43 protein-coding genes and 6 pseudogenes (2 of these 49 only partly in view) are annotated in these 57671 nt (G+C 60.1%); 25 read left to right on the top strand and 24 right to left on the bottom strand.

Annotation, left to right across the window (positions count from 1 at the left end):
• Both BcanWU425_RS08305 and BcanWU425_RS08300 read left to right on the top strand, forming a co-directional pair.
• On the top strand, positions 1 to 859 hold the 3' portion of the coding sequence (locus BcanWU425_RS08305; protein ID WP_231190342.1) for a nucleoid-associated protein. The gene continues 191 nt to the left of window position 1, outside the view; the window shows 859 of its 1050 coding nt (coding positions 192–1050); its start codon lies beyond the left edge, outside the window; its stop codon occupies positions 857 to 859.
• Positions 819 to 2252 carry a hypothetical protein gene (locus BcanWU425_RS08300; protein ID WP_204512262.1) on the top strand — a complete coding sequence of 478 codons (1434 nt, stop codon included), beginning with the start codon at positions 819 to 821 and terminating at the stop codon, positions 2250 to 2252. Before BcanWU425_RS08305 ends, BcanWU425_RS08300 begins: the two co-directional genes overlap by 41 nt.
• Before the next feature lie 482 nt (positions 2253 to 2734).
• Here the strand turns inward: BcanWU425_RS08300 and BcanWU425_RS08295 are convergent, their stop codons facing one another.
• From BcanWU425_RS08295 to BcanWU425_RS08285, 3 genes are all read right to left on the bottom strand, one after another.
• Positions 2735 to 5098 carry a DNA methyltransferase gene (locus tag BcanWU425_RS08295; RefSeq protein ID WP_231190339.1) on the bottom strand — a complete coding sequence of 788 codons (2364 nt, stop codon included), beginning with the start codon at positions 5096 to 5098 and terminating at the stop codon, positions 2735 to 2737.
• Complete coding sequence (locus BcanWU425_RS08290) at positions 5098 to 7821, bottom strand: DEAD/DEAH box helicase (RefSeq protein WP_204512264.1); 2724 nt, start codon at positions 7819 to 7821, stop codon at positions 5098 to 5100. The genes BcanWU425_RS08295 and BcanWU425_RS08290 overlap by 1 nt, the downstream gene beginning before the upstream one ends.
• Before the next feature lie 665 nt (positions 7822 to 8486).
• Positions 8487 to 9515, bottom strand: coding sequence for an IS110 family transposase (locus tag BcanWU425_RS08285; RefSeq protein WP_231190336.1), 1029 nt, complete (start codon positions 9513 to 9515; stop codon positions 8487 to 8489).
• Positions 9516 to 9674: 159 nt separating this feature from the next.
• Between BcanWU425_RS08285 and BcanWU425_RS08280 the strand changes: the two are divergent.
• Positions 9675 to 10358: pseudogene (locus BcanWU425_RS08280) on the top strand (ISL3 family transposase); the annotation flags it as partial.
• Between the two features lie 209 nt (positions 10359 to 10567).
• Here BcanWU425_RS08280 and BcanWU425_RS08275 read toward each other — a convergent pair.
• Both BcanWU425_RS08275 and BcanWU425_RS08270 read right to left on the bottom strand, forming a co-directional pair.
• Positions 10568 to 10990, bottom strand: a complete 423-nt coding sequence (locus tag BcanWU425_RS08275; protein WP_204512266.1) for an AAA domain-containing protein — start codon at positions 10988 to 10990, stop codon at positions 10568 to 10570.
• 5 nt (positions 10991 to 10995) lie between these two features.
• Entirely contained in the window at positions 10996 to 11280 is a 285-nt protein-coding gene (locus tag BcanWU425_RS08270; RefSeq protein WP_204512267.1) for a protein kinase domain-containing protein, read from the bottom strand.
• A 161-nt stretch (positions 11281 to 11441) separates the two neighbouring features.
• Between BcanWU425_RS08270 and BcanWU425_RS08265 the strand changes: the two are divergent.
• Positions 11442 to 12716: pseudogene (locus BcanWU425_RS08265) on the top strand (IS5 family transposase); the annotation flags it as partial.
• Between the two features lie 11 nt (positions 12717 to 12727).
• Here the strand turns inward: BcanWU425_RS08265 and BcanWU425_RS08260 are convergent.
• The 5 genes from BcanWU425_RS08260 to BcanWU425_RS08240 form a co-directional block, all read right to left on the bottom strand.
• Positions 12728 to 15808 carry an AAA family ATPase gene (locus BcanWU425_RS08260; RefSeq protein ID WP_204512268.1) on the bottom strand — a complete coding sequence of 1027 codons (3081 nt, stop codon included), beginning with the start codon at positions 15806 to 15808 and terminating at the stop codon, positions 12728 to 12730.
• Between the two features lie 2 nt (positions 15809 to 15810).
• Positions 15811 to 17619, bottom strand: coding sequence for a hypothetical protein (locus BcanWU425_RS08255; RefSeq protein WP_231190333.1), 1809 nt, complete (start codon positions 17617 to 17619; stop codon positions 15811 to 15813).
• A 273-nt stretch (positions 17620 to 17892) separates the two neighbouring features.
• Positions 17893 to 18093: a hypothetical protein gene (locus tag BcanWU425_RS08250; protein ID WP_057848204.1), complete on the bottom strand. Its 201-nt coding sequence runs from the start codon at positions 18091 to 18093 to the stop codon at positions 17893 to 17895.
• 406 nt (positions 18094 to 18499) lie between these two features.
• Entirely contained in the window at positions 18500 to 19486 is a 987-nt protein-coding gene (locus BcanWU425_RS08245) for a S1 family peptidase (protein WP_204512270.1), read from the bottom strand.
• 151 nt (positions 19487 to 19637) lie between these two features.
• Positions 19638 to 20372: a hypothetical protein gene (locus BcanWU425_RS08240; RefSeq protein WP_231190330.1), complete on the bottom strand. Its 735-nt coding sequence runs from the start codon at positions 20370 to 20372 to the stop codon at positions 19638 to 19640.
• A gap of 307 nt (positions 20373 to 20679) precedes the next feature.
• Here BcanWU425_RS08240 and BcanWU425_RS37670 point away from each other — a divergent pair.
• The 6 genes and pseudogenes from BcanWU425_RS37670 to BcanWU425_RS08205 all read left to right on the top strand — a co-directional run bounded on the left by BcanWU425_RS37670 (position 20680) and on the right by BcanWU425_RS08205 (position 27651).
• A pseudogene (locus BcanWU425_RS37670) lies at positions 20680 to 21530 on the top strand (type IV toxin-antitoxin system AbiEi family antitoxin domain-containing protein).
• A 202-nt stretch (positions 21531 to 21732) separates the two neighbouring features.
• Complete coding sequence (locus tag BcanWU425_RS08225) at positions 21733 to 21933, top strand: hypothetical protein (RefSeq protein ID WP_231190324.1); 201 nt, start codon at positions 21733 to 21735, stop codon at positions 21931 to 21933.
• A 63-nt stretch (positions 21934 to 21996) separates the two neighbouring features.
• Positions 21997 to 23019, top strand: coding sequence for a S1/P1 nuclease (locus tag BcanWU425_RS08220; protein ID WP_204512271.1), 1023 nt, complete (start codon positions 21997 to 21999; stop codon positions 23017 to 23019).
• Between the two features lie 94 nt (positions 23020 to 23113).
• Positions 23114 to 24220, top strand: coding sequence for a hypothetical protein (locus BcanWU425_RS08215; protein ID WP_231190321.1), 1107 nt, complete (start codon positions 23114 to 23116; stop codon positions 24218 to 24220).
• 76 nt (positions 24221 to 24296) lie between these two features.
• Positions 24297 to 25259: a DUF3616 domain-containing protein gene (locus BcanWU425_RS08210; RefSeq protein ID WP_231190318.1), complete on the top strand. Its 963-nt coding sequence runs from the start codon at positions 24297 to 24299 to the stop codon at positions 25257 to 25259.
• Positions 25260 to 25425: 166 nt separating this feature from the next.
• Positions 25426 to 27651 (top strand): DNA/RNA non-specific endonuclease, encoded by a 2226-nt coding sequence (locus tag BcanWU425_RS08205; protein WP_231190313.1) that lies wholly within the window; start codon positions 25426 to 25428, stop codon positions 27649 to 27651.
• A gap of 906 nt (positions 27652 to 28557) precedes the next feature.
• Here the strand turns inward: BcanWU425_RS08205 and BcanWU425_RS08200 are convergent.
• Positions 28558 to 28761 (bottom strand): cold-shock protein, encoded by a 204-nt coding sequence (locus tag BcanWU425_RS08200; RefSeq protein ID WP_085360348.1) that lies wholly within the window; start codon positions 28759 to 28761, stop codon positions 28558 to 28560.
• Between the two features lie 253 nt (positions 28762 to 29014).
• Positions 29015 to 29194: pseudogene (locus tag BcanWU425_RS08195) on the bottom strand (ATP-binding protein); the annotation flags it as partial.
• A gap of 235 nt (positions 29195 to 29429) precedes the next feature.
• Here BcanWU425_RS08195 and BcanWU425_RS08190 point away from each other — a divergent pair.
• On the top strand, positions 29430 to 30137 hold the full coding sequence (locus BcanWU425_RS08190; protein ID WP_204512275.1) for a hypothetical protein: 708 nt from the start codon (positions 29430 to 29432) through the stop codon (positions 30135 to 30137).
• A gap of 907 nt (positions 30138 to 31044) precedes the next feature.
• A pseudogene (locus BcanWU425_RS08185) lies at positions 31045 to 32387 on the top strand (IS5 family transposase).
• Positions 32388 to 32717: 330 nt separating this feature from the next.
• Here BcanWU425_RS08185 and BcanWU425_RS08180 read toward each other — a convergent pair.
• Positions 32718 to 32828, bottom strand: a pseudogene (locus BcanWU425_RS08180) (NYN domain-containing protein); the annotation flags it as partial.
• 555 nt (positions 32829 to 33383) lie between these two features.
• Here BcanWU425_RS08180 and BcanWU425_RS08175 point away from each other — a divergent pair.
• Complete coding sequence (locus tag BcanWU425_RS08175) at positions 33384 to 33695, top strand: hypothetical protein (protein WP_231190310.1); 312 nt, start codon at positions 33384 to 33386, stop codon at positions 33693 to 33695.
• Here the strand turns inward: BcanWU425_RS08175 and BcanWU425_RS08170 are convergent.
• The 5 genes from BcanWU425_RS08170 to BcanWU425_RS08150 form a co-directional block, all read right to left on the bottom strand.
• On the bottom strand, positions 33692 to 35023 hold the full coding sequence (locus BcanWU425_RS08170; RefSeq protein ID WP_204512276.1) for a tyrosine-type recombinase/integrase: 1332 nt from the start codon (positions 35021 to 35023) through the stop codon (positions 33692 to 33694). The two genes, BcanWU425_RS08175 and BcanWU425_RS08170, sit on opposite strands and share 4 nt — an antisense overlap.
• 579 nt (positions 35024 to 35602) lie before the next feature.
• Positions 35603 to 36280, bottom strand: a complete 678-nt coding sequence (locus tag BcanWU425_RS08165; protein ID WP_026232578.1) for a hypothetical protein — start codon at positions 36278 to 36280, stop codon at positions 35603 to 35605.
• Positions 36281 to 36334: 54 nt separating this feature from the next.
• Positions 36335 to 36817, bottom strand: coding sequence for a transcription elongation factor GreA (gene greA / locus BcanWU425_RS08160; protein ID WP_204512277.1), 483 nt, complete (start codon positions 36815 to 36817; stop codon positions 36335 to 36337).
• Between the two features lie 91 nt (positions 36818 to 36908).
• Positions 36909 to 37424: a hypothetical protein gene (locus BcanWU425_RS08155; protein ID WP_204512278.1), complete on the bottom strand. Its 516-nt coding sequence runs from the start codon at positions 37422 to 37424 to the stop codon at positions 36909 to 36911.
• 149 nt (positions 37425 to 37573) lie between these two features.
• On the bottom strand, positions 37574 to 37912 hold the full coding sequence (locus tag BcanWU425_RS08150; protein ID WP_085349549.1) for a hypothetical protein: 339 nt from the start codon (positions 37910 to 37912) through the stop codon (positions 37574 to 37576).
• Between the two features lie 254 nt (positions 37913 to 38166).
• Between BcanWU425_RS08150 and BcanWU425_RS08145 the strand changes: the two genes are divergently transcribed.
• From BcanWU425_RS08145 to BcanWU425_RS08130, 4 genes are all read left to right on the top strand, one after another.
• Positions 38167 to 38400 (top strand): DUF3551 domain-containing protein, encoded by a 234-nt coding sequence (locus BcanWU425_RS08145; RefSeq protein ID WP_007596464.1) that lies wholly within the window; start codon positions 38167 to 38169, stop codon positions 38398 to 38400.
• Between the two features lie 324 nt (positions 38401 to 38724).
• Entirely contained in the window at positions 38725 to 40260 is a 1536-nt protein-coding gene (locus tag BcanWU425_RS08140; protein ID WP_204512279.1) for a peroxidase family protein, read from the top strand.
• A 262-nt stretch (positions 40261 to 40522) separates the two neighbouring features.
• The gene (locus BcanWU425_RS08135; protein WP_204512280.1) at positions 40523 to 42124 is read left to right on the top strand and encodes a hypothetical protein; all 1602 of its coding nucleotides are present in this window, start codon (positions 40523 to 40525) and stop codon (positions 42122 to 42124) included.
• Between the two features lie 151 nt (positions 42125 to 42275).
• Positions 42276 to 42713: a hypothetical protein gene (locus tag BcanWU425_RS08130; protein WP_231190307.1), complete on the top strand. Its 438-nt coding sequence runs from the start codon at positions 42276 to 42278 to the stop codon at positions 42711 to 42713.
• Between the two features lie 44 nt (positions 42714 to 42757).
• Here the strand turns inward: BcanWU425_RS08130 and BcanWU425_RS08125 are convergent, their stop codons facing one another.
• On the bottom strand, positions 42758 to 43276 hold the full coding sequence (locus BcanWU425_RS08125; RefSeq protein ID WP_085349552.1) for a hypothetical protein: 519 nt from the start codon (positions 43274 to 43276) through the stop codon (positions 42758 to 42760).
• Between the two features lie 36 nt (positions 43277 to 43312).
• Positions 43313 to 44860, bottom strand: a complete 1548-nt coding sequence (locus BcanWU425_RS08120; protein ID WP_085349553.1) for an acetolactate synthase large subunit — start codon at positions 44858 to 44860, stop codon at positions 43313 to 43315.
• 266 nt (positions 44861 to 45126) lie between these two features.
• Here BcanWU425_RS08120 and BcanWU425_RS08115 point away from each other — a divergent pair, with 266 nt between their 5' ends.
• Together BcanWU425_RS08115 and BcanWU425_RS08110 are read left to right on the top strand one after the other, a co-directional pair.
• Positions 45127 to 45705 carry a L,D-transpeptidase gene (locus tag BcanWU425_RS08115; RefSeq protein ID WP_007596474.1) on the top strand — a complete coding sequence of 193 codons (579 nt, stop codon included), beginning with the start codon at positions 45127 to 45129 and terminating at the stop codon, positions 45703 to 45705.
• 68 nt (positions 45706 to 45773) lie between these two features.
• Positions 45774 to 46589 carry a DUF2927 domain-containing protein gene (locus BcanWU425_RS08110; protein WP_018453696.1) on the top strand — a complete coding sequence of 272 codons (816 nt, stop codon included), beginning with the start codon at positions 45774 to 45776 and terminating at the stop codon, positions 46587 to 46589.
• 37 nt (positions 46590 to 46626) lie between these two features.
• Here the strand turns inward: BcanWU425_RS08110 and BcanWU425_RS08105 are convergent, their stop codons facing one another.
• Both BcanWU425_RS08105 and BcanWU425_RS08100 read right to left on the bottom strand, forming a co-directional pair.
• The gene (locus BcanWU425_RS08105; protein ID WP_204512281.1) at positions 46627 to 47433 is read right to left on the bottom strand and encodes a class I SAM-dependent methyltransferase; all 807 of its coding nucleotides are present in this window, start codon (positions 47431 to 47433) and stop codon (positions 46627 to 46629) included.
• A 103-nt stretch (positions 47434 to 47536) separates the two neighbouring features.
• Positions 47537 to 48664, bottom strand: coding sequence for a threonine synthase (locus BcanWU425_RS08100; protein ID WP_204512282.1), 1128 nt, complete (start codon positions 48662 to 48664; stop codon positions 47537 to 47539).
• Positions 48665 to 49052: 388 nt separating this feature from the next.
• Here BcanWU425_RS08100 and BcanWU425_RS08095 point away from each other — a divergent pair, with 388 nt between their 5' ends.
• The 4 genes from BcanWU425_RS08095 (at position 49053) to BcanWU425_RS08080 (ending at position 52564) form a co-directional block, all read left to right on the top strand.
• A complete protein-coding gene (locus tag BcanWU425_RS08095; RefSeq protein WP_085349556.1) occupies positions 49053 to 50309 on the top strand; it encodes a GTP cyclohydrolase II in 1257 nt (418 codons plus the stop codon).
• 7 nt (positions 50310 to 50316) lie between these two features.
• Positions 50317 to 51555 (top strand): URC4/urg3 family protein, encoded by a 1239-nt coding sequence (locus tag BcanWU425_RS08090; protein WP_204512283.1) that lies wholly within the window; start codon positions 50317 to 50319, stop codon positions 51553 to 51555.
• Between the two features lie 91 nt (positions 51556 to 51646).
• A complete protein-coding gene (gene upp / locus BcanWU425_RS08085; protein WP_007614501.1) occupies positions 51647 to 52276 on the top strand; it encodes a uracil phosphoribosyltransferase in 630 nt (209 codons plus the stop codon).
• A gap of 78 nt (positions 52277 to 52354) precedes the next feature.
• Positions 52355 to 52564, top strand: coding sequence for a hypothetical protein (locus BcanWU425_RS08080; protein ID WP_026232575.1), 210 nt, complete (start codon positions 52355 to 52357; stop codon positions 52562 to 52564).
• Between the two features lie 18 nt (positions 52565 to 52582).
• On the opposite strand, the gene BcanWU425_RS08075 is transcribed toward BcanWU425_RS08080, so the two are convergent.
• Together BcanWU425_RS08075 and BcanWU425_RS08070 are read right to left on the bottom strand one after the other, a co-directional pair.
• Entirely contained in the window at positions 52583 to 53692 is a 1110-nt protein-coding gene (locus BcanWU425_RS08075; RefSeq protein WP_204512284.1) for a M48 family metallopeptidase, read from the bottom strand.
• 3 nt (positions 53693 to 53695) lie between these two features.
• Positions 53696 to 54841 (bottom strand): YjgN family protein, encoded by a 1146-nt coding sequence (locus BcanWU425_RS08070; protein WP_204514001.1) that lies wholly within the window; start codon positions 54839 to 54841, stop codon positions 53696 to 53698.
• 379 nt (positions 54842 to 55220) lie between these two features.
• Here BcanWU425_RS08070 and BcanWU425_RS08065 point away from each other — a divergent pair, with 379 nt between their 5' ends.
• Both BcanWU425_RS08065 and BcanWU425_RS08060 read left to right on the top strand, forming a co-directional pair.
• Positions 55221 to 56486: a cytochrome P450 gene (locus BcanWU425_RS08065; protein ID WP_204512285.1), complete on the top strand. Its 1266-nt coding sequence runs from the start codon at positions 55221 to 55223 to the stop codon at positions 56484 to 56486.
• 93 nt (positions 56487 to 56579) lie between these two features.
• Positions 56580 to 57671, top strand: the 5' portion of a protein-coding gene (locus BcanWU425_RS08060) for a cytochrome P450 (protein ID WP_018453687.1). 183 nt of this gene lie beyond the right edge of the window; 1092 of the gene's 1275 nt are visible here — the first part of the coding sequence; its start codon is at positions 56580 to 56582; its stop codon lies beyond the right edge, outside the window.

Below are 57671 nucleotides of genomic sequence, written 5' to 3'. Positions count from 1 at the left end.
GGTGCGGGCGCAACTGGCGCGGATCAGCCGGGATAGGGCAACTTTCCAGGAGGAAAGCGAGAAACTCGCGACAGCGTTCAATGAGGCTCACGGAGGCAGCACGGCTGTCGGTGCCTTCTTGATCTTCTCGCTGTCTTGTTCAGGTGGCCGATTATATGCACTTCTGAAATTCGAGGACGAAAAGGTTCTCAGCTACGACTACGACGTCAGCCGCGGCCGTTCGGGCAAGCCGAAGCCGACCTTCGGCGAGATTGAGCGGACTTTTGTCCAGAACCGCAATGCCCTGCAGAAGGCCGCGCTCATCAAGCTCGGCAAAGAGCGCGACGAAATCTGCGTTGTCGATCGTCAAAATCCGCAGCGGCCTGCGGCCTATTTCGAACAGTTCTTGCTCGTGCGACGCCAGCGAACGGAAGAGGAGCTGACAAGGACAATCGTCGAGGTCACGCGCAACATTGCGCACAAGCACAAAGACATACTTCCGCAGGACACGATGAAAAATCTGGCGCAACGCCTCTACGACGCCAGCCAGTCAGGCGGTTCTGTCGACGGCGAAAGTGCTGAAAATTGGCTGAAGAGCATTTTCGGGCCGCTGCCTGATGATAGCCCCGTGCTGACCGACTTCAAGGCAAAGCTGAAGCGCGAAGGAATGGCGGGCGAATCGTTCGTGCTCCAAAAGAACGCAATTCAGGCTCCCAAGAACCGTCGCGTTGAGACGGCAAGCGGGGTCAAATTGACCTTCCCTGTCGGTTTGATGTCTTCAGTCATTTCGGTGAACCGCGACAGGGGCGAGATTATCATCAGGGACAAGATCACACTCGATGACTTCGAGATCAACACATCTGGTCGAACGCGTACGTGAGCTTGTCGCGAACGGCGCCGTGGCGGACGAACGTATTGACGCCCTCGTGTTGCGAGGCCGGCTACCGTCCGTCGATGCGCAGGTCGCCTGGCTCGGCTTCGTCGACGATGTCCCACCGCCGTTCTCGTCCTTGCAAGTCTATAATCCGGGTCTCGGTGGTGATCTCGTTGGGGGTGATATCTTTGATTCGACCCGTGAGATCGTGATCACGCTCGGAAAGCCAACTGCCGACGGCTGCGCCTTCTTTATCTTCCAGTCCGACATCCCACAATATTTGGCGCAGCGAACTGTCCTTCCGCGCCTCGCGATCGCCGACTTCAATTCCACTCAGGCATTTCGCGCACGAGGATTGGAGTTCGCTTCATGGGATTTCGCGCAAACGCCACCGCGAGCCGAGCCTTTGCTTGGGTCTATCGACCCCACTCGCTATGTTCGTGACTTTGTCCCCGACCGTGAAATCGTTACCGATCTCAATCCCTGGCTATTATTGGCCGCGCCAGCGGTTTCATCGCCGGCGTACCAAGCTTGGGAAACGGTTTCTGCCCGCAGACTGTTGGGCGGTCTCGTCTCCCGCGCCTGGCTCGAGGATGGCCAGGTCTGGCTGCAAGCGGCGGCGACGCCTCCGATCTATCGCATTAGAGCCGATGATCCTGCCCTGCCCGGCGCTCGTTCTCGGTTGACTGAATCCGCCAACTGGGTTTTTCTTTCGGGGACAGATGTCGAGGCACGCCACCTGCTCTTTTCCGGTGAGTTGGCTCGGGCCAGCCGTCCTCAGCAAGATCTCGCCATGACATTGGAGCAGGCGCTTGAGGCTGCCAAAGCTGCCTATGAAGCTCACGTTCAATCATCGAGCCGCGAGACTCTGAAGGCGCTCGCCGATCTCCGCAAGACCGTGATTGATGAAACTCAGAAGGTAGCGCAACGGGCGCAGGATCTTGCGGCTACGCTCTGGCGCGACCTGGCCGTCTCGGCAGCGCCTTTTATACTGAAGATCCTGGGAGATGCGGCCAAGACACCGGGTCCTCTCATCTCTTCCTTATTCTACTTTGCGGCCGCCGTATTCATCGGCCTGTCGTTCGCATTGCAGTGGCGGATCAATGGCGCGTTCTTCCAAAGCCAAGCCTCGTCCCGACGGAGCTGGATGCAAAGTCTTTTTAGTTACATCTCCGTTCGCGAGCGGGAAGAAATCGCTGAAACGCCGATCGAACAAGCGATGAAGAATTATCGGGAGACCCGCGGCGTACTGCTTGTTGTCTATGTACTGTTGATCGGAGCTCTCGTTGCCGCCGGTGTCCACACTCTACACGATGTAACGCCCTCACCTTCGAGCCCCGCTACAGGCGTCGCGCCCAGCCCAGGACCAATTCCGCGGCCTCCGGCAAAGCCGCCGTAAATTCGAGCGTTTCAAGATTTCTACTAGCCGCGTATCCGCGATCGAGATCCAACAGGGCTTGATAATAGTCGAATGCAACTGCGATACCGTCAAGATTGCTTAGGTCGACATATCGATTCTACTTACGGACATCCGAGGTCGCTCGCGTACGACAGCGCTCATCAGCGGCGGAATATTTCGGACACCAAGGGCGGCGAGGAACTTTTTCGCGAATGCGCCAGCCACAGTGAAGCATCGCGCTGAGGCTATTTGGCGAATAGGGCAAATATCGAATGCTAAGGTCAGCCAACCCCTCTACGGGGCGCTCCCAGACTCGCGCATGCGTTAAATCCGGGCGGCCCGCTACTATCCTACTTATTGACGCCACTTGGCTTCAAACAGTTCGAAAATGCCTCTATTCCGGGTTGGCCGAAGACAGTCCACTTTCGATTTGTCCTAACACCGGTGCAGGTACCTGCACGAGACTAATCGGCGACGGACCTTCAACCGACATTGACCGGCACAAGTGTCATCGTGTCGTTTCCGAAGATATCGATTACCTTCACCGCCACGGTGTATCGGCCCGGCCGATCATAGGTGTGCACGGAGGTTACTAGCTCAAGTTCGCGGTTCTGACGGGTCCGGAAACTTTGCCATTCATTCTCAAATATGTAGCCTCCGGTCCATCGCTCCTCGAATTGCGGCATAGCCATTTCACCCTGCGGCGGCTCAGATCCCGGCAGTGAAGTAACCCCGCCAACTCCTGAACCTACCGCGACCTTGATGATTTCCTTGCGTTGCATGTAATCGAAATCCACCGCCCAGTAATCCACCCAATCGGTCCAGTGTTTGGTGAGCTTCTCTTTCTTTACAATCCCGTCCTTGCTCTTGCTCACCTTGTACAGTTGTCCCCGATCGCAGATGACGTCGTTCTTGCCCTCTTTCATCGCAGCAATCGCGGCCTCGGCCGCTCCCTGGGTGTAATAAACGGAAAAATCGGTGAGTTCGATTTTGACGGCCAGCTTGTTCTTCTTTTCATATCGCGGCGTTGCCTCGACGAAACTAACGTCGTGAAATACCACCTGCCCCTTATCTACTGCCCGCTTGTCGAAAACTTCGGCCGGAATGTATTTAGGCACGAGATCAATGCCCTTGCTTCGCGCCTCTTCGAGAACAGCGGGAAACAATCCCATCTCGAATTCAAAAGCCAACACGTCAACACGGGATGCACCACGCTTCCGACACTCCATTACGACTTCTTCAACGAACAAGCGTCCTACTGGCAGATTGATTGGGCCTATCACGACTAGGCGCCCGTTACGTGCGCCGTGAAAAAACCCGTCTTGCGCTTCCGCGCCCCCGTTTCCGCCAAAGCCCGTGGCCTTGTAAGCTCGCAGAATCAGATCACGAAATTCGCCCTCTTTTTGCGCAAGGACTTGCGCTTTCTGCGCTCCAGTCAATCGCCCCGCGACATTCAGGTAGGCCTGCCGCTCGTAACGGCCAAGGTTCAGCACCTCGAAAGCTCGAAACTCCTCTTCTGCAAGCTTCCTTTCCCGCTGCACCGCGATCAATCGCTTTCGAGTCGTGTGGATCGCAAACTTGCCCAGATCGGTGCAAATCCATTTGCGTCCAAGTTTTTCAGCGACGGCCGCAGTAGTTCCAGAGCCGCAGAAGAAATCTGCCACGAGATCATTCGGTTTGCTGTTAGCAGAAATTATGCGCTCAAGTAGCGCCTCTGGCTTTTGAGTGGGATAAAATAATCGTTCATCCGCTTGAGAGTTAATGGCGTCGATGTCGGCAAACACATCGCCAATTGCAACACCCGGCATCTCATCTAGGTATCTCTTATACGCAGGGACAGCGTTCGGGTTTGTCTTAACGACTCTGCCCTCAGCGACAAGCCTCTCCATTTTGTCTCTGTTGTATCGCCAGAATCTGGTGGTACCCATCAACTCGTATTGAGGATGTCCACGCGAACCAGCACCGGGCGCTGTCAAGTTGTCGAGCCGGTACCTTCTGCCGTCGGGATCGCGGTACGAATATTTCGTTTTAAGATACTCTTCGTCATAGGGTGTGAACTGTTGATTGAAGTAGGGCTTTGAGCCGGCTGATCTCGCATAGTAAAAGATGATTTCGTGAATGCGAGGCCAATTGAATGCTCCTTGAGTATAATCGTTCTTTGTGGTTGTCCGTTTCCACGTAATTTGATTGACAAAAGCCTCTCTGCCGAAAATCTCATCGAGAGCAATTCGAATATATCCGGCAACTCGATAGTCGCAGTGGACGTATATTGAGCCGTTCTCGGCCAAGAGATCGCGCATCAGAACTAGCCGCTCATAGATCATTGAGATGAAGCTATCCGCTCCGCGCCCCCATGTGTCACGATAAGCAATTTGCTCCAGCAAGTTTGCTTCCTTGTGGAAGGTCTCGCCGCCGATTTCAATGTCCATGCTAAAATCTGCGCCGACATCAAAAGGCGGATCGATATAGATGAGCCTCAGGCCGCCGGCATCCTCGATCTGCTGGCGCAATGCCCCGGACTTCAACGAAGACAAAATAAGCTTGTTGTCACCCCAAATCAGTTTATTCGTCCACCCGCGTAGCTGGCGACCCCGGCTATCAAACAGGTCTTCTTGCGTTCTGGTCTCGGTACGAGGTTCGTCGATATGCTCCAACGATTGAAACGGTAGGACGGTGGTACATACGTCGCGACTTTTGCCGTTCCAAACAAGCTCGACCTCACGCTTGTCCTCAAAAAGGATAAAGCGGTACTTTTCGGGTAGGGATTTTCCCTGTTGAATGAGTGTTACTAGGTCGCGCTGCTCTGCTTCGCTGAGGTCATACGATTGCTTGTCGTGGCGCGCCATCAGTGGGCCTCTTGGTATTCACGGAAGGTGCCGATCAATCCTGCAAACGACGTTGGCTTATGCTTCTCGAAGCTTTCTTGGTCGACGTAGACAAACCCAAAACGCCGCGCACCTTCGCTAACACTAGCTTCCGTTGCGTCTGCACACCACTGACCAAGCCGCGCCATCTTTTGCGGCACGTCCAACTCCTCACGGCCTTTGGTTTCGACGATCCAAACCGAGCCATCAGTGGTTCGCACGATGAAATCAGGCGTGTAGGTTGAAAGGTCGCCATTTGCTTTCACGTAGTCCAGCTTGAAACCCACCGCCATGTAGTTCTTGCCAAATGCCTGTACATCCGGCGCTGTGTCCAGGAACGACGCGAACGCCAGCTCGAGCCCGCCCGCATTCGCTTCGCCGACTATCCGGTTGAAGACTGACCGTTTGGTCAGCAAAAAATCGCGCGGTTCGGTACGAAACGGGCGGGTGTCGCGCAATCGGATGTGGCCTTCAATGCGCGAACTGCCGCTGTCGCGAATAGTAAGCGCATTAATCGCCATCCGAAAGTGATCGAACAGCACCTTGCCAACTTCAGGCTCCGACAGATTGCGCAGAACTACCGGGTCTTCGAGATCGACCGTCCGGACGAACAGATGATCGCGAATGAAGGTCCTGACCTTGGGATAAAGTAGATCATAGCCGCCCACCAGTCGCAGATCCTTCAGAAGCTGCCGTGCGAAAAACGCGACAACAGAGCGATAATCTGCGTTTCCGCTGTTGTCGAGTTGGATCGTATGATCGACCTCCGAATCCAGCATGGTCTTGAAAACAATCTCGCGGGTCTGTTCGGGCGTGAATGCCTTGACAGGCAACTTCGGGTTCTTAAACGCTCCGGGGTCAAGCTCACTGAGGTCCTTGAACTCGCGATTAAAGCGCCGGGTCAGTCGCGGCAGCGCAATATCGAGCGAATCAATATCTTTATCCGGTGCTTCCGAATCCACTTCGACGATCAGAGAGTCCTGCCGCTCTCGTCCAAAGGCGCCGCCCATGGCAACGCGCTCGAAAGTTACGCCCTCGCTTTGGATCGACTCGACAAAATCCATAAATGCGGGAGTGCCCATAACGGAGACCGTTTCGCCTTGTTCGCTGCCGAAATACATCCGGCGCAAGCCACGCCCGAGCGTCTGCTCCGGCAGAATATTGCTTTTGGCAGCAAACGCGCGTAGCCCAACGACGGTGGTGACGTTTCGAACGTCCCACCCCTCCTTGAGCATCAGCACCGAAACGATTGCCTTGTATGGCGATTTCCAACCATCAATCGCATTGGATTGCTCGCGCAGAAGGTCCAGCTCCTCTTTTTTTTTGCCGGAAGCCGCTTCGGAAATCTCACCGTTGTTCTTGGTGTGGATCACAAGAACTGCGTCCTGCAACTCCGGACAAACCTTCTGCAAGTATGATCCGACCTCATCACAATTCTTGGTATCGTCAACCATGACGAAAAGTACGGCCTTTTTGCCTAGCTTCTCGTGCTCAGCATAGCACTTGCGCCACTCCTCGACGCCGAGTTGCAGATAGTCGGCGTACTTTTCGGTGATAAGCGGACTCTTGTGCTCGGCAAGCTTTGCGCGGCTGGCGGCGTCCGGGAGCACGGGATGCTTGACTACGTTCTGGGCGATCGCTTCGACGAGGGGATAGTCACTCACGGTTTGAACGAAGATCGCGCCATTGTCGTGCCGTGGCGTAGCTGTCACATCGATCTGAAGTGCTAGCCGAAGGTCCTTTTGCAGAAGGCGGTGGTGGATGTCCTGAATGCTCTGAAACCAGGCCATGCTCGGGTCATGGATGTGGTGCGCCTCATCGTTGAATATGGCTAGCTCATCAATCTCTCGTACGATTTCACCGAGGTCTGTGTTGCTATCATTCGTCTTGCCAGCAGGCTGTGCCCCAAACGGTGCTAGGAAATAGTCACGAAGATCATCATCTTCGAGCGAAGGTTCCGGCACATCGCCAAGATAGACTCGATGAATATTTGTGAGAAAAATGTTGCCCGCCGGACGGACGATGCGGACGTCATCTTGAATATGGAGCGCAACTTGAAAGTCGTCTCGCCAGTTGCGCCCCGCATGGCCATTGTCCGGCAATATCGGATCGTTGAAAAAGATACGAAGCCCATCAAAATCTACGCGCAGCCGATCCAGCACAATGATGTTGGGTGCGATCAGCAGGAAGTTTCGTGAAAGGTTCGAGTTTGCTTCATAACTCTTGTGGAAATAGCTCCATGCGATCAGCAGCGACAACACTTTAGTCTTTCCCGCGCCCGTGGCCATTTTGACCACGAAACGCAGCCAGTCTTCATCGAACATATTGGCGGACACAGCGCCGGAAGCATCAAAGCGCAGGAGGTCGTACTTGTCCCGCGCACCTCGTACATCGTAGAGCCAGATAACGGTCTCGACGGCCTCGCGCTGGGCGAAGTAGTAGCGGAATTCCATTTGAGTGCCGTCCGCCTGTTCGACGAGGTGGCCGGTCTCAAACCACCAAGTCAACAATGCGCGGGATGTGTTCGAGGCTCCTGAGTATCCTGCGTCCCGCCACGCCTCCACCTCTTCGCGAATTTTGGCAACCAGCGGCGGTAGCAGCTTTTCATACGCGGTACTGCGAAGCTCTTCTGCAGCCGGAAACCAGCGAGTATGCGGGGAGAGTATTTCGTAGGGAGACTCAGGAAAATCGGGGTGCAGTGCCATAAAACTCGCTCGTAGAAGAAAGGTCCAAAGCGGCATTGCCGTGTATCACAACTCGGAGCACTTCAATAACAAGATTACATTGGGGCCTAATCCAGCCCGAAGATGGCTCTCCGACTTTGGTTGTGTATCTTTCTTGTACGGCGCGCATGTGCAGCGGTAGCGAATTCCGACCTAGTACCCATCCACACTTATTAGTTGCAAGTTTTCGTTTCAGTTGTCACATTGTCGCTTTGGAGGAGTCCACGCAGTCTTTCGAATGATGCCAAATCATTCGACGACAACATCCTTAGCTTTTTCGAAGCATTCGACGCCGTTGATGTCATTCGGCCCTTTAATTGCGGTTTGATGTCAAGTGGTGTCTCCTTTCTTGAAGGCGGTAGCGCTCGACCTGTCGGAGCCCGCCATTGCGTAGACAGGGCGAGCGCGGGTGATGACGATGCCAGTCCGGTTGCGGTTTGGCGGCGTTGAGCCTGATGCCATCGCTGGGGTCATGGTCCTTTCCGAGGTCGCGCAGCGCCTCATGATGATGTCCGGGGCGGACGCCTCAACGTCTGCAGCGGGGTACGGTCAAGCCGCCACCAGCCGAATGAACGAGGTCGTCACAACCACCTTCCCAGCGGGACATCGCCAGTCCGGCGAACCGGACCAGGAGCTAATAAATAAAATCAGGCTTCCTTCGCCTGATCCCAATCGAACGGTGTGCCATCGACCCAGACGCAGTGGAGGATCACGGCGATCTTGCGGGCGATGGCGACTTTTGCCTTTCTCATGCCAATTCGCTTGGCAAGCTTTATTCCCCAAGCCTTGAGAGAAGACCATTTCTTGGTGCGATAAAGCAGCACCGTCGCCGCCTCGAACAGGTAAGCCCGGAGCAGACGGTCGCCCCATCGGGATATCTTTCCGTTGATGTCCGTTTCGCCAGATTGGCTGCGCCGCGGTGTAAGACCCAGATAGGCGCCGACGCTTGATGCGGATCGGAAGCGCGATGGATCATCGATCGTATTGCGGAACGTCAAGGCAGTCACCACGCCAACACCAGGAACCGTCATCAGGCGACGCGTCGTCTCATCCGACTTCGCCAACTGGCGGACTTCGTTGTCGAATGTGCCTTGTTGCTTGCAGATCTGCTCATGGATCGACAGAAGCGGCGCGACCGCACTGAGGAGCTGATGATCTTCACCCAATAGCTCGCGAACCTGATTGCGGAATTGCAGGCCGATCGCACGGGGGAACAGCAAGCCGTATTCTTTGATGAGACTGCGGACCTGGTTCTCGATATCTCGACGAATGGCCACGAGCCGGGATCTCGCCACGAGTATCGCACGGATCTTCTGACTTTCCTCGCTCTTGACCTTGACTTCTCGATACCACCCAACCCGTACCAGTTCGGCCAGACCTCGAGCATCGTTCTGATCGCTTTTGTTCATGCGCACTGACAACGCCGCGTGCGCATGCCGAGCGTCGATACAGACCACTGGAAGATCAACCCTACGAAGCTCGTGCCAAAGCCAACTCGCCATCGCCCCGGTCTCAAAACCAATGCGCTCGGCGTGTGGAGCTCGCTTGCGAAGCAGTGCCGTGAGCGTCCCGGGGTCGGACTTGGCCTTTCCCTCGAACAAGACCTGACCTACCTCGTCGACCACACATACTGACGTTTCTTTCTGCGAGACAGCCAGCCCAACATACTGCTTCATAGCCCCTCCGATTCGTAAGATTGCGGAAGACTAGAAGATAGCGGACCCTTCGTGCCGCGGGCGCCGACCGCAATTACGCCATCGTTTGCAATATTGGCTCTGACTCATTTCTGATGAAGTTCGCCGGCGACTGTGGTTCTTCAACGGAGAATCGGCGCCATGCGGACAGGCTTTCGAATTTCATCGCTAGGACCGAGTGGTTTGGTGTTTGATGGCGTAAGTGATTCAGAGGATTCGGTTATTCTGGCTGTTCGGTCAGAGGCTGCGGAGGCCCAGTGCCCTTTGTGCGCGACACTATCGCGCCGAGTCCATAGCCGCTACATCCGGCACGTGGGCGATTTGCCATCAGCGGGCAGAAAGGTGCGCCTCCGATTACTCACGCGGCGCTTCACATGTGAGGTGCTGCATTGCCGCCGGCGGATCTTCGCGGAGCGGTTCGGAGAAGACGTCGTTCCGCTTCGACGGCGTCGGACGGCACGGCTCGAACACATCGTCCATCACCTGGGGTTGGCGCTCGGCGGCCGGGCGGCGGCAAGCTTCGCCAAGCGGCTCATGCTGCCCGTCAGCAACGATACCTTGCTGCGGGTGGTCCGCCGGCGGACGGCGATGCCGATGGATCCCTTGCTTGTTGTGGGTATTGATGACTGGGCGTTCCGGAGAAATCGTCGGTACGGGACCATCGTGTGCGATTTGGAGCGCCGGCGGATCGTTCCCCTGCTGCCCGACAGGGAAACTGCGACCGTTCGGGCGTGGCTATCGAAGCACCCGGGCATCAACATTGTGTCGCGAGATCGCGGTGGTGGATATGGCGGGGCAGCAGCCAAGGCGCTGACCGCCACTGTGATTTGCTTAGCTTGACGATGTCCAGCTCCCTCCAGACGATCCAGGACCATCCGGGCTCACTCTACTTCAAGCGGATTCTCGAACGTGTTTCCAATTTGCCGTTCCGCTCTTCGCGGCTCCTTGGACGTCGTATACCAAGTTATAGGCGCCTCAATTTCGGGCGTGAGCTTTAACCCATGAGATTTAATGGGACTCCGGAGTGTCTTGTCCTAGAAGCATGCGCTCACCAAATCGCCTATCGGTTCGATCATTCGCCGCTGGATCTTAAGTTCTGCACGGCATGCCGACGGCAGCCCTTGAGCGGCGGCAATCATTCGATCGAGTACGGTCGCGCGAATCTCTCTCTTTTCGTCGAACTTTTCGATCAGCTCTTCGCCTAGGTCTTCAAAAAATGGAGGCAACTGCTTCGGATCGCCAACGATGATCCATCGATGGCTCCTTGCCAGAGGTACTAGGATTTCTGTAGCCGTTGCTTTTGACGCTTCATCCACGATGCACAGATCGAACTCGACGTCGTCGACACCTTTTGTCCCAGCGATGCCGACACAGGTTGCTGCAATGATTTTGGAGGAGTTCATCACCGCGGCATTAAAGTCGCCCCCACGCCCAATTCTAAGATTCCAGCTTTCCAAGAGCGCTAGCCGATGTTCTTGAGAAACGCATTCCAGCTCACCGCCCCGCGACGAAGAATCCAGTCCTCCAGATTTTCATCAATCCACTCCATGGCGAGAAACCAGCGTCCGGTGGAATCGCGATCAACCGTAATCAACTCAACAATATTTGGATGCTTGAGCCGCTCCAGGGCAGTGACTTCGCGCTGAAAAGATGCATTGGAGCGCTCCTGATCAGCGTGCTGCTTCATTCGTTTGACCGCAACGAAATGACTGGATCTCAGATCGACGGCCTTTTGGATCGTGCCCATCCCTCCCTCTCGGATCTCTGGAAGCAGAAGAAAGCGCCCGCAAAGAGGCTCTGGATTTGAGGATGTCGACTCAGTCATAATTAGGAAGCGCCTAAAATGAGCTTTGCAGATTAGGGGATTTAAACATTTTCAACACTGATGGTGGCAGCCGCGCGCAATACAATCTGAAGCACGAGTTGGTTCTGCTTGCCGGCAAGATCGATTGGGACTGCATCGACGGCGAGATCGCGCCGCTCTACAGCGAGAACGGCCGGCCGGGGATCGAGACCCGCTTCATGATCGGGCTGTTGTTGCTCAAGCATATCTACGGGCTGTCCGATGAGGGGGTGTGCGAGCGCTGCGTCCACGACCCTTATTTCCAGTTCACCGGCGAAGAGTTTTTCCGGCACGCTTTCCCGCACGAACGCTCGGACCTGAGCCATTGGCGCAAGCGGCTCGGCGACAAGCTGGAGCTGCTGCTGGCCGAGAGCCTGCGGGTGGCGCACGAAGCCGGCGCCTTACGCAGCCAGGACCTCAAGCGCGTCACGATCGACACCACGGTGCAGCCGAAGGCCATCACTTTCCCGACCGACGCCAAGCTGCTTCATGCGGCCATCCAGGGCCTCAACCGCCTGGCGAGAAGGCACAGCGTCAGGCTCCGGCAATCCTATTCTCGCGTGGCGAAGGCCGCTGCGATGATGGCCGGCCGCTACGCCCATGCCAAACAGTTCGGGCGGCATCAGCGGCAGTTGCGTATCCTGCGCAGCCGGCTGGGCCGGATCATCCGCGACATCCGTCGCAAGATCGAGGGCCAGCCAGCCCTCGAGGAGGCATTCGCCCTTCCGCTTGGCCGAGCCAGCCAGATCCGCTCCCAGCAGCAGCGCCAGCGCGGCTGGATGCTCTATTCCTTTCATGCCCCGGAGGTGGAGTGCATCGGCAAAGGCAAGGCCTCAGCCCCTTACGAGTTCGGCGTGAAGGCCTCCATCGTCACCAACAATCGCCGAGCTCCCGGCGGCCTGTTCGTACTGCATGCCAGCTCGCTGCCCGAAAATCCCTACGACGGTCACACCTTGCGGAACGTCATCGACCGGACCGAGACGCTCACCGGATGTCCGATCGAGCGGGCCTATGTCGACAAGGGATACCGCGGCCACGATGCTCAAAATCCACGTCGCGTCTTCATCTCCGGCCAAAAGCGCGGCGTCTTCGGCGTCATCAAGCGCGAGCTGCGCCGCCGCTCCGCCATCGAGCCCATCATCGGCCACATGAAGACCGAAGGTCACCTCGGTCGCTGCTACCTCAAAGGCCGTGCCGGAGACGCCGCCAACGTCATCCTCTCAGCCGTCGGCCACAACTTCCGCCGCATCCTAGCCTGGCTCAGAGAACTCTTGTGCCTGTTCCTGGTCCGACTATGCCGCGTGCTGGCCGGTCCAGCCCCGCTCAATTCGCCTTCTTAACGGACGACTAGTCAGGATGAATATTGAGGCACACTCTCCCGATGCAGTTCAATCTTGCGGAAGGCCTCCCCCAAGAAGTCGAACTTGCGTTCGAACATTGCAGCGAGCTTGTCGTTTGCCGTAGCAAAGAAGATCTGCCGCCTCTTCGATAATGCAATTTCCCTCAAATAATCGAGGAAGGAAAGACAGTTCAGATCGTCGACATGAGCAATCGGATCATCAATTAGAATGATAGGTGGAGCGTGGGTAAGCTTCATGTTCTGCGCCAAAAACATCGAAAGTCCAAGAGCCGCGCGCTGTCCCGTGCTGATATCGGAAAGCTTCGCGAGCGTGCCGTCTAAGCGACGAAGCGTAGTCACTTCGTCTCCTAGCCCTGCGAATTCTTGTGGAGCGTGAATCTGACCGAAGATTGACTCGATGGCTAAACGATTGTGGCTGATGGCCTCCTGCATTGCGGCGTGCAATGAGTGTTCACGTTGCAGCCTCTGCAGAACATTCACGCATCCTGAAAGTTGCCTGATCCTTGGCAGCAGCTTCCCGAGAGCCTCAGTCAACGCCGCCTTCCTGTTTGCAGTCTGCGTCTGAATGATGTTGTTGTCTCTTTCACGCTGTATCGCCGCTTCAAGCTCAGAGGCGAGCTGTCTAACGGCCTCCGCTTCTACAGCTACTTCCCCTAGCGGCTTGGTCTTTGGGATTGTGAAAGTGTCGCCGATCTCCGCAAGTTTCGACGCCAAACTGGCTGCCGACGCACTATTCTGCTCAAGAGCGGCGAGACTGACTTTCGCCTGCTCGATGGTTTCAATTCTCTCCTTCAACACTGCACCGATCTGAGCTTTGTGCTCTTCGGCTTTCTGAGCACAGGCCTGAAGGTTATTGTGCTGGTTTTGGCGGAATGAAGCAATGGCCCTAGATACTTGTATGATAGAACCCTGCGTCCAGTCGGACAACGGAAAACGCAACTTAACAAGTTCGACGCGAGTAGGTTCGACCTCGCTCGATGGAAGTCCCTGCTCGTCCATTTGCTCCAGATCTTGCTGGATGGACTTTATCGAGTCCGAATACTGCGAGAGATCGGCATTATCGGCTTCTATCGCTGCGGCTATTTTCGCTAGCGCTGCATCGACCGGCAATCCCGCCCGGTTTGCGAAGATCACGAAAGATCTGGCCGCGACCTCATCCAACGCCGCAGACTCGCCGGCTTCTTCTGCTTCGCGCACTCGCGTGAGAACTCGCTCCTCCTCTTTAGATATTGACGCGCTGAACTCGGAATTGATATGGGCGATGAGATCCCCCGCTTTGAATTGAGTATGACACAGCGGGCATTCAGTCTCGTTGCGTGTTTCACCGAGAAGCATTAGCGCGGTAATCTTAAGCTCCTCGACGAGGTTCGCGGATCTCTCACGAGTTGATTGAAGTTGGCTATAATCTTTTTGCGCCCTTTCCAAACTGGCACCGATCTGACTGCGTGTTACGGAAGCACGCGCTAGATTTTGAGAAGCCCCAACTTCAGGATTTTGCGCTGCGGCCGCCCGAATTGCTGCTTGATCTATCCCTCCAAGCCGATCAAGGACAGAGGCCATGGCCTGCCGGAGCCTGTTGAGGTGCACAAGCCGGGCAGGTATTCCTGCTGCGGCATATCGAGTTGCCCGCTGCAGGACTAGAGACGCCGCGTCGGCGCGCTCAATTTCGCTGACGCTAATGTTAATTTCGCGCTCTAAACCCGCCAAATAATCGATGTCAGCCGCGATCTTCTGCCGCGAGGCGTCCATCGACCTTGCAAAGCGTTCCAGGACTGTTCGCGAGGGCGTCGCTGGAAGCGGCAGAGCAGCTGCCTGCCGCGCTATAGCCAAAAGCGCCGACAGCGGACCCACAAGTTGAGCAACCAGTTCCTCTGCGCTCTCTGCGGTGGGAACCTTCCACCCCTGTTCTCGCAGCGTGTCGACGAGAGTGTTTCTTATCGGGTCCGAACTCGCACCTTCAGTCAAGCTGGAGAGGAGGTTCTCGAGCTCTGTGACTTGACGTTGAATCGCTCGTTCTTCCTCCCGCAGGTTTTTCAGGCGCGCTTTCGCATGCTCGTTAACTCTAACTATATTGTCCCATGTTTTGGCAGCGTCAGGTCCGATCAGTAACTTTGACAGCTCGTCGTCGAGCTTTGTTGCTTCGTCAGCCAAGCGGACGGCCGCATCTGTATCGAGGAAATTGAAACGGGCGAAGCTGGAGTAGAGATTGTTGGTCTGCACTTCGGCTTGTCCATACCAGCTCAAATTTCGCTGCCGGAAGAGTCTAATCGGCCGACCATCGTCGGCGAGCTCTGTTTCGTCGTCGGCGAATGTTGCGCGGAACTCATAATCCGGCTTGTCGCTGGGCGAACGTTTGTTACGACCACAGTAAAGTAGTTCGATGGCCTCCAATAAGGAGGTCTTGCCAGCCGCATTAGGGCCGGTGATTAAGTTCACTGTTCCGAAATCAAAATGCCGCTCAAGTGGGTAGGGTCTGTAGTGGATTAGTGACAAGCGATTGAGCTGACGCCCAGGAAGAGCTGCGGCCTGCGTGGAAGGACTTGGTGCTGTCGTCTTCTGCACATTTCCCGTCTCAATTATCGACATCCGCTTCGGCATATCGAGATCGCCCCAAATGGCGCGGCCGAGGCCAGCTTCCGATAGGCTGCTGTTCCAGATGGTAAGAACACTAGGCCTGGTCGTCTGTTCAGGCGCGACTACACGGGGCCGGAAAATGCCGCCAAGCTCTCGCTCGGCTACGAGAAATTTCCGAGCATAAGTGCGATCCTGCTCCAAAAGGCCCCGTATGTGCATCGACTCGGCCGAGCTAAGTAGATCATCGCTCGCGATAAAATACAGATAGTTGTTCCATTGGAGACTTTTTGCCCCTTCAAAATAATGCTGGCCAATGATCCGGTCTTGATAAGATCGGAGATCGGAAAGCGTTCTCGGAATTGCGTGTCCACAATCTAGGTAGCAAATCGCGAACGGCCGCGAGCCATCACGCCGCGTGAACTGCACAACGCTATCGCCAATGCGCTGCGCATCGGGGAAATATTCGCGGACAAGAGACGTCATCTCTGTTGGCGTCATCGTTAATTCTGCCTGGTTAGATCGAGATCTGATGTGCTTCGAGGATCATCAAATCTAATGTATCGATCCGCCTTAAACCGATGAAGATTCCCCTGACGTCGAAACCAGACTACTAGACGCTGGCGTGATGATATCGAATCGTCATCGCTTGCAGAGGTTCGCCGTAGATTTTCCGACATTTGAGTGGCAGTTCTCTTGACGATCGCATCGTCCGCTTCCTCTCCAAGATAGATCGCGGTCGCGCGTTTACCTCCAGCAGAGATAATATTTTGGTGCGGATGGGAGGCTCGCCAATCCATGCTGAACCCCCCTTCTAAGTCAGCTAGTGCAGGAGGGCGCCTATTTCCATCGGAGAGCATTTGCCAAAGTGAAGCGCACCGCGCCAAGCGGCCTGAGCGGAAGTCAGCCGCGTCAGCGTCCGTATCTTGGCAAAAAGTGATGCGATGGATGACTTCCGTGGTTTCGATACGGAAAGAGTCCAGCTTATGTACTTTGTACCACTCGCCAATGCCGATCTTACCAGCACAAACCGCCAGCGCCCGCTCTGCAGCGACAGGATTCGCATCGTAAAGGCGCTTAAGTTTGCTTTTTGCATTGCCTGATTGGGATAGAATAGCGGCAAAGCCATCGGAGGCCATGGCTTGCCCGCAAAGTGCGATAGTCGTCGTGTCCCACACAAAGACCTGCTGTAGCTTAGGGCCTGCGCGGCGAGATACTGAGGCGGGCACTCCGGTGTGCGCAACTTTTGTTGCCTCGATGAAGTAGATACCGGGGAGGTAGTTGATAAACAGCGCATGGGCGCGTGAAGAATTGAGCCACGTGTAGTAGAGGCCACGCTTGTGATTATGGCAAATCATCGGGTCGCCCGCGTCGAAACCCTTAGGGCGCAAATACCACGCGGACCCCGAAGGGTTAGCCCAAGCCTTCTGTTTTCCGTTGGACCACTCACACACACCGGCCGCCCAATTGAGGCAAATGAGTTCTGTCTCGTCACCGGCGTAGGTGAACAGCTTCTCTCGATACTGGCGATACTGGTGCTGTCGCGGTTGGGGATTAAGCTGAATGTGCAGAATTAGGGAGCGCTGATATACTGCAACAGCGTCTGCGTCCGTGAAAGCGAATGCGTCAGAGCATATTAGTGAAATCAGGCGCAGGCTGCCGGCGCCTCCAAACTGATAAATGGTCGAGCCTTGGTGCAGATGTTCAATTTCATAGGCATCGCCCATCGGGTGAGTTTTGAACTGAACGAGCAGAACCAGTTTTGACGCGGCTCCGGCAATCGAATCGGCCAAAAAGACGTAGACTAGCGGATCCAGGAATCGGTTGGGCCGCTCGACCATGTCCTCGAAGACGATGTTTGCTATGTCGGCGAGGTCCGCTTGATAAGCCTTGAGCTCTGTAAATGCTAGGCTTTCGCACCCAAGAGCCCAAAGCTTCCCTGCGGCCGGACGAGCGCCAGCCCGCAATTTGGTTAGCAACGTATCCCAAGGAAGTGAGTATTCGGGGGTCACCGCCAGGTCAGCGGCCGTCTCAATCGCCTTATCGAGGAAGTGACTGAACACGAGGTCAGCCCGAGCACGGTCGCGATTGCGTACGCCATGATCACTCGCCTCGATTACACCTTCCGGCTGCGCCAAGAGAGCAGTGTAGCTGCTAACATCTGGAACGAGGGCGGCCAGATTGGGTGCGCGCAAATCTGCCTTGGCAAGGGCTTGGTCAACGGGGAGTATCTTCAGGGTGACCTCAGAGAAGAAATGTTGAGGTGAATAGCCAGACAAACTTCTTGTGCTCGGAGGAAGCGAATATTGCAATGCTACCTTAGCATGCAGGCGCCGATGGCGCGAATCCCAAACTTCTCTAAGATGTCGGCCTTGTCAAAGAGGCTCGCCTACTTAGTTGCGACATGGCACTTCTTTTCTGCTCAGCCTGCCAAGGTGTGCTTCTAGTCAACCGCAGCTGCGGCTGCCCAGCTGAAGTCATAATGAGCGCTCAACAACTTCATTGTGACAACAGCGACAAGAACGCAGATTGCAACAACGTTCTGGTCGAGAACACTCTATTGAAGCGCGTCATGATGCCGCCTTCTAGCGCTGATGACCGAGCCGGATTCCAAGCTTGAGCGCCTTTTGGCGGAGTGAGCCTTCGGAGCGCTTTGTGAGCTTCGCAATTTTCGCAACAGGAGTCTTCGCTTTCGAATGAGCGCGCAGCTCCTTCACGTCAGCCTTTGTGTATTCGCGACGAACAGGTTTCTTCTTCGTAGCCGTCTTCTTCGCCTTCTTCGCCACTTTTCGCTCCTCGATTCGAGAGTGGGCGTACTAGCACAGCCGCATTGAGGCGCAACTCTCTATCAGTTGACCCTGTCCGCTGGTCCGATGCGTGAACTCGCTCACGATGTCAGTTTTGACGGCGATTTGATGCCCGAGAGATTCGGTCCGTGCCCGAAGTTCAAGCACGAACTAATGCGCTGCTCGCGGCCGGTATGGCCACCGGTGCTGCCAGTTCAGCCACGACGAGCGCGGCATCCAGACGTTTGGAAAGACCCCGGGCCGGGCGCTGGCGCGCCTTCACGCCGACCTTCGTAAGTGCGATTTCTCGTTCTTGCTTGGTAATCCAGCGGCCGGCCAATCCGGCGATGGCGCTCGTTAGAAGGGGAGGTGTCGCGGTGGGACAGTTCCCGACTCATGCGCGTCACTATCGCCCATTCACGCGCATCCAGCCTTCCCGGTGTGGGTCGACAGAAACGACGGCGAGGTCTCTCAGTCCGCGAGTCTCGGCGAAGCGCCTCGCTTGCTCAGCATCCTGCGTCGCGTGGACGAGCTCGCCTGCATCGTCAAAAACGCCGTGACACAGGAAGCGTCCGGGATTGTTGGGATCGATCGAACCCAAGATCCGCTCGGCCATGTTCCAGCCTGAGAAGAAGGTTGCCGTACCGGTCCCGCCGGCGATACCGCTGCTGACCACGCCTATGACGTTGCCGGTCTCGTTGAAAACCGGGCCGCCGCTCATGCCGCCCGGCCATTCGGCGGCGACTCTGATCACCGGCCAGGGGCGGCCGCGTGCCCCATCCGCCGGCTCCGCATCCGTGATCTCGCCGAAAGATCCATACAGGTATTGGGAGATCGGTCGTTCCTCGCTGCCCTCTTCAGCATCAAGGTCCGGGAAGCCGAGTGCGAGCACGCGCTCGCCGCGCACAGGCCGCCATCGCCGCAGATCGAGCGGCCAGTACGGTGTGCCCTCGGAGGATTGCGTCGCAGGGCGGATTCTCAACACGACCAGTTCCGTCAGATTCCGAAGACGCGGCTTCTGGAACGGCGGGGCCTCGACGCCGCAGAAGGCGTACGATCCAGCCAGTGGTCGCCAAGCGTCCGCGCGTAGTCTGATCAGGCCGAACCCTGTCTCTTCGACCTCGAGCGCTGCGAGCCGCAGCCCTGGTTGAAGCACCGCCCCCGTACCGGCTTCATCAACCTCGAAGAGATCTTCTAGGACGTGGAATGCCGTGAGACAACGGGACCATGGATCGATGCGAAAGGCCGTGCCGTGGCCGACGGGGCGGTCGTCGGATCGCCTCGGATCGAAGCTGAACAGCGGCAAGACCCTGGTGCGGATGTCTGGGGCCTGCACGAGAAAGAGCCCCCGGTCGTCCACCTCTCCGGGCTTGGGCTCGACCGGGAAGCTCATGCATCGCCTCCACACGCATCTGACTGGCTCAGCTGCAACTGGAAACGCCAAAGCGGCGGCGCCTTTTTGGCACAGCCAGCCCTGATAGGCGGCTCGCCCCATCCCGGCCCTTGTGACGACCAACGCAGAACGGTTTGTCCGTTGCGATGGGTCAACGAGGTTGAAGCCATTGGACGGTCAATTCCTGATGTTGCTTGCCGTCCTCCCAGCTCAGGGTCACCCAATTCGTTGATGTTGGATAAGAGATCAGGATTCGGCAGGGTCGATATCTGGCACCGGCCAAGGACGGATGCTTGCTCAGATCAGGCGCTTCGAGCAGCAACTCGAAGCGAAAGCCCATGATGTTAATCGCCAACGCTTTAATATCATCCTGCTCGTCCGTCAGCGGCTGGAACTGAAAGCGCGGCCTGTTTTCCATGATGTTGCCGGTGTTCATGGTGCAGTACAGCCCCGCCCCTTCGGGCCAATGCCGCGGGTCGTCAAGCATGTCGAGAATTGCGTCATCCCGCGAGAACGCGCCCGACAGTCGTTCTCTTCCGCGTGCTAGGTTCCGGGACACAGCCGCTGCCTTGGCAGTTTTCAAAATCCAGCGTTCGAGGTCATGCCCGGATAGAATGGCGTGTCGCGACCCGGCATCGTGTTCGAGATAAGATTTGAGCGAGGCGAAGAAGTAATGTGCGGAGGCATCGAGCGGGCTCAGCGCGCTATTGTGCTTGGTACAAAGGCATTTTGCCTGAGGTGGGGCCATGATCTTCGTTTCGCCCGCTTGCAGCCACGGAACGCCTGCGATCGAGAACTCGCCGTCGCCCATCAATACGCGGCAGACAGAATCCGAAATGATGTGTTCGGCCGAGATTGGGGGAACACATGACCCCAATTCTTTCATGTAGCATTTTTCGACTCGTCCCGTGGCAGGCAGTGCGCTGAGTCCAAGGACAGCGGGCGACTTGTGCCAAGCCTGCCCGTTTGAGCAACAAAGGCGCGCGGTCTTCCTCGAACCGCACGGACACGGTCCGTTAAGACGGCTTCCCTTTTTCGCTTTGCTTCACCCATGGCTGCACCTTGGAGTTCGGAATGGGATTGGCACGCCCGGCAAGACGGATTTCGAGAATGATCTTTCTGCATCGTCAGACTTAGCAAATTTGCAAATATATAAACTTGCTATCAGTTTGAAACTATACGTACTGCTGAGCATGACTAAGCTTTCTAGAGGAAAGCTAAACTTCCTCGAACGTACCCTCCCGGAAGGCCTCGTGGTCGATGCCGGGTGGATGACGAAACACGGCTATTCGACAGGTTTGCGCAGCCAATATGTCTCAGCGGGCTGGCTGGTTCAGCCGACACGTGGGACCTTCAAGCGTCCGCTTGGTACCCTGACATGGCAGAAGGCCGTCATATCGCTTCAGACACTGCTTGCACGCTCCCTGATCGTCGGAGGGCGAACAGCACTCGAACTGCAAGGGTTTTCGCACTACCTCCGGGCTCAAGGGCCGACTGTCGTTTATCTGTACGGTCCCGATGCTCCGCCCGGATGGCTCTTCAGGCTTCCGCTCAAAGAGCGCTTCACATTCGGCAAGAGCACAACGCTCTTCAAAGCCGATCCGGCGACGAAGGGCTCAAGAGCTTCGCCCGGAATGTCCAGAGCAATCGCCAGCGCAGCCGCCGATGAATTCCAGGCAGGCCCATTCAAGCAGATATGGGCCAGGGCGAATGGCCGCTCACCGTCTCATCGCCCGAGCGCGCGTTGCTTGAACTGCTGGACGAGCTGCCGAACAGCGAGAGCTTCCACCAGGTCGACATGCTTGTTGAGGGCTTGCGCAACCTCAGTCCCCGCAAGCTGCAAAAGCTGCTGGACGATTGCCGAAGCGTGAAGGTCAAAAGGCTGTTCTTTTGGTTTGCCGACCGGCACAACCATTCATGGCTGAAGCAGATAGACCGTGACACGGTCGATTTGGGAAAGGGAAAGCGCATGCTGGTGAAAGGCGGAATGCTCGATCCGAAATATTTGATCACCGTGCCGGAGGATCTCGGTGCCCCTGTCTGACCGCTATGCGAAATCGCCATAGTCGGCCTCGCCGTGATGGGAAGTTCGGCGTTCTACGCGCTTTCGCGCCGTGGGGCCGATGTAATCGGGCTCGACCCTCTAAGTGTGGGTGAGACTCGCGGATCCTCGCACGGCTCATGCCGGGTGTACCGACGGTTCAATTCGAGAACAAGGCCTATATACCAACACGCTGAGGGCGGACTTGCGTCCGGACGACGGCAACGAATCCATCATCGCCCGACTTCCCGATGATCCACGCATCATGGTCGCGTCGCCTTGCTCCGGTCACGGGGCGAAGTTCGCCAGCGCGATCGGCGCCATGCTTGCGGACATGTCGCTGGATCCAAGGGCCAAAGCGCCCGAAGCATTTCGGCTCGATAGGTTCAGCGGCTTCGCGAATTAGTTGACAACGACAACCTCGGCGGGCACGATACAATTTGTTGTTTAGATGACGAGCAAGGCTCATATGCTCAGAATCATTTTCTCGCTCAATTTCTTGCTTTGGGTATTCTGTCCGACCGCCTCCTCCGCCTGGGGATTTCAGGGGCACCGCATCGTGGGATCCATTGCGGATCTGTTGTTGAACCCACGCGCGAAGCTACAGGTCGCGACAATACTTGGCTTCGAACTCCGGATCGCCGGCCCATGGGCCGACTGCGTGAAGAGCGTCGTGCGAAACGACGACGGCACCTTCGAATACAAGGAAAACCCCGATCATCCGGAGTACGAAATCCCATGCACTTCGTTTCGGACCTCTGGCGAGCAGAAACGGATGGAGGATTATGTCGGGCGGAACTGGACTCAATGCGTTTATCCGCCGACGGGCCAGGAACGGGGGTGCCACAACACGTATCATTTCGACGACATCGCCATCGAGCGCGACCGGTTCGATCGAGGGTTTCTCGGCACCAACGAGCACGACCTCGTTGCCGCAATCTCTGCCGCCATATCGGTGTTGAAAGACCGGCCGGCGACGGCCCCTTTTTCGATAGCGGACAAGAAGGAGGCGCTTTTCATGCTCTCCCATTTTCTGGGAGATCTTCACCAGCCCTTGCATGTTGCCGCCGTGTACCTCGACACCCGCGGACATTTGGTGGATCCCGACGCCGTCCATCGCATCGATCCATCGACCGACACCGTGGGTGGAAACAATATCCGCGACCAGCACACCCCATTCCACACGGAATGGGACGCTATCCCCGGTGACCTCGGGGAGGCCGCAACTCCCGCACTCCTTTCCGCTGCCAGATCGACCCCGCCAAGCGGAGGAGTTGTCGAGGATTGGCCGGCTCTATGGGCTTCGGACACCGTCGCCGTGGCTCACTCCGCTTTCGCGGGTGCCAATTTCAAGTTCGTGTCGCCCCAACACTGGACCGTCTCGTTCGACGACCGAAACGCGTATCTGGCAGCCCAAGACTCTATCAAACGGCGACAACTGGCAAAGGCAGGTGCCAGGCTGGCTGAACTGCTCAACGCTATCTGGCCCTGATCTTCGAACCGCGCGTCACCTCGGAATTCAGGACGACAGCTGGTCGACTTATTTCACTGCGCTTATTGGATTTCACGACAGGGAAAGGTTGACGATGCAGCTCAAGAGTGCGGAAGGGCTCTACACATCGGCACAGCTTCTCGAGGGCTTCAATCCATTCGATCGGCTCGGCTTTACATTGACCCGCGATTTCGCGGTGTTTCGCCAATTCTCAAAGGACGGCGGCCCGGTACCAGCATCGCTCGAGATACGCAAAGCGCAAGCGGATCATGATACTGACCTTGCAGACGCTCTGAAGCGGTTTCTTGGGGAGGTCAGGCGGCCGCTCTTGGCCATCATGGGAGGGCACGCTGCAAAAAGGGGCGGGCAAGCCTTTGCTGACATCGCGCACTTGGCGAGAACTCTTTCCGAGGAGGGCTATCTCATCGTGACGGGAGGAGGTCCCGGCATCATGGAAGCGGCTCACCTGGGTGTGGCTTTTTCAAAGAACGACGCTTCGGATCTCGAAAAGGCGCTCGCGAAACTCGGAAAATATCCCAGCTACGGAAATCTCGACGGTCTGTTCGATCACGACGGGACTGTGAAGAGGGAAAAGATCGCTGACGTCGAGAAGGCGAGGGACTGGCTGCAATCTGCGCTCGAGGTGCGCTCCTACGCGCCGCCGATCCTGCCGTTGAGCGTGGCGATCCCGACATGGCTTTACGGCGCGGAGCCAACAATGCCGTTTGCGAGCCACTACGCCAAATATTTCCAGAATAGCCTTCGGGAAGAGGCGCTGGTGAACAATTCGCGGGCAGGCATCGTCTATGGCCAGGGAGGCGGCGGAACGATGCGAGAGGTGTTCCAGGATGTGGAGAGAAACTATTACGCGGGCTCGGCAACGGAATTTACACCGATGATTTTCTTTGACAAAAGCGGATATTGGAAGACCGAGGCTGCGTACGAAGGCACGGCGCTGAAGACGCCGGGAATCAAACTGGACGTCATCATTCCTTCAATCCTGAAATTCGGGATACGTCAGCGCCTGAACTTGGACGATGCCGGACTCAAGCAGTTCACGGACAAGGTCTTGTTCAGTGACGATGTCAATGAGATCAGGGCAGTGCTGGCCTTGAACGCCGATACCGCGAAGGAGAATATGGGCTTCGCGTTGCAAGCTCAGCCGAGCAAGGTCCCCAGTTTCCGGATGAACAGGATATGACGGGCAGTGCGCCAATGCGGGAGGCCCTGCGTCGCCGCTTGCCTACCATGGCCGACGTCCCGGGAGAGGCATTGCGATGAAGCGGACTTCAGTCCCCGATAGCGCGCAAATTTTGATCCTCGCGGCGCTCGCCTTCCTGCTCATCGCCTCACCGACGAATGCGCAGAACGCAATCAGCTACCGAGGAATCTGCGATGCGTCCGCGGCCGCGCCTCTGGATCAGGATCATTTCATCGTCGCGGACGACGAGCATAACACGCTGCAGATATATCGACGCGACCTGCCCGATCCGGTCTCGGCGATCCCCGTGTGGCAGTTTCTCGGCACCGACGAAGACAAGGAGTCCGATCTGGAGGGATCAGCGGTCGTCGGATCGCGGATCTACTGGATTTCGTCGCACGGGACCAACAAGAAAGGCAAGGTTCAGGAGCGTCGCCGACAGTTCTTCGCCACGGAAATCGTGGGCGGGCGGGTTCCGACGGTGACGCCGGTTGGAAAGCCCTACGGTCTGTTGGTCGACGATCTCGCGAAACTCCCCAGCCTTGCGAAATACAGGCTGGCCGACGCTGGAAAGCTTCCGCCGAAATCTCCGGGCGGACTAAGCATCGAAGGTCTCGCCTCGACAGCCGACGGGGGGCTTCTCATCGGATTCCGCAATCCAGTGCCGGGCGGAAAGGCGTTGATCGTACCGCTCCAAAATCCCGGGTCTGTCGTTCAGGGTTCGCGTGCATCTCTCGGCGCTCCCATCGAGATCGATCTCAAGGGTCAGGGAATTAGGAGTCTCGAAAGGGACGGCGACAGCTATCTGATCGTTGCAGGCCCGATCGACGGCAGCGGTGTTTCGAAACTCTATAGATGGCTAGGTCGAACGGCCGATGACCCGACCCCGGTCGCTGGAATCGACTTCTCCGGCCTTAACCCGGAAGCGCTCTTTCTCGTTCCGAACCGTTCGGAACTGCAGATATTGAGCGATGACGGAAAAACGGATGGCGAAAAATGCAGCGAGAAGAAATTCAGAAGCATAATCGTCGGAAAGTGATTTGGATCGACCCCAAGCCCCTCGTTCCTGGCGCGCGGAAGTTCTGTCTTAGACGTTCGAGGATTGCGTTACATTTTGAAGGTAGGTCACGATGAAAGCCCCACCGAGAATAGCAGACGCTGCAAGGAAGCGGATCACCGACGCCATCGCACAGATACGCCATTCCGTGAGCGCAATCGAATCGGGAAGGCCTGGCGACGCAGAATACGAGAACTCACGAAAGGTGCGGGTGCTGCAGGCCCGAACTGGCGTATCCCTGGACGAGGCTGCCCGCGTCGTCGCGAGACCCGACGAGGGAGCCGAGCGCATCTGGGGAAAGACGGTCGATTTCGTCGACGTCGCCTTCTTTGAGCGCGGCCGCCGAGCGGCGCGGGCAGTCGCACGCATCGTCACGAAGGACGGTGCTCCGCTCGGAACAGGCTTTCTGATTTCGCCCCGCCTGATGATGACGAACAACCATGTCATCGGATCGGAAGCCGAGGCCGCAGCCCTAGTCGCAGAGTTCGAATACGAGCGCGATGTAGGCGGCAGAATGCTCGCCCCGACGACCTACGAGTTCGAACCGACCACCTGCTTCGTCACCAACAGTCAAGACGATCTGGACTACACGGTGGTTGCGCTCGGCCGGCGAATTTCCGGAGCCACGGAGCTTGCGGCGTTGGGATATCTTCCCGTGAGCGCTGCCCGCAACAAGCATCAGCTCGGAGACTTCGTCAATATCATCCAACATCCCGACGGCCGACCCAAGGAAGCGGTCATTCGCGAGAACCAACTGGTGGCGAGGAGTGGTACGACGCTGGATTATATTGCTGACACCGAGCCCGGGTCCTCGGGGTCGCCTGTACTCAACGTTCAGTTCGCGCTCGTAGCCCTGCATCATTGGGGTACGCCACACCGGGAACTGACAGACGAGAACGGCAAGACGATTCCCAAGACGGTCAATGAAGGAATCCGAGCCAGTTCCATCTCCTCCGACCTTACCACTTTGCGGACTTCGCTTCAGTCGGGGCCAAGGTCGCTGATCGACGAGGCATTGCAACTCGGATTGTCCAGTGATGCGCCTGCCGCGAGCGCACAAACGGCTGGCGAGGCGTCGGCGCGGATGCAATCGGCGCCGATGGTCGCCCATGTCCAGGACGGTGTGGCGACCTGGAACATTCCACTGTCGGTCTCGATTAGGCTCGGCGATGCGCCATTAGCGCAAATGATTTCAGCGGCTGCATCCGCGCCGGGGACCGGCGCGGCGGAGGCGCGCGTCGAACTCGATCCGGACTATTCCGACAGGGATGGTTACGATCCCGAATTCCTTCCTGGTGCCGAAGTTCCACTTCCCAAGCTATCGCGCGATCTCGCCAAGCTTGCCGCCAAAAACCTGAGGGCCGGCCGCAACGAGGATCCTTACGAACTGAAGTACCATCACTACAGCGTCATCATGAACGGAGCCCGAAAGCTTGCCTTCGTCTCGGCGGTCAACATCGATGGAGCGACATCGAAGGACTACGACCGCTCGACGGGCAAGATCACCGAGCCAACGATGGGCATCGACGGAGACGGCGCGTCCGAAGCATCCGAGCTATGGTTTCCCGAGCACCGCATCCGCGACGACGAGCAGACGCCGAGGGACTTCTACGAGGGGCAGACAACCTTCGATGCTCAGGGAAATCAGATACTCGACAAGCGAACGAGCGGGCATCGCAACCGGATGTTCCAGAAAGGCCATTTGACGCGTAGGCAGGATCCGTTGTGGGGTGACGACGAAAGTATCATCAAATTTGCCAACGCCGATACCTTCCATGTCACGAACTGCTCTCCGCAAGTAGGTTTCTTCAACATGGGAATATTCAAGCAGGGCACGAATGCGGAAATGCGAGCCGCCTCGGAGAAGCAAGTTGTCCATCAGGGTGGAAATCTCTATTGGCGAGCACTCGAAGAATTCGTGCTGACGAATGCCCGCGCCGAGCGCGAACGGGTCAGCGTCTTTACCGGGGCGGTGTTCGACGACGAGAACGACATCCCATGGGACCGCGGCCGGCAGGAGATGCGCGGCTTCAAGGCGCCTCGGCAATTCTGGAAACTGTTGCTGAGGGTCGAGAACAATGAACTTCAAGCCACCGCTTTGGTTGCGGACCAGTCACCCCTGATAGACTACGTTCCCGAGGCTCTGCTTCGTGGTGAGGCAGTTTCGAAGCCGTTGCCGTACGACAAGATCAAGAAATATCACTTCAGTGTTGCGGAACTCCAGAAAGTCACCGGCCTTGCGTTCGGCGCCACCGTAATGAAGGCCGACACCTTTGGCGCCGGCGGCAGAAGCGCTTCCGGTCGCCGTGAGGTGCGTCGAATTGAGGACGTAGTGATCTTGCGGCCTCCACAGACCAAGAAACGTCGAAAGTAGCCTGTCGAAAGTAGACTTAAGTTGGCCGCACGTTCACTTCAGCAAGCGGGTGATCTCGGCGAGTGAATCGCGATCGCCTAGAGTTTCCTAGCGCTGCGAGGCCTCGCTGAGGAGTTTCACGCCTGCGCGTCACAGTGCCAAGCAGGAGCCTCGCGAGCGTTTTGCGTGCGTATGCACCGTTTTCCAGATCGTCCGCTGAGACAATTGAGACCGCTCCTCTGAATGCCTCAATCGCGAGATCAGGCCTCTGAAGTCTGAGTTGAAGGTCCCCCCGGAATACGAGCCCTGCTGCGTCGTTCGGAGTACCGAGTGCGCTTATCGCCATCAAAAGGAGCCGCTGCGATGCATAGAGGTGACCCAAGGCAAATCGATGGGCCTGATCGGTCCAGGTGATCTTCCTTGTCAAGCCTGGAGCGCAACGTTCCTAGAATAGCGTTTGCAGGGCCAAATCGGCCCCCGTGCTGCTTGGAGGTCCGCACCTTAACCGCAGCACGGGGGCAGAGCGTATCGGCACCGCTGCCGACAGCAGGGTCATGATGCACGTGCTTCGAGGGGACGCAACAAAGTAAGTTTAAAGCTCAGCGCTGTGGCGGGCGGTTGAAGCACCATCGCCTCGCGTGCGGACTGGCACTCCATTGCTCTGCAATGTCAAATCCTGCAAACCAATTGGAGAGCATCTTGCCGCCGGAATCGGAGCGCGCCGCCTGAGTAAATTGTCACGCAAAAACCCGCCGGCTTGGGAGCCGGCGGAGTTTGATTGAGATTGTTGGCGATCGGCGGGCACCGATCACCGGATTGGGTTAGCAGAGTCGCCGGCCCAGCGCGAACCAGCGGGCCTTGATTTTTGAGACTAATAAGCGGGGCTCACTAGCGCACTGCCTTAACTTATGAAGCGCCCTATATGGGCTAGCCGACCCTCAGATTTTCAGCGGACGTTTTGCCCTTGTTGCTCATTTCGTCGTAGCTCACCCTCGCACCCTCATTGAGCGTGCTCAGTCCCGCCTTTTCGACGGCCGAGATGTGAACGAAAACATCCTTGCCTCCATTGTCAGGCTGGATGAAGCCGTAACCTTTCGTCGGGTTGAACCACTTTACTGTACCTATGGTCACGCACGTCTCTCCTAAAATATGAAAATGTCCCAGCTTGCCAGAAGCTGATCACAAGGAAAAGAGGCCGGCGGCCCCTTCCGCGTCATGGCAAGAAGTTGCTCGCGCAACAACCTTCCATGTTCCGCCTCGGAACAGATGTTTTGAGACTCAACCGGCAAAAGCGAATAACGAGGGTTTATCGCGCCGCTATCGGGACACGACGGTGCTCCCGTCGTTGGGGTAGTCTGGTTTCTTGAGGGTTGGGAAAGCGCCGCATCTCGATGCGGCGATGATCCTTGCGTGCGATCTCGCGCTCGCACAGCAGGATCAGCGTCTCACGCGCCGATAGGTTCGCGCGCGCCGCCTCGTCGAGCAGGCTGTCGAGCTGATCGCGGATGCAGGAGAGCTGCAATCGCGCCAGCATGGTATCGAGCGGATCGATCGTTTCTTCCATTATCTTCTTTTCCCACGCTGGGAGCGAGATGCGCGTAGGCGCGCCGCAGAAAAGCAGCGGTCTCGTTGCAGCGCATCAGGTGGATCGGGCGCCAGTCCCGGGGCCCGTCGCATCTCCACAAATACAGCGACAATCTCGCAATGAACCCACAGCGCTGCCCGATTTCAGCCGCATCACGGCCCATGTCCCGGCGAAGGGTCGTGCCCGGGTTGGAGGCGCAACACCGGAGTTTCCTATGTCCGGTCAACTGCGTATTTGCTTTGCCGGTTTCGTTCTTGCTGGCGGTCTTTGGACGACGCCTTCGTTATCCAATCCTCTTGCCGAGCTTCTCAATACTACTTCTCGCCAAGACGCCGCGACGTCTTCCGCGCAAGCGGAATGCTTGCCGCGGCCCGACAGGACGACCGCGGACGGGACGCATTGGGTCTATCGGTTCGACGGCCACCGTAAATGCTGGTTCCTGACGGAGGGTATCGCGAAGGTGAAGAAGACAGTTCGTCATCGCGGGGCCCAAGATCGCGCCGCGAATTTGGACGAGAACGGGACTGCGCGGCCCAGGCAGAGCGCGGTGGCTGATGCGCGCGCGGAGTTGCTGCGCTCCGCACCGGCCGAGCCTCCTGTACCCGAAATCAAGGTAGCTGATGCCGCTTCCGTACTCGACATGGGCATCATAATGAGTTCAGCGGCCCCCACCATTCTTCACAGCGGCCGGCTTACGCCTGAGCATTCCGTGCCGGACCAAGTCGACGTTGAGCAGCTCCTCGCGCCCGCGCTCGCCGGCTCACCTCCAGCTATGCCGATGGGCGCGCGCATTTCAGAGGCGCACGACGAGGCACACAGCTGGACGGCAACTTGGTTAGGTGTGCTGCTGATGACGCTTGGTGGCTTCTCGATCCTAAGCTCGAGCCGCACGCTTCGCCACGCGGTGAGATTACGCCAGTGAGCTGGCGCAATACGCGCGCGACGCCGCGCGATCGATGAATTCCAGGAGTTGGTATAGCCGAATTACCACACGTACAAAGTATCCGCGCGCCCGCACTTAGATTAGCACTGCCTTAGACGAACATTCGATTACGATGATGGTCCTCCTTTTGGATGGGGCCGCCATCATGCGGTACAAAGTTTTCGTGGTGGACAGCAGCCGGCGAGTGATCTGCGCCGCAAAGCTCGACTGCGTTGACGAGCAGGCGGCGAGACGTCGAGCCGAGCAAATGTGTGGCGAGCACGACGTTGAGCTTTGGGAAGGCGATCGATTTATTGCTGTGTTCCGAGGTGCAACGTCGGACGAAAACCGGGGTGGCCGCGCGATCCTGAATAGACGGCCGGTCTCGCGGCCGAGTTAGTTCGAACATTGTGAGACCCGCCGGGCCTGGCAGGTTGCCGACACGTCGCAGGGCCACACTTATCGCGGCTCGCCAACGCGTCTCAAAATATGATTTGAAAGAAGTCGATGAAAAGAGAAAGAACAAACAATCGCTAGCCCAAACTTCAGTGAACCAAAGCCGCAGCCGCCAGATGTTCCCAGTATTCTGCCTCTGCGAGCAGCTTCCAGCTTCTCTCAGGATCACGCACGGCGGCCTGTCGGCATAGCAGCGCCATCGCGCGAAAGCGGCGCATAGCTTCCATCGCAAAAACTCCCTGTTTCTGTTTCCCCAACCTTATTTTTTATTATCGCGGTGGAGTCATCATGATTAGTCGTCCGTGAAGAATTCCCAAGCCGTTGATTTAGAATCCGGAAACGTCATTTTGCCGGAACTGGATTTGCCGGAAAGCGGGCCTTTGGAGCGGGATTCCTTGCAAACTTGATTTGTGATTCACTTGCCCCAGAACCGGCATTGGCGAGGGATTCGATGCGGCCACGGGAGCGTAGCGAGACGGGGGAGCAGGATCTTTTTCGGTCCCGGCTCGATCAGATCATCGACATGAAGCATCCGCTGGTGACGTTGGGCCGCACGGTGGATTGGGGCTTTTTGGAAGGGCGGTTCGGCGAGGTTTACGACGATGACCCCGGCCGGCCGCCGCTGCCGACACGCTTGATGGCGGCGCTGGCGATCCTCAAGCACACCTACGACCTGTCCGACGAGGTGCTGTGCGAGCGGTGGGTCGAGAACCCCTATTACCAATACTTCTGCGGCGAGGAGTTCTTCCAGCACCGGCTGGTGTTCGACCGCTCGTCGCTGACGCGCTGGCGCAACCGCATGGGCGAGGAACGGCTGGCGGCGCTGATCCAGGAGAGCCTGTCGATTGCCGTCAAGACCAAGGCGATCAAGCCGTCCGAACTGTCGCGGGTGATCGTCGACACCACGGTTCAGCCCAAGAACGTGACGTTCCCCACCGACGCGAAGCTTCTGAACCGGGCGCGCGAGAAGCTGGTGCGGCTGGCGCAGCGCCATGGGGTGCCTTGCGCCAGTCCTTTGCGCGGGTGGGTAAGTTCGCCCTGATCCAGCACCAGCGCTATGCCCACGCCAAGCAGTTCAAGCGCGCCAGGCGGAAGCTCAAGACGCTGCGGACCTATCTGGGCCGCGTGATCCGCGATATCGGCCGCAAGATCGAGGGTAACGGCGGGCTCGAAGCGGCGTTCGCAAAGCTGCTATTGCTGGCGCGGCGCGTACGCGAGCAGCAGCAACGTCAACGTGGGCCGAAGGTCTATTCCCTTCACGCGCCGGAGGTCGAGTGCATCGGCAAGGGTAAGGCCCATCGGCCTTACGAGTTCGGCGTCAAAGTCTCCGTCGCCACCACGATCGGCCACGCCAAGGGCGGCCAGTTCGTCACCCATGTGAGGGCGCTGCCCGGCAATCCCTACGACGGTCACACGCTGGCCACCGTGATCCCGGACATGGAGGCGCTCATCGGCAACATCATCGCGCGCCTCCTCGCCGACAAGGGATATCGCGACCACAATGCGCCGCCCGAATACAAGTTCAGAGTCTTCCTCTCCGGCCAGAAGCGAGGAGTGACACCCAGGATCAAACGCGAATTGCGCCGCAGGGCCGCTGTCGAGCCCGTCATCGGCCATCTCAAAGCCGAGCACCGCATGGGCCGCAACTACCTCTGGTTCCGCCACGGCGACGCCGCAAACGCCGTCCTCGCCGCCGCCGGATACAACTTCCGCCGCCTCATCCGATGGCTCAGGCTTTTGCTGCGCCTGTTCCTGACCGCACTCTTCCCCGGCGCTCTGACCGTTCCAGCGTGAGATCGGCCTTCTTCACGGACGACTGATTACTGTGCACAACTAGATTTGTCGTTTAGCCGCAGCCAGTTAAGTTCCACCAGAGCGTCAAAGCGGAACTATTTTCGCTTTAGGCTTCACCTCAGTTTCGAATGCTACTCGCTAGGGCTTTGTTGCGCGTTAAAGCGCACCCGGCATCATCGCGCGCATGTCGATGAGCGCGCGGAATGCAACACGATCATGCGAAGCTCGCGAGCAAGCAGCGCAATGTCAGAATGCGAACCGACCGGCCGCGAGGACTATTCTCTATTTTGTCCGTTGCTGAAGACCGAACCATATTGGCGATCAGCCCGGCAGCACCATCTGGTCGATATGCCCGGCGAGCTCCATGGCGTCGACGGCAAGCTCGATATCCATGTTGCCCTTGACCTTGCGGCGGCCGCCGGGGTCGATGAACTCCTTGGTCGGTTGGTGACGACCGTGGGTCATCTAGTAGATCAAGCAGGGTGAAAAGGTTTGCATGCGGAATCATAAAGAGCATGCGGGCACAGAAAGAATAGCACGGCGCTTGCTTACCGGTCATCCTCTGATTTGTAGTCGAGAATATGTAGCTAAAATCTGAAATGAGTTGTGCTGGGTTGCGACCTGTCGTCTGAAACAGATTGAGCGCAGGGGCGTCCAGGGGGTCGAGACGGCGTTCCAGTCATCCGTGCCTTTCGCTAAGCCCGCTACCGTGGTTCTGTACGAAGTCCCGCGGGATGAAACGCGTGTGCTGCTCAAGGTAAGCTTGGTACATCTGCTCCTCGCGTTCTTAGTCGAGCAGCTGCACGAACCTACTATCCCGCCCCCCGGGCTTGGGCAAGGCTTTTGATTAACCGGGGAGCCCTCCGAAAACAGGCACGATTTGTCTTATTTGTACGCCACACTACCCAGCAGCCATACCTGCGCCATCGATTTCTATATTGCTGCTGACGTCTGCGATTTATTGCCTCAAACCGGATCAGGGTTGGGGGCGGAGGCATGAACGGTGAAAACGAAGAGCCTCCGACCGAGGCGGTAGGACCGCCAAATAGTGGTGAGATGCCGCCTGCCACAAAGCGGCGTCGCAGGAATCGTGGCGTGCCGCCGCCCGCGACGTTCGATATCGATGCGCTGCCGGCCAGCTCCAATTTAACGGCATTAGAGACGGCCGCCGTTATCCGGCGGACGCCTGGCGCATTGGAGCAGTGGCGGCGTGATCCGAACCACCCGCTGAAATGGCGCTACGTCGACGGCCGCCCGCTCTATCGTGTCGATGCGGTGCGTGACTATTTGGCCGGACAAAACCACTAAGCCGCTTCGGCTGCATAGTGTTCGCGAAGCCGGCCGAGCAGTTCGGCCTTGATTGGATCGAGCGGATTCGTTCGCTGCAGGCGCACGGCCCCTCCGACCCTGATCGCGCCAACCAATTCCGCGATGTAGTCATGAGCTGCTTCAAACGCCATCTTGCGAATGATCCACTGTTCGTCGTGATTGTAGACTTGATCGATTCCGCCAGGCTTTTGCCCGACACACAGTCGCTGGATCTCGTTATCGTAGCCGCAGCGTGACATGACAGTGCGGAGAGTGCGCCTCAAGTCATGCATGGTAAACTTGGCGACACCCGACTCCTTGACCAGCCGGTTGACCATCTTGGTGAAGCCCGACATCTGGCCGCCGGTCTTTGGTGACGGGAAGACATAGTCGGACGTGGCCCGTTGGAAATGCTTCGCAGCCGCAAGCACCTCGTCAACGAGGCGCGTGCGCGGCACATCGTGGTGCAGACCCATTTTTGTCCATGCCGCATCGAAGGTGATCCGGTCGTCCATGATGTGCTTCTGCCACTCGATGATAGTCGGCTCGCTCCGGCGCGCGCCGCCGAGCAAGCACATCCTTGTCAGTAGCCCAAAGGTGCCGAGCTTGCCGGACGCATGCCAAACCTTGATGATTTCTTCATCGCTCAGTGCGCGGCCCTTCGTTCGGCGTCCCACTCTTTGCGCACGAGTTTCCTTGGGCTCGCGATAGCCAGCTAGCACATTGTGGTCGACATAGCCCTCGCCGACGCACCATTCGAGGAACGTGTGGGTGTGCTTGCGCAGGTCCTTGGCCGCGCCGCGCTTGCCGGCCTTGGCGACGCGGTCGACTGCCGCCATGATTTGCCGCCGCTTCAAGTCGCCCACGCCGATTTCGGCCTGCTGCTTGAGCCCGCGCCGCAATGCCGACATGGCTGGCTTCCAGTTGACGACCTGACGTCCGGTCAAGGACGTCTGGTAGGGACCATCTTCGGCGATGAGGTCCGCCAGGATGGTGCGTTGCTTCTCGGCTGCCTGTTGCCGCCTCGCCTCCCGTTTCGCATCGTTGGGGTCCGTGCCCTTGACCACCTCCCCGGCGGCGATGGTGGCAGCCTTGCGCGCGGCCTTCTCATTGTACTTGGGCCACGGGCCGAGGGTCTTCCGCTGGGTCCCTCTCACCCCCGGCTTGGTGAAGAGGTAGACCCAGGTTCGGCCGCCGGTGGCGCGCATGCGCAGAGCGAGGCCGGGCAGCTTGTCGTCGTGGAGATAATGCTGGGTCTTGCCGAGCGGCAGCGTGGCGTTGCGGATCACCGCATCGGTGAGTGTTAGCTGGTTGGTCGGCTCTGGCATGACTCTTTCCCCACCTTTTGTGCCCCGGCGTGCCCCGCGAGGGGAAAATCGCGCCCTATCAGAACCGGCCCTCCAAGCACCACTGTGTGCCCCAAAAAGGAACGACCGAGAGACCGTAGCTCGGACCCTCCCTCATCTTTGTGCCCCAAGGGAAAAATCTGAGGGGGCACAACAGGGGCACACAAAATGCAGTATGGCCGCTTATGGCTCACTGGGGCTTAAACAGCCATAAGGCACTGTAAGAAAATGCATTATTTCGACAGAACTATGGCTACGTGGGGCCCGCTTGGATCTACAGATTGTGGTTCACACGGGAGAGGTCCAAGGTTCGATCCCTTGTGCGCCCACCATTCACCTTCCTGAACCATAATTTGTTGCGGACGATAACCGACGCTCGGCGGCTGTCTTCACCCGTCCAAATCAAAAACAGCGAAAACAACCCCATGCACAGTAGCCGACCTCAGTCGGATCAATGAGTTACAGGATTGCGACTTTTCCGAAATATAATTTGACTCGTCGGGCAAAACACCGGCATGATGGCATCATCGCGGGGGACCTGAAGCGCGATCGCATCAAGCTTCACGCAACCCGCGCCGGTCGCCAGGCTGCGTACAAACCGACCAGGGTGCCGATAGTAACCAGCGCTGCGGCCAGCAGCAGCTGCAATTCTCCATCGTCCGTGGTGCCTACGGACGACACAAGTCTGGTCACCACGACGAACAGAATGCCCACAGAGGCTGCTGCGCCCACGCCGAGATAGGCGAGCTCGCGCGTCAGGTTGCGGCCGAGGAGTCCGAGTGCCGTGAAATACATCGCGCAGGCGTTGGGATGAACGAACAGCGCAATTCGCGCGTAAGGACCGTAGGCGTCGAGGAGGGACTCACACCGGTTCAGTGCCGCCTTTGAGGCAATCCGCTGCAACAGCGGTCTGAAAAAACGAGCCTGTCCGTAGCTCAGAACGGCGCCCAGGATGATGGCCAACCACGCCACGATGAAAACGGAGACGTCCGCGGGCTTTGGATTGAGCGCCACGGACATCAGGATGAGAGCGGTTCCGGGGAAATAGCCAAAATACGGGAAGACCGCCTCCAGCAGCACGCAGACGAATATGAAGGCCGGAAACCACGCCGAGCCGGTCGCATCCTGGACGATGGCGTTCAGGTCGAAGAGATTTGTCCTGTACAGGACGAGGTACATGCACATGGCCAACCCAGCCAGCGCGTAAAACGGCAATGCTCCCGACAGAAACCGCCTCATCCAGCTATCGCGCCTTGTTGCGCGGACACAGCGGAAACCATCGATAAACGCCCCCTACTCAATCGACAAAATCTCGATCTCCTGCGCACCCGATCCCACGACATCCCCGACCGCCTTCCCCATCAACGACTTCGCCACCGGTGCCACAAATGAGATCGTGCCGGCCTTGGGATCGGCTTCGTCCTCGCCGACGATGCGATAGGTTTGCACGCGGCCATCGGCGCGGCTGAACGTCACCGTGCTGCCGAAGGCGACGACATCGGTCGAGGCCGGGGCGGGAATGACCTGCGCCGTGCGCAGCCGTTCGGTGAGATAGCGGGCGTCACGCAAGGGCACCGCCGACTGCCGGCGCTTTTCGTTGACGTCCTCGATGGCTTGCGCGGCTTCATAGGCCTCGCGCGCGTCCTGAAGCTGCTTTTGCAACGCCTGCAAGCCTGCTTCCGTCACGAGATTTGGATGCGGCGAGATCGGCCGATCCGGCAACAGCGTCTCGGCGGCGGTTTCCGCGCTCTCTTCCTTGGTAAAGGCAACGCTCAAGTCGAAAATCCTGTCGAACTGTTCGGGCTCACGGCCCGCGCCTTCGCGCCGCAAGCAATCGCGGCGGGCAGAAGCTGGCGATCATCCCGGATCATATCTCAAGTACGACGAAACGGCGCAGCTTGAAAACGATGTCCGGCATGGCCTGCCGGAACCGCGTGGCATCCCGGAACGTGGTCGAGAACGGCGCGAAGGTGATCATCGCGTTCCAGTGCCTGTAGCCGTAGACCGTGACGGAGGCGCCGGTCGCCGGAAAATTCTCGAGCTTGCGCAGCTCACCCAGGACGAGATCGGCGATCGCTTCAGCAGGCAGCAACTGCTTGCCATCAGGTGTCGTGGCGATCTTCGCTGGCGGCTCGACTGACTTCGCGGGGGCCAGCGCCGCATCGAGCGCGTTCTCGGAATTTGTTTCGGGCTTGTCCTCGAGGTTGGCCGCCGGCGTATCGGCGGCGGGCAGCTCGACCAGCTCAAATCCGTTCGTCGGCGCGGTCGGCGGCAGAACCTCGATGACCGGCGGCGGCGCAACACTGTCTGCGGCGCGCCTGTTGCCTCCCAGGATGCTGCTGATCATCGCCACGAGGCCAGCATCCTTCACGTCGTCACTCATTACTCCCCCCAGGCTTCGACCTACTCTAGCACCGCTCGCGCGGACCGCCACTGGGGATGTATGGCCGGATTCCGTCCGGCCAAGGTCCTATTTCACGCGATGGCATTGGCGGCGCGATGCCCGATCACGCCGCGCTGCCGTGCGATCCGTCACTGCTTATCGAACGGAATGTATTGTTGGTATTGCTTCGGCACCGAGCTGCGGTAGCGCGCGGGCACCGTGCCGCTGTCGACCGAGTGATCGATCTCCTGCTGCCGCGTCATCTTCTTCTTCGCCGGCTTCTTCGACGCACTCTTTTTGGAGTCGGTCGGCTGGCTGGAGGTGTCGCTGGTTGCGCCCGGCGCGGTCGTCGTCGTTGCCGGCGCGGCGGTTGTCGTCGCAGACGCCGCGGTTCCGGCGGCGGCTGGTGCGCCCTGCGCCAACGCGAGCGGTGCCTGCATGAGAAGCGCCAGCGCTGCTGTCGCAGCCAGCAAGTATGATTTCTGCATTAGAACCTCCAAAATACCTGATCCGAATAAGGCAAGCGTATTTCTGCGGGATCGACGCGTGCAAGTCCGTTCACGATAGGCTCGAACCCCATGGTGAACTGTGGCCGAGATCACATTGCCGGCAGCAGGCTGCGTCATGATGTGCCTTGTCGCGAACGCAAAGCATTCTGGCGACACCAATACAGGCATGACTGCGCAACAGACGAGCCAGGCTCGCTGGCATTCCCACCCACTCGCTCTCGAAGGAGACTGACATGCGTCGCACCATCCTCACTCTCGCATCGCTCGCGGCCCTGCTCGCCGTAGCATCCCCGGCAGCCCAGGCACATCCTGCGAACGATCGATATTGCATCCAGGGCCGCTCGTGGGGTTACCCCGGCAATTGCCAGTTCGCCAGCTATCAGCAGTGCCTCGCTACCGCCTCCGGCACGTCGTCCTATTGCGGCATCAACCCGCGCTACGCGTTCTCGCAGCAGCGCGACTACTGACGAATTGGCGGCGTGCGCGTATGACGCGCGCGCCGCCACAATTTTTGCGTGAAGACGACCCGCTCCGCCGACGTGCCGGCGAATTGAAACTGTGCGAAGCCGCTTGCGTCCGTCGATGACGAGAATGTTATCCGTCATCAGCACCGAGAAATTCACGATGCGCAGCCGTGGCTTGCGGGCCAAGGCGCACCTTCCGAAAATTTCGATACCGGGCAATTGTGATCCATCTCGCTCGTGGCAGGCGTGATCGCGCCTAGGCTGCAAACTCCAGCGCGAGAAACCTTAGCCCGATCTTTCCATTCGACTTTTCAGGAAGGTGTTTCAATGAGCAGCCGCCACGCAATTGTTCCGCGCGGTCTGAACGCAACGCGTTCGCCGCTTTCGCAAGGCCGCTTCGGCCGCATGTTCCGCAAGCTCGCACCGGCCAAATTCGGCCCGAACGATTCCGACGCTGTCGCAAACCTGTCGGCGCTCGCCGACAAGATGGTCGCCGGCTTCGACGGGCCGAAGGACGGGCCGGATGCGGAAGAGAGCGGCATTCCCTCGCTCTACACTTATTTTGGCCAGTTCATCGACCACGACATCACCTTCGATCCGGTCAGCTCGCTGACCAAGCAGCAGGACCCCGACGGGCTCGTCGACTTCCGCACGCCGTCACTCGACATGGACAATGTCTACGGCCGCGGCCCGAACGACCAGCCCTACATGTATGACGACATCAAGTTCCGGCTCGGCGAGAAGGTCACCGGGGCGGGCGTGCCCGATGCAGTCGATCTGCCGCGCTTCAAGGGCCGCGCGCTGATCGGCGATCCCCGCAACGACGAGAACAGCATTGTCTCGCAGTTTCAAGCCTTGATGCTGCGCTTTCACAACCGCATGGTCGACGACAATGACAGCCTGTCGTTCGAAGAGGTGCAGCAGCGCGTTCGATTCCACTATCAGTACGTGGTGCTGAACGACTTCCTGCCGCGCATCGTCCACGCCAGCGTGCTGGACCAGCTGAAGACCGCGGGTCGCTACGACCGCGGCAAGCTCGCTTACTACCATTGGAAGACCTATCCGTTCATGCCGGTCGAGTTCTCGGTCGCGGCCTACCGGCTCGGGCACTCCATGATCCGCCCCGGCTACCGGCTGAACGACGCGGCCAACATGCTGCTGCAGATCTTTCCCGATCCCAACAATCCCGACCACAACGCACTGACCGGCTTCCGAGCGATGGGACCAGGACGCGCCATGGATTGGGGCCGCTTCATCGATCTCGACACGCGCCCCTATGGCGTCGAGGACGACGACGCCAATCCCGACAACAAGAGGCGGCTGCAGTTTGCCTATCGCATCGATGCCTCGCTTGTGGACCCGCTGCGCAAGCTGCCGCCGGAAGTCGCCTCCAATCCGGCGTCGCTAGCGCTGCGCAATCTCGAGCGCAGCTGGCGGCTTGGGCTGCCGTCCGGCCAGGCCGTCGCCAAGGCGATGAAGCTGACACCGCTGACCGACGACGAGATCATCATCGGCAAGGCGGTCGACGAGCCGGGACCGGGCGATCCGCAAGTCAAGATCGCGAGCATCGCGAACGGCGTGTTCGCCGACAACTGCCCACTGTGGGCCTACATCCTCGCCGAGGCGCGGCAAAACGCGACCGACATGCAGATCTCCGCCACCGGCGGGCCCGCCACGGTCAAGACACCGCAACTCGGACCGGTCGGCGGTCGCATCGTCGCAGAAGTCTTCCTCGGCATGATGTTCGGAGATAATTCCTCCGTGCTGTCGCTCGACCCGCAATGGACGCCGGTGACCGGCTCCAGCTTCGCGCTGAAGGACCTCGTCGCCTACGCGCTCGGCCAGGGCGATCCGCTGCATTGAGGGGATGACGGTCGATGATGCAAGGCCGCTCGTCGTGCGAGCGGCCTTGTGACCCACTCGCCTCGACGCGCGGGCGGATGGATCCTGGCAGGCGTGCTTCCCTAACGCAAATCCGTCCGCTTCCTGTTGACTCGCATCGCGAATGGAGAAATCCTTCAACAACGCAATTGCCATTGCCGATCTCAGCAGTACGAACTTCGGCGCCCTCGGTTTTATCGGCGCCATCTGACCAGATTTATTCTGAACAGAAACGGAGGGGCCGATGCGCGCGCTCGCCTTGAGAACCATCTCTCTTCTCGCCCTCGCTACCTTAGGCTCGATTTCCGGCACGCCCGCCGCACGCGCGGAAGACGGGGCCGATGAGCAATTTGGCAAGGTGCACTTCCAGACTTCCTGCAACGAGGTGGCGCAGCGCCGCTTTGATCGCGGGATGCGTTATCAGCACTCGTTCTGGTACCGGCCCGCAAAGGAAATTTTCGAGGAGACGCTGCAGGCCGATCCGGAATGCGCGATCGCCTATTGGGGCATTGCGCTGAGCCTGCTGTACAATCCGCATTTTGCCGCGCCGAAGGAAAACCTCACCGGAGGGCTCGCCGCGCTGCAGAAGGCGAAGGCACTCGGCGCCAAGAGCGAACGCGAACGCGGCTATATCGATGCGCTGCTGGCCTTCTATTCGGGCGACGAAAAGACGACGTTTGGACAGCGTGCGCAGGCCTATCTCAGGGCAACCGAAGCCGTCGCCGCGCGCTATCCCGATGATGACGAGGCGCAGATCGCCTACGCCATTACGCTGAACGTCACGGCGTCACCAAACGACAAGTCCTATGCCAACCAGCTCAAGGGCGCCGCTATCCTGGAGCCGATCTTCAAGCGCCAGCCGCGGCATCCCGGCGTCGCACATTACCTGATCCATCTCTATGACTATCCGGCGATCGCAGAGCAAGGACTCGACGCTGCTAAGCGTTATTCCGAGATCGCGCCGGCGGCACCGCACGCCTTGCATATGCCGTCGCACATCTTCACGCGCGTCGGCTACTGGAACGAATCCATCGACGCCAATAGCCGTTCCGCGAAGGCTGCCAAGGAGGGCAAAGACCCCAGCGAGCAGCTGCATGCCGACGATTATATGGTCTACGCGCTGCTCCAGCTTGCGCAGGACAGCCGAGCCAGCGAGGTCATCGCGGACATGATTGCGACCACTGGCTATGTGCCGGCTGTCCGCGCCGGTCCCTACGCGATAGCGGCCAGCCAAGCGCGCTATATGGTCGAGCGCGGTGATTGGCAGGGCGCCGCCGCGCTGAAGGTCGAGCCGAGCCGGTTTGCCTATGTCGATGCGATCACCTATTTCGCCCGCGCCCTTGGCGCCGCGCGCTCCGGCAATGCAGACGCGGCAACGGCGGACATCGCCAAGCTGGCGGAGTTGCGGGACAAGCTGCAGCAGGACAAGGACGCCTATTGGGCCGAAATCGTGGACATTCAGCGGCAGGTCGCTACAGCCTGGCAGCTCAACGCCCTGGGGAAGCAGGCGGATGCGTTGGAAGCGATGCGCCTTGCCGCCGATGCCGAAGACAAGACCGAAAAATCCATCGTGACGCCGGGTCCACTTGCCCCCGCACGCGAGCTTTACGGGACCATGCTGCTCGAACGCGGCATGGCGACGGAGGCATTGGTCGCGTTCGAAAGCACGATGCGCAAGGAGCCGAACCGATTTGGCGCGACGATCGGCGCCGCTCACGCGGCCGAGAAAGCGGGGGATCCTGTGAAGGCCCGCCAGTACTACGCGAAAGTCGTCGAAACCGCGAGAAATGGCGACTCGTCGCGAGAGGACCTCGCGGCCGCACGAAAGTTGATGGCTCAGAATTAGCAAAGATGTCGCGGCAACTTCCATGCGCCTGACAAGCAAGCTCGTTGCAACCAGCGCAGCCATCGCACTGTTCTGCTCAGCCACAGCGCTCTGGATATTGCGATCCGGTGAACCGGCACGCGCAACAGCGACCTCCGGCGAGGTTCGCCCAGTGTGGACGGAAATCGACTGGCCTTTCGGTGCGGATCCCTGGGGGAAAGGAAAAGCGTTCCGCTGCAAGGCCGCGGATTGCGGCGGCGAAGTCCAGCTCTACGTTCGCGCCAAGCTCGGCTTTTGCAATTGCGCCACCGGCATTGCCGATGACGGCGACCTCGAGCAGATGGGCGACCTGGCGCTGATTGGGAAGGCAACGCCGACGGCCGCCGGCCGAGAGATCCTTGTCGGTCCAATGCGCGGCCGCAGCCGGGCATATCGCGTCGAGGGGAACGCCAAGGCCGCGCTCTCACTCGCCTTCAATCAACGCTGCGACATGGTGGCCGCGACGGCTTTGCTCGCACCGGGCGGCACAGCGTCGCTCGAGCCGGCGGTGCTGGCGTTCCTCAATAGCGACCGCATGCTGAAATGGGCCGAGATCGCGCTTGGGCTATGACTCAAGGGAATAGCTGAATTAAAGGCGACAATTCGGCACACGCCTTAACGCGCCATCCCGAGGCCGACCTCCTCCAGCCGCGTGGCGAACCAGCGCGACAGCGGCTGATCGAGGACGCCGCTGACATAGACTTCCGAGATCGTCACGTTGTCCTTGTCCAGCACCAGCAGCACGCCGATCCAAAAGGCGAACCAGACATGCGCATCGGTCAACGCCATCAGCTTGTGCTGGTCGTGGTCGAGCGCGGTGTGATTGCTGGCCTTGCGGATCTCCACGGTGAGCAAATTGTTCGGGATCTCGCGCTGATGCACCACGACGTCAGGGTAGATCGACTTGCCCAGATGATCGTCGGTCGAGATGATGGTGCCGTGCGGCAGATGCAGCGTACGCTCGCCTAGCCGGTCGTAGTTGCAATCGACCGACCAGCCGGAGAACTGCTTCTCCAGATGCACAGCGAAGCGGTGCGTGATGGCACGCTCGCCGATGTCCTTCTCGAACAGGAATGTTTCGTGTGCGTAGAAGTCCCGGAGTGCCGCGATCACCTTGTTCAGCTCGGTCTGCATCTTGCCCCCGGCCCTCGGCGCTCCTGATGCGGTGCCCTACATCTGGACTTCGATCAGCCGCGGTCCGGGCTCGGCGACGGCCTCGGCCAGCGCCTTGTTGAACTCGTCCGCGTTGGTGACGGCGCGGCCGGGCACGCCCATGCCCTTGGCCAGCGCCACGAAATCCAGCGTCGGCCGGTCGAGCCGCAGCATGTCGTTGGCGCGCTGGCCGGGCTCGCCGGCGCCGACATTGTCGAACTCGCCGCGCAGGATCTGGTAGATGCGATTGGCGAACACGATGGTGACGATATTGAGATTTTCTCTCGCCTGCGTCCACAGCGACTGGATCGTGTACATCGCGCTGCCGTCGCCGACCATGCAGATCACCTTGCGGTCCGGGCAGGCGATCGCGGCACCGATCGAGAGCGGCGTCGAGAAGCCGATCGAGCCGCCCATGTTCTGGAGCCAGTCGTGCGGAGCAGCCGCCGCTGTCGGCGGGAAGAAGGCGCGGCCGGTGGTGAGGGATTCGTCGACCAGGATCGCATTCTCCGGAATCGCATAGGCGATCGACTGGGCGATCGAGGCGTGGGTCAGTGCGCCGGTCGGCTTGAGCAGCTCAGCCGCGGCCTGCGGCTTGACGTCCTTCGCGCTGGCCTTCACCGCGCCGGCAAGGGCTTCGAGTGCAGCGACCGAATTCTCACCCCAGGAGGTCATGCGATGCACCTCGCAGCCCTCTGGCTTGAGGATGCTCGGCTTGTTCGGATAGGCAAAGAACGCCACGGGATCGTCGGACTCGACCAGCACGATATGGCGGAACCTGGCCAGCATCTGCAGCGCGTTGTCGATCACGTAATGGATGCGGTCGATCGAGAAGCGGCCGCGGCCGCGCGCCATCCTGGGACGGAAGGTCGGGCCCATCACGGTGCAACCGGTCTTGGCGGCGATGCGCTCGGCCAGCGCCAGGCCCTGCTCGCTCAGCGCACTGCCGGTCATCAGCAGCAGCGTGCCCTCGCCGTCGCCGTGCAGGATCTTTGCGGCCTGCTCGACCGCCTGCGGCGAATAGCTTGCGCGCTGCTGCTCGGCCGGAACCTCGGCGATGCCGTCCGCTTCGTTCCAGGCGGTGTCGGCGGGCAGGATCAGGGTCGCGATCTGCGGCGGCGCGCTCTTGGCGGCGGCGATCGCCGCGGCACCGTCGGCAGCGACCGATTTGGAGTCCGGCGAAGTGCGGACCCAGGACGACATCGGCCGGGCCAGGCCCTCGATGTCGGAGGTCAGCGGCGCGTTGTAGTCGATGTGGTAGACGGCGTGCTGGCCGACGATGTTGACGATGCCGGAATTCGCCTTCTTGGCGTTGTGCAGATTGGCAAGGCCGTTGGCGAGACCCGGACCGAGATGCAGCAACGTCGAGGCCGGCGTGCCCTTCATGCGGAAATAGCCGTCGGCGGCGCCGGTCACCACGCCTTCGAACAGGCCGAGCACGCAACGCATGCCGGGCACGCGGTCGAGCGCTGCGACAAAATGCATCTCGGAGGTGCCGGGGTTGGAGAAGCAGACGTCGACCCCGCCCTTGACCATCGTCCGCACCAGACTTTCCGCACCGTTCATCCGTCAGCTCCCGCAACCGGCAATGTTCCAACAATCCATCCGATCAATCATTGTTCGCTCGTCTCGTCAAAGCAATAGCCGGCGTCGCCGCCCTGCCCCGCGCGGCGATGCGCTGGTTTGGCTAATACTTTCCGGCAAATTGGCGCGGTTGCCGGTTTGGTAACTCCAACCGTTAAGGATGCCCCGTCTCACGAGGCCGTGGCTTGCGGAAAGCCCGCAAATATGGCCTGTAACTTCAGTTGAATCGATTTTTTGCTGGGGGAACAATGATCCGGTATTTTGCCGCGCCGATTGCCGCCATCGCACTGCTGTCGGCGACCGCCGGCGGCGCCTTCGCCGAGGAGTTCGACTCGCGCGACATCATGGGCGGCGGCCCGAATTTCTTCCGCGGCGGCTCGAGCCCAGTTCCCCGCACCACCGTCATGTATAACGGCAACTACGCCCCGGGCACGATCGTGGTGAACACCTCGGAGCGCCGGCTCTATCTGGTGCTCCAGAACGGCCAGGCCCTGCGCTACGGCATCGGTGTCGGCCGCGACGGCTTCCGCTGGGGCGGCGTGCACCGGATCACCGCCAAGAAGGAATGGCCGGACTGGACGCCGCCGTCACAGATGCTGGCGCGCCGGCCGGACCTGCCGCGTCACATGAAGGGCGGCGTCGAAAATCCGCTCGGTGCGCGCGCGATGTATCTGGGCTCGACACTCTATCGCATCCACGGCTCCAACGAGCCGGAGACGATCGGCCAGGCGGTGTCCTCGGGCTGCTTCCGCATGACCAATGACGACGTCACCGACCTCTACGGCCGCGTCGGGGTCGGCACCACGGTGGTTGTGCTGAACAACTAGCAAGAATCGGCGCCGCGTGGATATGCGGCCTTGTGCGTCGGTTCCGAATACGGCAGCGTCGCCTGGCAATGAGCGCATTGGCCCCGTCTCCGTCCGGCTTTCGCATCGTGCTGCTGGCGCTCGCCACCGTCGCGTTCGCGCCTGACACCGCTACCATCGCCGTCGCGGGCGAATTGCCCGCGATCGCTTCGCGCCAGCGCGCCGAGAAGAAGAGCTTTACCGACGGCGAGATCGTCGACGGCTTTCTGAAGACGGCGTTCGGCGCCGAATACCACCTTGCCGGCCGTGTCGATCGCATCCGCAAGTTCGACGGACCGGTGCGCGTGTTCGCCGAGAGCGATCGCGCCGACCGCAAGGCGCAGCTCGCGAAAGTCGTAGCCGACATCGGCAAGCGCGTGCAGCATCTCGACATCGCCATGATCGACTCCAGCGAAGCGGCGAATGTGCGCGTGAAGCTCGTGCGCGACCGCGATCTGTTCCGCACCATCTCGAGCTTCTACGGTGCGGAGAAGGCCCGCGAGATCCGCACCTCGCTCGATCCGCAATGCCTGTCCGGCTTCCGCAAGAACGACAATTTCGAGATCGAGCATTCCGACGTCATCCTCACCGTCGACAACGGCGATTTCACCTTCCTCGACTGCGCCTATGAGGAGCTGCTGCAATCGCTCGGCCCGATCAACGACACCGCCAGCGTGCCCTGGACCATGTTCAACGACAACGTCTCGATGGGCTATTTCGACGTCTATGACCAGTACATCCTCAACCTGCTCTACGATCCCCGCATCAAGGCCGGCATGACCGTGGCTGAGGTCAAGGCGGCGCTGCCCGACGTGCTCACCGATGTACGCATTTGGGTGAGGCGCGTGAACGATCTGAAGGAGTGAGATCGCAAGGGGAGAAGGAAAGCACCGTGGCGCGGCTTTACGCCTTCTTCGCCTTCGACATCAAAAATTGCTGGCGCATCACGTTGTTGCTTCCGTCGTAATATTCGGAGATCAGCGCCTCGAACTCGCTGCGAAAACTCCGCAATCTGTCCGGTTCGTCCTTGTACTGGGCGACGAGCTTGATCAAAGGGCCGATCGTCGTTTCCATGGTGCGGCGGAAATGCTGCGGGCTGAGTGCGGACGGCGTCATGATGTCCATCTCGAAGGCGATATCCTTCACTTTCCCCGCGAGACGTTCGGCGACGATCTTGGGATCGCCCCACGACACCGGTGATGCCACGCCTTCGGGCGGCGGCAGATGGCGGCCGATCAGCGCGAACATCCGGCCGACATAGAGATGCGGCGGCCAGGTGGAGAAGGCGATGGTGCCGCCGGGCTTCAGCACGCGCAGCATCTCGCCGATGGCGACCTCGGGGCGCGGCGCGAACATGTGGCCGAACTGGCTGAGCACCACGTCGAACTCGTTGTCGCCATAGGGCAGGCTTTCGGCGTCGCCTTCGGCGAAGTCGACATCGAGATTCGCCAGTTGCGCGTGCTCGCGGGCGCGCTCGATCAGGACCGGCGACAGGTCGAGACCCCTGACCTTCGCACCGCGGCGCGCCGCCGTGATCGCAGCAACGCCGGTGCCGCATCCGACATCGAGCAGCATTTGGCCGGTCGCGACCCCGGCGAAGCTCACGAGCTTGGCGGCCGAGGGCGTCGTGAACACTTCCATCGGCGTGAACAGCGACCAGGCTTCCTTCTGGACTGCCTTGAAACCAGCAAACGGGTCTTGGTCGGCCATGGAACTCTCCCTTCGCTCAATGTCAGTTTTTCATGAGGCTGACGACGGATGCCAAAGGTTCAACGCAAGCCCATGACGGCGACGGCTTCGCCTCCTCGCGGTCCTATTGCACGAGATCGGCAACGATGGTCGCGGCCTTGAGGCCGGTGCCGGTGAGGACCGCAACCGTGGTCTCGGTCGCCTTGATGCTACCGGTGGCGGATAGTTTGTCCAGCGTGGCGGCAGCACTTGCGCTGGTCGGCTCGGCGAACAGGCCCTGAAGCGCAAGACGCCGCAGCGCGGCGACGATCTCGTCCTCGGTGAGCGCGACAGTGCCGCCACCGCTCTCGCTTAACGCGCCGATGATCTCGCGCAGGCGCAGCGGATGCTTGATCGCGGTGCCTTCGGCGATGGTCTTGTTCACCTCACGCGCGACAGGGGTGTCGACGCCGGCCTTGAAGCTTGCATCGATCGGCGAGCAGTTGAGCGGCTGCGCCGCGAACAGCCGCGGCAGCTTGGTGATCTGGCCGGCTTTCAACAGCTCACGGAAACCAAAGGCGCAACCCAAAAGGCTGCTGCCGGCGCCGACGGGAACCATGACGTTGTCGGGGGCGCGGAAGCCGAGGTCCTCCCATATCTCATAGGCGAGCGACTTGGTGCCTTCGAGGAAGAACGGTTGCCAATTGTGGCTGGCATAGAAGGTCTGGCTCGACTGCCGGATCGCCTCGGCCTCCGATTCCTCGCGCGGCCCCTCAACCAACTGCACCGTGGCACCATAGGCGCGGACCTGTGCGATCTTGGCCGGTGACGTCGATGCAGGCGCGAGAATCTTCACGCGCATGCCGCCGGCGGCGCCGAGACCCGCCATCGACGAGCCGCCATTGCCGGACGAGTCCTCCAGAATGGCGTCGACGCCGATCTGCCGCAGGAACGACAGCATCACGGCGGAGCCCCGGTCCTTGAAGCTGCCGGTCGGGTTGAACCATTCGAGCTTGAAGAACGGGCGCAGCTCGCCCCAGGCCTGCTGCACCAGCGGCGTGCAGCCTTCGCCGAGCGTGATGGGAGTCTTGATCTCGACCGGCAGCGCCGCCCGGTAGCGCCAGAGCGAACGCGTGCGCGGCTCGATCTCCTCCCGCGACATCCCTGCCCCGGGCGTCACCAGCAGCGGCGTGCGCTCGTCCGAGCACCAGCGCGGCTGGTCCAGCGGATAGAGCTTACCGTTGCGGGGGTCGATGTAGGCGGGGGCGGGCATGGCGGTCTCCAAGGAAGGCGATGCGGCAAAGGCGATCTGTACGTTTTGGTTTGATGACACGTTTTGTCCGGAAACTCGACGCCCGGCACGCCAACCGTGTGGCGCCTCTTGAAAACGTGAAAACCATAATTACTTCATCATCTTACTGCGATGGCGGAGAGCTCCGCCAGTGCGGTAGCGTGGCACTCGGGCAAGCGCTGCCGGGTCGCACGATGACGGGAATTTGGCATCGAGCCGCCCTGCCCCGCGCAGCACGATTAACTTGTCTGTCGCGACTGCCCGCTACAATATGTTGGATTGAGCTCGCGCCGCCGATGTTCCGCATCGGCAGCGCGACGAGCCAAGGCCCGTCCGAGCGGCGGGCCGTTGGCTTTTTAGGAGTTTGGTCATGAGCCGCGCGAACCGTACCGACCACATCCGCCTCACCTCCCATCCGGAGCCGGGCAGGACAGCCGCCTTCCCGATCCACTGGGGCGCCGCCGACGCACGCGCCCGCGGACCGATCATCGGCACGGTGTCGCGCGCGGGGGATCGCAACGTGATCGGCAGCCATGGCGGCTCCTATGCGATGTACCGCGCGCTCGCGGTGTCCGCCGGCGCGCTCGATCCGATCCGACGTCCCGACCTCACCAACACCTTTCCGGCCGCCACCATCGGGCCGTTCCCGCAATGGAGCGATCCCGCCAAGATCGTCGCACTCGATCCCTGGGGGCATCTCGTCGCCGAGAATTTCGGCAAGGACATCGCCGAGGGCATCGACATCAGGCCGAGCATCGCGGTGACGCGCGCGCGGCTCGACCTGCCGGAGATCCGCGAGGCGCTCGCCGCCAAGCGCCTGCGCGCCGACGGCGACGTCGTGCACGCCAATGGCAGCGTGTCGGTGGTGAAGATCGCGATCGATCCGGTCTGGTATCTGCCGGGCCTTGCGGAGCGCTTTGCGACCAACGAGACCGAGCTGCGGCGCACGCTGTTCGAGCAGACCGCCGGTATGTTCCCCGAGCTGGTGACCCGGCCGGACATGAAGGTGTTTCTGCCGCCGATCGGCGGCACCACAGTCTACATGTTCGGCGACGTCAGCAAGCTGCCGGACCATCGCACCAAGATCACCTGCCGCGTGCATGACGAGTGCAACGGCTCCGACGTGTTCGGCTCCGACATCTGCACCTGCCGGCCCTACCTCATTCACGGCATCGAGGAATCCGCGCGCGGCGCGCAGGAGGGCGGACTCGGGCTCGTGATCTACAACCGCAAGGAAGGCCGCGCGCTCGGCGAGGTCACGAAGTTCCTGGTCTACAATGCGCGCAAGCGCCAGGAGGACGGCGACGCGGCCGCCGCCTACTTCGAGCGCACCGAATGCGTCGCCGGCGTCCAGGACGCGCGCTTCCAGCAATTGATGCCCGACACCATCCACTGGCTGGGCCTGAAGCGCATCGACCGCTTCCTGTCGATGAGCGACATGAAGCACGACGCTTTGACCTCGCAGGGCATCGACATCGTCGAGCGCGTGCCGATCCCGCCCGAGCTCATTCCCGCCGACGCCTATGTCGAGATCGCCGCGAAGAAGGCCGCCGGCTATTACTCCACCGACATCGCGCCGGAGAAGGACGTCGACGGCGTGGTCGGGCGTTCGCTGGAAAAATACTGATCGATTGATGGCAGACGCTTTGGAATTGCAGGCCCGTTCGCTGCTCAGCGCAGCAGCGGTTCGCGCGCGTGCCGGCGAGATGTTTGGGATCGGCCTGAACGGCGGGCTGACGCATTTCACCATCGATCTCGATCGCATGGATGGCGTTGCCGACGCCGTTCTCGCCGTGACGCGCGAGGCCTATCCGACGCTGGAGATTCCGTTCCATGCGCGCTGGCGGCATTTCGTGCTCGGCGGCATCGATCGCTGGGCGCGGCTTGCGGATTCGGCGTCGTGGCCCGATCGCGCGGCGCGGGCCCGCGCGGAGTTCGACCTTGCCATCGTCAGCGTGCTGCTCGATGCCGGCGCGGGGGCGGCGTGGCGATACCGGGACGCCGTGACGGGACAAAGCGTCGGCCGATCCGAGGGGCTTGCGATTGCGAGCCTCGACATGTTCGCGAGCGGTCTTTTTTCCCACGATCCCCGCGCGCCCTTCAGGACCGATGCCGACGTGCTCGCGCAACTGCCACTCGCCGCGCTCACTTCGGCCTTTCAGGTGAGCGATGCCAATCCGCTGCTCGGGCTCGAGGGGCGGACCGATCTGCTGCGCCGCTTGGGCAAGCTGGTGGCGGAGCGGGCGGACGTGTTCGGCGCGCACGACACGCCGCGGCCGGGCGGTCTGTTCGATCACATCGCGGCGCAGGCGAAGGGCGGCGCGGTTCCCGCGCCCGCCATCCTGACCGCCGTGCTGAACCAGCTCGGACCGATCTGGCCGTCTCGGTTGGAGCTTGCCGGAATTCCGCTCGGTGATTGCTGGCACCACCCGGCGATCAAGGCGAACGACTCAACGGAAAGTCTCGTGCCCCTGCACAAGCTGTCGCAATGGCTGAGCTATTCGTTGATCGAGCCGCTGCAGCGCGCCGGCTTCGACGTCACCGACATCGACGGCCTGACCGGGCTTGCCGAATATCGCAATGGCGGGCTGTTCGTCGATCACGAGGTGCTGCGCCTGCGCGACGCCGCCGATGCCGAGCGCGCGCATGCGGTGGATTCCCTGCTCGTCGTCGAGTGGCGCGCGCTGACCGTGGCGCTGCTGGACCGGCTGGCCGAACTGGTCTGCGCAAAACTCGGCCGCACCCCTGAATCATTGCCGCTCGCCAGCATTCTGGAAGGCGGCACCTGGGCCGCGGGCCGCGCTATCGCCTTCGCGCGCCGCCCCGATGGTTCGCCGCCGCTCAAGGTGATCAGCGACGGTACGGTGTTCTAGTCTCTCGTTCGAGTTCGCGGAAACAGACCCCTCATCCGGCGCTTCGCGCCACCTTCTCCCACAAGGGGAGAAGGAAGAAAGGCATCCGATCATGCAAGGCGTCACGATCGTCGATCATCCGTTGGTGCAGCACAAGCTGACCCTGGTGCGGGACAAATCGATCTCGACCAAATCGTTTCGGGAGCTGATCAAGGAGATCGGCATGCTGCTGTGCTACGAGGTGACGCGCGACCTGCCGCTCGCCGATACCGTTATCGAAACGCCGCTGGCGACGATGCATTCGGCCAAGATCGCGGGCAAGAAGCTGGTGTTCGTGCCGATGCTGCGCGCCGGCACCACTTTCGTCGACGGCATGATGGATTTGGTGCCGACCGCGCGCGTCGCCCATATTGGCCTCTACCGCGAGCCGCACAGCTTTGCCGCGGTCGAGTACTTCTTCAAATCGCCGTCCGATCTCAGCGAGCGCCTGGCGATCGTGGTGACGCCCGTGGTTGCGACCGCCAACACGGCTGTGGCCGCAATCGACCGGCTGAAGGAGCGCGGCGCCAAGGATATTCGCCTCGCCTGCCTGATCGCCGCCCCCGAAGGGCTCGAACGGCTGCGCGGACTGCATCCTGACGTGCCGATCTGGACGGCCGCAGTCGATGAAGGTCTCGACGAGAACGGCTTTATCCTGCCGGGCCTCGGCGACGCCGGCGACCGCGCCTACGGGACGAGATAGGCGCCGGCTTGCAAACCGCGTCACGTTAGGAACAGGTTCGCTCGCGCAAGGTTTTCCTGCTCTACGATGGAGAGCACGATGACCTATCAGGATGACCGCAGGGCAGACAGAGCACGCCGCAACAGCCCGGTGGGCTGGGCGATCGGCGCGATCTTCGTGATCGCCGTGGTCGCTGCCGTCTTCTTCTACAATGGACGCGACGTCGGCCCGCAGACCACGACCTCCAATCCGAACAACGCGCCGAGCGTCACCACCGGATCGAATCCACCTGCTGCGCCCGCGAAGTGATGCGCTGAGGGCGGGCCGTCACACCTTGCCGCTGCCGCAGATCCCCTTCAGCGCCTGCCACTCCGCATCCGTGAGCAGCGGCGGGCCGCTGGCGGGGCGGTCTTCTTTCGTCATGCGCGCGAGGCGGTCCTCGGTCAGCGGATGGCTCGCCAGGATCGACGTGAGGCCGCCGCCTTCCTTGCCGGTGATGCGGAACATCAATTCGGCTGCAGGCTTAGGCGAACGGCCGAGCTTGTGCATGATCTCGATGGCAAACGTATCCGCAGCGGTCTCGGCCTCGCGCGAATAGGAAGCCTCAACCACGTTGCGCGAGGCGAAGATCACGGCGCTCGAGCCAGTGACGTCGCCGAACAACAGGCCGATCAGGAACGAGGTGCCGCCGTTGTAGATCAGGCCGCGCATGTTGTCGTAATGCTTGAGATGACCGAGCTCGTGGGCGAGGATGCCGGCGATCTCGTCGGCATTTTCGGCCTTGTCGAGCAGGCCCTTCAGCACGAACACCTTGCCGCTCGGCAGCGCGAACGCGTTCGGCACCGGGGTCGGCAGCACGCCCGCGGTCATGGAATCGTCGTCGAGGCCGGCGGCATCGCGCAGCCGATTGACGAGCTTGACGAAGGCCGCTTTCCCCGCCCCATCCTGGCACTCGCTGCGCCCGAAGATCGTCTTCACCTGAACCTCCGCCGCATCTCCAATGCGCCGCTCGATCGGTTTCGGCACCAGCGGCGCGAGGCGGTCGGCAGCGAGCGACACGCCGAACAGCACGACGCAGACAATGGAGACGGCGGCAGCCATCGACCAGCCGACGATTTTTGCGACCCCGCGGCGCGAGGTCTGGTGCTCGTCGAGCCGCATGCAGCGCGCGGTCACGTCTGACGCAAGCAGAGCGTCGCGGATTTCCAGCCGGGCCAGCGGCGGAGCGGAAGCGCAGGCGAGCCGCAAGATGCCGGGCGGGCTATCGGCGCGGCGGATGTCGGCATAGGCCCACCGAACGGGCGTCGCACCCTCTTCGAGGATCTCGAGCGCGTCACCGAGCGTCAGCGCCACCTGCCGCCTGCGGCTCGACACGCCGTCGAAGAAGATCGTCGGCTTTGCGGATTGCGCCGGCACCTCTGTGGACAACTCACTCACAGCTCAGAATCCCGCGACATCGAGTCCATCGGCAAAGCCTTCGCCGAGCGCGCTGGCGAGCTCGGCGCTGCCGCGCACATCCGCCGCGGCTCCGATGTTGTGCACCTCGACAGTTTCCAGCACCTTGGCCCAGAGATCGCGCTGGAGATAGACCCGCATGACGATGTTGAGGGCGAGAGCGAGTGCGAAGTAGCCGATCACCATCATCACCAGCGTCGGGATGCTCTTGGCGGCATTGCCCGGCCCCAACGCCTGCTCGACCGAAAGACCGCTCAGCTTGACGACGAGCATGGTCGCTCCGCCGATATAGGCGGCGAAGATGGCCGAGAGCAGCATCCACCAGCCGATCACTTTCCAGTACAACGCGTAGAATGCGTTGTGCGGCAATTGCGAGGACAGGCTGACGTCGCCGATGCGGATACCGTCGAGCCACCAGCGCCACTCGCGCGCCTTGAACTCGGCATAGAAGAACGGCGCGAGCGGGAAGATCACCATCGCGATCGGGCTCAGCAGCCACAGCCACCAGCCGCGCTTGAAGAATGTCCAGCCGTCGCCTTCGAAATCGCCGCGTAAATCGCCGTAATGGGTGTGCCGCATCTTGTAGCGTTCGAGCGAGGCCTCGCGCCACGGCAATGCGAGCCCGAGCGTCAGGAACACGAGCAAGCCCCACAGCATGGCGCGGAACGAATAGGCCCAGCCCGATCCGTCCATCCAGAACCGCACGCCGCGCCAGACCGTGCGCGTCAGGCGATAGCGCCGCGCGCGAAAGATCGCAAACTGACCAAAGGCGTAGAAGCTGATGAACAGCGGCGTCGAGGCAAAGCCCTGCCAGCGTTCGAACTCGATACCGACAAGGAAGTAAGCGAGGTAGATCGGCACCAGGATCGCGAGCGCGAACAGGAAGCCGACCAGCAGCTCCTTGGCCCGCCCGGTATATTCGGCGGCGTCGCCATCAACCGCGGTGTTCGCCCACAGATGACGGCGGATGTCGGTGACGAGCCAGAACCGGTAGAAGCCGAAGGTGACGAGCTCGAGCAGGGCACCCTTGGTGACCAATTTGCGAAACTCGGTACGGATGCCGGTGAAATCGACCCGCGTGGGCGGCAGCGGCGGGGGTAAGGGTTCGGAGCCGATGGGGGCCCATTGCATGTCGTTCACGGCGGCAACCTCGGGGTGCGGACCTGGTTCGATCAAACTTATAGATCAGAGATTAGTCGATCCCCAAGATGGGCGGGTTCGATTTAGCTCGATTCCGGTCGATTTCTGGTACGATTCCACGGCCGAGGGCGTGCGCGAGATCACGTTGTTGGATCAATGGCCTCGTAGTCCGGATGGAGCGCAGCGCGATCCGGGACAGCGGCAGTGGCGGACCGAATCCCGGATTTCGCTCCGCTCCATCCGGGCTACATCACACCCATGTGGCAAAACTCGCCCTTGCTCCGGCGCAGACAACCGGCTGTAATTGCAAATCAAATACCGCAGCGCAGAATTCAACGAGAACGCGCGGTTGATGTCAGGGAGAGCGGTCATGCATGGGACCATCGAAAACGCGGCGAAGCTCGACGCGTTACGCGCACGCGCTACGTCACTGCCGCTGGAACAGTTCGATCCGGGCGACCCAGAGCTGTTCAGGACCGATACGTTCTGGCCCTATTTCGATCGCCTGCGCCGCGAAGATCCCGTGCACTATTGCAAGGACTCGATGTTCGGGCCGTATTGGTCGGTGACGCGCTACAACGACATCATGGAGATCGAGACCAATCATTCGGTATTCTCCTCGGCCTCCTCGCTCGGCGGCATCACCATCCGCGACATCGATCCGGAACTGCGCCGCGAGAGCTTCATCTCGATGGACCCGCCGCGCCATGCGGCGCAGCGCAAGACCGTGGCGCCGATGTTCACGCCGACGCATCTGGACAATCTCGCGCTCAGCATCCGCCAGCGCTCGGCCGAGTGCCTGGACAATCTGCCCCGCGGCGAGGTGTTCGACTGGGTCGACCATGTCTCGATCGAGCTCACCACGCAGATGCTCGCGGTGCTGTTCGACTTTCCCTGGGAGGATCGCCGCAAGCTGACGCGCTGGTCGGACATCGCGACCACCATTCCCGGCCCCGACGGCCTCGTCGCCACCGAAGACGAGCGTCAGGCCGAGCTGACGGAATGCGCGGGCTATTTCACGCGACTGTGGAAGGAACGCATCGAACAGCCGCCGAAGAGCGACCTGTTGTCAATGATGGCGCATGGCGCCGCGACGCGCGACATGGACGCGAAGAACTTCCTCGGCAATCTCATCCTTCTGATCGTCGGCGGCAACGACACCACCCGCAACACCATGTCGGGCTCGCTCCACGCGCTGAGCCAGCACCCGGAGCAATATCGCAAGCTGCGCGAAAACCCAGCGCTTCTCGACAGCTTCGTGCCGGAAGTGATCCGCTGGCAGACGCCGCTGGCCCATATGCGGCGCACAGCGCTTGCGGACTTCGAGTTCCGCGGCAAGCAGATCAAGAAAGGTGACAAGGTCGTGATGTGGTACGTCTCGGGCAACCGCGACGCCGATGCGATCGAAAAGCCCTACGAATTCATCATTGACCGCGCGCGGCCGCGCACGCATCTCTCGTTCGGCTTCGGCATCCACCGCTGCGTCGGCTTGCGGCTTGCCGAACTCCAGCTCAAGATTATTTGGGAAGAGATCCTCAAGCGATTCGAGCATATCGAGGTGGTCGGCGAACCCAAGCGGGTCTATTCGAGTTTCGTGAAGGGTCTTGAAACCTTGCCGGTGAAGATCGCGGCTTAGATTCGCAAAGATGAGTTCGACACGTCCACAAGGAAGCTGTGCCCCCTCTCCCGCACGCGAGAGAGGTTAAGCAAGCAACTGGAGCAAACCACCATGAACATCCAAGCGCCGGTTCAAGTGGACAAGGCCGAACGCATGCGCAGGGCGCGCGAGGAGGCCTATGCGACGCCGCTGGCGCAATTCCACCCGGGCGCGCCTAGGCTGTTCCAGGACGACACCCTGTGGCCGTGGTTCGAGCGGCTGCGCAAGGAAGAGCCGGTGCATTACTGCACCAATGCGCCGATCGAGCCGTATTGGTCGGTGGTGAAGTACAACGACATCATGCATGTCGACACCAATCACGGCCTGTTCTCCTCGGATTCAACGCTCGGCGGCATCGGGATCCGCGACGTGCCGGAAGGCTATGACTGGCCGAGCTTCATCGCCATGGACCAGCCGCGTCATTCGTCGCAGCGCAAGACGGTGTCGCCGATGTTCACGCCGACGCATCTGGACGAACTGGCAAAACTGATCCGCCAGCGCTCGCAGACCGTGCTCGACAATCTGCCGCGCAACGAGACCTTCAATTTCGTCGAGCGCGTCTCGATCGAGCTGACGACGCAGATGCTAGCCACCCTGTTCGACTTCCCCTGGGAAGAACGGCGCAAGCTGACGCGCTGGTCCGATGTCGCGACCGCGCTGCCCAAGAGCGGCATCGTGGCCTCGGCCGAAGAGCGCCGCCGCGAGATGGACGAATGCTACGCCTACATGTCCAAGCTCTGGAACGAGCGCGTCAACTCCGCGCCGCGCAACGACCTGCTGTCGCTGATGGCGCACAACGACGCCACGCGCTTCATGGACCCCGATAATCTCATGGGCAACATCATCCTGCTCATCGTCGGCGGCAACGACACCACGCGCAACACCATGACCGGCTCGGTGCTGGCATTGAACGAGAATCCGGAGCAGTACGACAGGCTGCGCGCCAACCCGGAACTGATCGATTCCATGGTGCCCGAAGTGATCCGCTGGCAGACCCCGCTCGCGCATATGCGGCGCACCGCGCTGCAGGACACTGAAGTTGGCGGCAAGCACATCAAGAAGGGCGACCGCGTCGTGATGTGGTACGTCTCCGGCAATCGCGACGAGGAGATGTTCGAAAAGCCGAACGAGTTCATCATCGACCGCCCGCGGCCGCGGACCCAT

The sequence above is a fragment of the Bradyrhizobium sp. WU425 genome, assembly GCF_021052305.1.
Lineage (GTDB): Bacteria > Pseudomonadota > Alphaproteobacteria > Rhizobiales > Xanthobacteraceae > Bradyrhizobium > Bradyrhizobium canariense_D.
The sequence above is the reverse complement of the archived record's forward strand: the minus strand, read 5'-3'. Positions and strand labels throughout refer to the sequence as shown.

What these genes read in the sequence shown, in the direction of transcription:
- BcanWU425_RS08300 (WP_204512262.1), top strand. Translation starts at nt 819, where the DNA reads ATGACTTCGAGATCAACACATCTGGTCGAACGCGTACGTGAGCTTGTC.
- BcanWU425_RS08295 (WP_231190339.1), bottom strand. Translation starts at nt 5,098, where the DNA reads ATGGCGCGCCACGACAAGCAATCGTATGACCTCAGCGAAGCAGAGCAG.
- BcanWU425_RS08290 (WP_204512264.1), bottom strand. Translation starts at nt 7,821, where the DNA reads ATGGCACTGCACCCCGATTTTCCTGAGTCTCCCTACGAAATACTCTCC.
- BcanWU425_RS08285 (WP_231190336.1), bottom strand. Translation starts at nt 9,515, where the DNA reads ATGAAGCAGTATGTTGGGCTGGCTGTCTCGCAGAAAGAAACGTCAGTA.
- BcanWU425_RS08270 (WP_204512267.1), bottom strand. Translation starts at nt 11,280, where the DNA reads ATGGGCACGATCCAAAAGGCCGTCGATCTGAGATCCAGTCATTTCGTT.
- BcanWU425_RS08260 (WP_204512268.1), bottom strand. Translation starts at nt 15,808, where the DNA reads ATGACGCCAACAGAGATGACGTCTCTTGTCCGCGAATATTTCCCCGAT.
- BcanWU425_RS08245 (WP_204512270.1), bottom strand. Translation starts at nt 19,486, where the DNA reads ATGAGCTTCCCGGTCGAGCCCAAGCCCGGAGAGGTGGACGACCGGGGG.
- BcanWU425_RS08240 (WP_231190330.1), bottom strand. Translation starts at nt 20,372, where the DNA reads ATGAAAGAATTGGGGTCATGTGTTCCCCCAATCTCGGCCGAACACATC.
- BcanWU425_RS08220 (WP_204512271.1), top strand. Translation starts at nt 21,997, where the DNA reads ATGCTCAGAATCATTTTCTCGCTCAATTTCTTGCTTTGGGTATTCTGT.
- BcanWU425_RS08215 (WP_231190321.1), top strand. Translation starts at nt 23,114, where the DNA reads ATGCAGCTCAAGAGTGCGGAAGGGCTCTACACATCGGCACAGCTTCTC.
- BcanWU425_RS08210 (WP_231190318.1), top strand. Translation starts at nt 24,297, where the DNA reads ATGAAGCGGACTTCAGTCCCCGATAGCGCGCAAATTTTGATCCTCGCG.
- BcanWU425_RS08190 (WP_204512275.1), top strand. Translation starts at nt 29,430, where the DNA reads ATGTCCGGTCAACTGCGTATTTGCTTTGCCGGTTTCGTTCTTGCTGGC.
- BcanWU425_RS08175 (WP_231190310.1), top strand. Translation starts at nt 33,384, where the DNA reads ATGAACGGTGAAAACGAAGAGCCTCCGACCGAGGCGGTAGGACCGCCA.
- BcanWU425_RS08170 (WP_204512276.1), bottom strand. Translation starts at nt 35,023, where the DNA reads ATGCCAGAGCCGACCAACCAGCTAACACTCACCGATGCGGTGATCCGC.
- BcanWU425_RS08165 (WP_026232578.1), bottom strand. Translation starts at nt 36,280, where the DNA reads ATGAGGCGGTTTCTGTCGGGAGCATTGCCGTTTTACGCGCTGGCTGGG.
- BcanWU425_RS08155 (WP_204512278.1), bottom strand. Translation starts at nt 37,424, where the DNA reads ATGAGTGACGACGTGAAGGATGCTGGCCTCGTGGCGATGATCAGCAGC.
- BcanWU425_RS08150 (WP_085349549.1), bottom strand. Translation starts at nt 37,912, where the DNA reads ATGCAGAAATCATACTTGCTGGCTGCGACAGCAGCGCTGGCGCTTCTC.
- BcanWU425_RS08145 (WP_007596464.1), top strand. Translation starts at nt 38,167, where the DNA reads ATGCGTCGCACCATCCTCACTCTCGCATCGCTCGCGGCCCTGCTCGCC.
- BcanWU425_RS08140 (WP_204512279.1), top strand. Translation starts at nt 38,725, where the DNA reads ATGAGCAGCCGCCACGCAATTGTTCCGCGCGGTCTGAACGCAACGCGT.
- BcanWU425_RS08135 (WP_204512280.1), top strand. Translation starts at nt 40,523, where the DNA reads ATGCGCGCGCTCGCCTTGAGAACCATCTCTCTTCTCGCCCTCGCTACC.
- BcanWU425_RS08125 (WP_085349552.1), bottom strand. Translation starts at nt 43,276, where the DNA reads ATGCAGACCGAGCTGAACAAGGTGATCGCGGCACTCCGGGACTTCTAC.
- BcanWU425_RS08120 (WP_085349553.1), bottom strand. Translation starts at nt 44,860, where the DNA reads ATGAACGGTGCGGAAAGTCTGGTGCGGACGATGGTCAAGGGCGGGGTC.
- BcanWU425_RS08115 (WP_007596474.1), top strand. Translation starts at nt 45,127, where the DNA reads ATGATCCGGTATTTTGCCGCGCCGATTGCCGCCATCGCACTGCTGTCG.
- BcanWU425_RS08110 (WP_018453696.1), top strand. Translation starts at nt 45,774, where the DNA reads ATGAGCGCATTGGCCCCGTCTCCGTCCGGCTTTCGCATCGTGCTGCTG.
- BcanWU425_RS08105 (WP_204512281.1), bottom strand. Translation starts at nt 47,433, where the DNA reads ATGGCCGACCAAGACCCGTTTGCTGGTTTCAAGGCAGTCCAGAAGGAA.
- BcanWU425_RS08100 (WP_204512282.1), bottom strand. Translation starts at nt 48,664, where the DNA reads ATGCCCGCCCCCGCCTACATCGACCCCCGCAACGGTAAGCTCTATCCG.
- BcanWU425_RS08095 (WP_085349556.1), top strand. Translation starts at nt 49,053, where the DNA reads ATGAGCCGCGCGAACCGTACCGACCACATCCGCCTCACCTCCCATCCG.
- BcanWU425_RS08090 (WP_204512283.1), top strand. Translation starts at nt 50,317, where the DNA reads ATGGCAGACGCTTTGGAATTGCAGGCCCGTTCGCTGCTCAGCGCAGCA.
- upp (WP_007614501.1), top strand. Translation starts at nt 51,647, where the DNA reads ATGCAAGGCGTCACGATCGTCGATCATCCGTTGGTGCAGCACAAGCTG.
- BcanWU425_RS08080 (WP_026232575.1), top strand. Translation starts at nt 52,355, where the DNA reads ATGACCTATCAGGATGACCGCAGGGCAGACAGAGCACGCCGCAACAGC.
- BcanWU425_RS08070 (WP_204514001.1), bottom strand. Translation starts at nt 54,841, where the DNA reads ATGCAATGGGCCCCCATCGGCTCCGAACCCTTACCCCCGCCGCTGCCG.
- BcanWU425_RS08065 (WP_204512285.1), top strand. Translation starts at nt 55,221, where the DNA reads ATGCATGGGACCATCGAAAACGCGGCGAAGCTCGACGCGTTACGCGCA.